Genomic DNA, 57671 nt, shown 5'->3' with positions numbered 1-57671 from the left:
AACGCTACGTACAAAGCAGGAATACTAATAGACAAAAAGGCTCCAAGTACCCTTATCATTCGGTTAAACGAACCAAAGTAATAGTTAATATAATAATCAGCACTGGCCTGAAAATTCTCCACAAACAAATAGGGTACTGTCATTGCATAAGGACTGCCTTCCATTAATAAGGCAACTCTACCCTCCATAATTTTGCTTACTACAGAATCAGGACGTTCTGTGCTTCCCGTCATTTCAAAGGGTGAAAAGGGTTCATCTCGAATAAGCTCCGAAAGAATAGACGTATCCAATACAACATCTATGTCCACCTGTTGAATTCGGTTCTGCAGCTCTTTAATAACATCCGGTGAGGCCAAACCTTCGATATAACAAATACAAGTTTGTGTTTTGGAGCGAGTCCCGACTTGACCATAAATAATCTTTAAGTCCGGACTTTGCACTCTTCGGCGAATGAGCGTCAAGTTTACAAGCAGCGACTCTGTAAAACCTTCTCGCGGACCCTTTACACTTTTTTCCGTCACAGGCTCCGCGATGGCCTTCGTTTCCCACCCCTGCGCACTAATGTTAAGCGCACCCGCAAAGCCATCCATCAGAAACAAAGTTTTTCCGGCTACGACCGCGCTAACCATCTCATCCAAACTCGTAGAGCAGACCACATCGCTAATGTTAATAACCAGCGTCCGAATTTTCTCCATCATTTCAGCTGTATTCCCGCTATCCATTGCCGTAAAATCAAAATCCATTAGAGGCTTTATCACCCCGTACTGGATCATTTCCCTGTCTACCATTCCGTCTACATAGACTAATCCGCAGCGGATGCCGTCACTATGGATATTATTTATCACCCTTATTCTAAGTGTTCCATCATCCTTGAATATTTGTCGAAACAGATTCATCATTTCATCTAGTGACGTACTCGGAGTCTGTCCAGACGTCGTATTTTTCAGGGAATCTTTGCGGTTACCATCTGCTGTCTGTTTCTCCACAGTAGTCACTCCTGTCACAATAGTTTCCTAGAAATTATCCCCCATCTCACTAAATACTATCCGCCAAAATTATACTTAAAAGGGATCAACTTCTTCGCAAAGGAGATTAAACTCCTTCTGTTAAAATAAAAAAAGCCGCTTTAGCAGCGGCATGTTGAATGTTTATGATTGTAATGATCATCTGGTATAATTTGATGAAAATAAGAGATAGGAGCTCCCTATGACACCATTTACAGAACAAGTGATTCGTATCATACAATCTATACCTGAAGGAAAAGTGATGACTTACGGAGGCGTTGCTCGTGCGGCAGGAAGCCCAAGAGGCGCAAGGCAGGTAGTTCGTATCCTTCACTCCATGAGTAGAAAATATAAGCTTCCCTGGCATCGGGTTATCAACGCCAAAGGAATGATCGCCTTGACTGAAGATGAATCCAACTCCCTCCAGAAGCTTTATTTACAGGAGGAAGGGATTATTTTTAATGAAAAAGGTGTGGTAGATCTGAAGCAATACCAATTTGATCCGGAATTTATGGATTAACCACGTATGCGCTTAGCGCCCCTTCCTCTTTCACTGATTCCAAGACCATTCAGCAAACAGTACATCGTAGCGTAGATAACCAGCAATACAAACGCTATGAACAAGCTAAAAAATACCGACTGTCGATTCAAGCTGTCCATAACCAGTTGGTACAACTGATGCCGGTCCGTCAGTACATCCCAGCTATTCAGCCTGTAGACTCGGCCAAGCAGGACACCATACCCCCCAAGTACACATGCTGCGAATACGAATATCCAAGAGAACAGCAGGCTGCTTTTGCGATAAACAACCGTCTGGAACTGGTATAAAGAGAAGAAACCAGTCAACCAGCCGCTCCAAGTGAATAATAAGAGGGTAACCAGATCATACCAATACCGATTCTGAATGGTGCCATCCACGATATATCTGCTTTTTCTTATCGTCAGATGCACCAGATCCGTCATGAGATAAGGCGCGTTCGGAAAGAACAGCAGCCAAGCGACGCCTAGCGGAACAAGCAGCAATCCGCCTATCTTCCTTTTATCTAATTCATAAGCAGCCATAGAGAACAGGAACGGAATCCAAGCCAGGAATAAATTCCAGAGTAAAAATGCATAAAACGAATCCGTCTGTAGTGACACTACACGATATACGGCCAATGTCGCCACAGACAGACCTGCCAAGAGCATAAACACCTTCGGATAATGCAATTCCTTCATGAGCTTATATTCTCCTTATCGAGATAGTTTACATTTAACTTATACCCAATTGTACAAATTTGGCATTCCCAAGTCCAATCTCAAGCATAAACGCCTTTGTCGTCCTTATTAGGACGATAAGCGTTTAAGCGAGAAATATAAGGATAATATATGATGTGAAACTTAAATTCTTATATTTGAACAGAAAAACCCGGACGCAAAAACGTCCGGGCTGACTCTTATCTATTTCACTCAAAGACCACTATTTAGTTCAGGTGCAATTACAGGTTTCTTACGCCCTTTCAGACCGCGCACACTTCCCGCCTCTTCCAGACAGGAGAACGCTGTACACTCCCTAAAAGCGGCATGGCTACATCCAATACACTTGTTGTAATCGATGCTGTTAAGTGCGTCATTAATGGCTTCCCCGGTGTGCGGATAAAACTGAGCCTCACCTATCGTACTATACAGTCCAGTTCTCTTGAGTAGCTCAAGCGGCTGTGGCTGAATACCTGAGATCATAAGTTTCCCTCCAACAGCTTGTAAATGCCGCACCAGCTCTGCTAAATTGGATTCTCCAGTGGTATCCATGAAGGGTACTTTCCCCATCCGCATTAATATAATTCTAGGTTGATCTGAACCATAGCTTGGCATAGTGTCATCGAATCGATAAGCAGCGCCAAAAAACAGCGGACCTTCCACCGTGTAAATTCCAATTTGCGGACAGTCATGACTCTCCGTAACCATATGTGCCTCTACCTTAACGGACTTCGGATCAGGCAGCACTTTGGCTACCAAATGAACCTCTCCCATTCGTTTCACAAACAGAATAACCGCAAGAATTAATCCCACCTCTACAGCCAGCGTTAAATCTGCAAATATCGTTAACAAGAAGGTGATGAATAACACCAAGGAATCGCCGGTCTTGATCTTAAGCAGATGAAGGAACTCTTTGCGCTCACTCATATTCCAAGCTACTACCATTAAGATCGGTGCCATCGCAGCTAAAGGAATACTGGAAGCATAGGGTGCGAGCAACAGGAGAATTAGAAACACCACAACACCGTGAACGATCCCCGAGATGGGAGAAACAGCGCCACTCTTGATGTTCGTCGCTGTTCTAGCAATTGCTCCTGTCGCTGGTATGCCCCCGAACAATGGAGCAGCAATATTTGCGATTCCCTGACCGATCAGCTCTCGGTTACTATTATGGCGGCTGCCTGTCATTCCATCCGCTACAACAGCGGATAACAATGACTCTATAGCACCTAGCATTGCAATGATAAATGCCGGACGAATTAGCAGGGTAATTCGTTCCCAAGTAATGTCCGGAAATCGAAAGCTCGGTAAGGTATTAGGGATTTCTCCGTAAGCAGAGCCAATCGTAGTCACTTTGCCGCTAAAGAATAACGCAGCAACCACAGTCGCGCACAGAAGACCTACCAATGATCCAGGCACCTTCGGAGCGAATCGAATCGCTAGGATAACGACGGTAAGACAAATCACAGCGGTCAGAATACTGTATCCATTCATCGTCGATAGGTGAAGCCCTATTTCTTTCATATTATTTACAAAGCTCTCATGCCGTTCTATATTCCTTAGTCCAAGGAAATTAGCAATCTGCCCGGTGAAGATAATGACCGCTATCCCTGCTGTGAAACCAATCGTTACTGGCCTCGGAATAAACTTAATCAATACACCCAGCTTTAATAACCCCATGAGAACTAGAATAACCCCTGCCATCATCCCAGCGATAAGCAAGTTCTCATAGCCATACTCCATCGCAATGGCAAACAAGATAGGAATAAAAGCACCTGTTGGCCCACCAATTTGAAATTTTGATCCTCCGAACAATGAAATACATATTCCGGCAACGATTGTCGTGTAAATGCCATACTCCGGTTTTACACCAGATGCAATAGCAAATGCCATCCCCAAAGGAATGGCAATAACACCAACAATTGTTCCCGAAATCAAATCCTTGCGAAATGCATTCATGTTGTAGCCTTTATATCGGCCCCACCCTGTCATGATCAAACCTTCTTTTCTTTAAATATCTGATTATTTGAATATAAGAAGAACATTACTCTAGGACGCAACTGTTGTCAACGCCAAAATAATGTTATTCCTTCATTCTCCGCGCATACCTTCGAGCAATGAAATGGTATTCACCAGATGGTTATCAAATATTTGTTTAGCTACGACCAGAAGATCTTTAATCAGAGGATCACGTAACGAATAGATCACAGTGGTACCTTCTTTTACACTGGCTACTACATTCTTAGCGCGTAAAACAGCTAACTGCTGGGATACAGCAGAACCTTCTGATCCTAGAATGGCTTGTAGCTCATTCACATTCTTCTCACCTTCGCTGAGCAGTTCCAGTATACGAATTCGCATTGGATGAGCCAGCGCCTTGAAGAATTCGGTCTTAAATTGCTGAATTTCGGTGTTCATAGACTTCTACTCCTCATAGCTTACTTCTGATTCTAATGTCATCTTTGTATGTTATCTTAGTCCCTGATAAGCGTCAAATACTCAAGGGGTAGATGCTCACATTACGAACCTGTACTTCTACAAACACACCAAGCGCCATAGGCTCACCGAGACACTCGAACATCACTAAACTTTCACCTATTCGCAAAAATCCTGTTCCGTCCTCTTCAATATTCTCCAGCACACCGGTAAAAACAACCTTATCTCCCTCTAACCTTGTATTGAACTCACTAGCAGGTGCAGGCAGAATATCCACCCATCTCATCAGCAGCTCCGAAAGCTCGAATTCCACATCTGTTTCCTTATCTGGCTCCACAGGAGCTCCGCACCAGATCCCCCGACCCTCGCCAAACTCTGTGCGAAAGAATACCTCATCCTTTTTCATGCCACTCTTTGTAATTTTGATTTTCATAGCTATTACTCCACCTTGATAATTTATAACGATCATTATACATGACAATGAACCGATATTATCAAGTGTAATTCTGAGTAACTTTATTCAGATACATACTAGGATGCAGCCAAGGATGCTTAAAGAACTCACTTTTCTTCGTAATTCTCCGTGAGACACCCAGATCATAATCGATCATAGACTTTATCCGCGCTGCGAATGCCTCCCCTTTCACCAGTATTCCCAGCTCGAAATCGTGGCAGGCGCTTCTCTCATTGATGTTGTAGGAGCCATGAAATACCGCCCGTGATCTATGGTCATAGGTTATTTTCCAATGTGAAAAACGACCTGTGAAGCTGTAATCATAAAAGGAAACCCCATTGAGAAACGGCTTATACATATTGCCTCGTACCGCCGCAGTATTGGTAGGATGATCATTAACCTTCAGCGGATTGCAGATGCTCAGATGACAGGAACAGTCTGGCCCCAGCTCCCCCAGCCGATCCCAAAACTCTTGATCAATCAAATAAGGATTTACAATCACCGTCTCCTCAGTCGCATAGGTAATTAAATTCAAATAGTATTGCTGAATTAAGTTAACTGGATTACCCGGAAAGCTTGCAAACAGTGTACATTCTTCCTCCCCAAAATGATAATTTACATTCGGATGGTAGAAGGCATCATCCACGTCAAAATGATCACCTCCCAGAAGTAACCAACGGGAATGAAACTTAGCATTTAAAGGCTGCGCCGCCGCGCCACGGATCCGGAAGCAGCCATCATGCCACTCCTCTTTTTTACTAGGAATCCCCTGTAGATGTCCTTCTATACTGATCGAAGAAGATGCCTGAACAGGCGTCACGTACGTGTATTGATCTCCAATATTCAGGCTGCCAATAATAGAGGTTACCCCATCAATGACCATAAACTTCCGATGATCAATGACATTCAGCCCAGTGATTTCAACGTCCTCTTGTACTTTATCCTGTAAGAACAGGATACTTTCCGGTACGCCTTGTTGCTTCAGCGCCTTCCGCTTCACACGCCATTCTACGGCTGTATAATAAGAATTGAAGGTATTCAACAGCTTAGCTCCTGCATTCTCGAGCCTTTCAGAAATCTTGGAAAATTGACCAAACGCCAGATTGTTCTCATACCCTAAAGCTGTCAGCGCGTAATTGACCATGATCCGTACCTTCACCCCCCGTTTAAGGGCGTGAAATAATTCATCTGCAACCAGATTGCCTGAATGGTCATTAAAGAAGAGCATCACGGACAGGTGAATATAATGCTGTGCCTTCTTTATTTCTTCTAGTATCATCCCTAGGCACTCGGGTCCATTCACGTAAGGATCTACTTGGTTATTCCATGTGGTTTGTGGGGCCAGAGCTTTTAGCTTGTCTGAATCTAATCTGTCTAATACTTCAGTAAGTTGTCCCAGCAATCTTGGGCTAAAGCCAGGAACCTGAAATAGCTGCTCACCCTCCGTAATGACTCCGCCAATGGACTGTCGGTATGCTCTAGCCGCCTCCAGGTCGATCCCCATTAGTCTGCGCTCCGCCTCTTCTCCTGCTTCGCCCATAATGCGGGCAAGTGAACCGCCTGATAAATAATAGTTCACGATATCGATCATATTTTTCTGTATTTCCATATGTAAGATCCCCTATCTTTATTGTGAGTGCACATGTATCAAGGTAAGGATAGATACCCTTGAACTCCTCCTTATAAACGGGGAACATAAAAAACAGGAATGCCCCGCAGCCATTATGGCTATGGAACATCCCTGTTTAAGATCAACCAGGATTTACTAAGAATCGAGATAACTTATTTCACTTGCTCTGCGCTAAATACTTTTACGTCTAGTGGCGCAGCCAAGAATTCACCAGCTTTAGCTGAGAACGCGGTAAAATGAGCGCTCGTATTGTGGCTGGATACGGCTTCAGCGTCGCGCCAAGTCTCCACCATAATAAATGAGTTTGCTTCTCCAGCATTCTCATACAGCTCGTATGAGAGATTTCCTTCTTCAGCGTGAGTAGCTGTGAGAAGTGTTTTGGACTCCGCCAAAAACTGCTCGCGACGTTCCGGATTCACTTTAAGTACTGCATGGATAATGATCATTGTATTTTCCTCCTAAAGTATAAAGTATTATTTCCACTCAGCAATTTTATCGATAGGCAAACGGACAGATGGGTAACCTGCATCAACAGCCTTACCGATGGAAAGCAACATTACAGGAACATAACGATCTTTTTCCATGCCAAACGCTTCTGCGATTTGATCTTTTTCATAACCGCCGATTGGGTTTGTATCGTATCCATGTGCACGGGCAACCAGCATCAATTGCATTGCAACAAGAGCACCATCAATAAGCACAGTATCTTTGTTAACTTCACGTGGCAAGGTAGCAAAGTGAGCAGATAATCTAGTTAATTGGTTTTCTTTTACTTCAGCAGGCATTAGTCCACGTTCAACAGCTGTGCCATAAATCTCCTCCGCATAGTCGAAATTGTTCAAATCACCAAAGATGGCAATCATAGCTGCAGAGGTTTCAACTTGTACGCCATTAAAGCGAGCAAGAGGAGCTAAAGTAGCTTTTGCTTCTTCACTTTCAATGACAAGAAACCGCCAAGGCTGCATGTTTACAGAAGAAGGTGCAAGAGTCGCTTCCGTAAGAATCTGAGTCATCTCTTCTTTGCTGATCTTAACGGATGGATCATATTTGCGGATAGAGCGGCGACCCGTAATAATTTCTTTAAAATCATTGGTTTGTGTTTGTGTAGCGTTCATATGTGTATTTCTCCTTTGAATGTGTAATTTGGGTAGTTACAGTTACAGTTACAGTTACAGTTACAGTTACAGTTACAACAGATTGATATTAGATTGCAGACGATTAAGCATATCTATGAGCACTTTTCGCTCCTGATCGTTAAATCCAGTAAGCAGAGTAGCGACAAATCGTCTCTTCTCTTCGCCATATTGAATCATTCTTTCCCGCCCTTGATCCGTTAATGAGACCAATGTAACCCTGTTATCTGCGGGATTGTTGCGGCGAGTGATCGTACCACTCTCTTCCATCCCTTTCAAGTGCCGAGTGACGGCGGCCGCATCTATATCCATGCCCTTTTGCAGCGTAATTTGGCTGACTTCATCCACCTGGAATAGTTCATGCAGGAGGCGAAGCCGTGTGGGACTAATCCCAGCACATCGTTCGAATTTCGGACAGATTCCCTTGTTTAATGCCTGCAGCAGTTCAAATATGCGGTCTTCCTCAGGATAGTGCTCCGTCAAAATATACCTCCTTTATAAATTTAATTGCATGCAATTGTTTTGTATAAAATTATACTAACTGATAATCATTGACCCGTCAACTAATATATCAAATCATTTTTTAAAAATCAACATTGCTTATCCTCTTATGGTGCTATAGTCTTGAACAAAAAGGAGGAATCCTATGAGAATCTCCCTGATTCAGCTGGATATAGCATTTGGCAAACCCGATATGAATTATGCTGCTGTAGCAAATAAAATTAGTGTAGCGGCCGCCACAGCCCCCGACTGTCTTATTCTCCCTGAGCTTTGGACCACTGGCTATGATCTGACCCGACTAGAAGATATTAGCGATCCAGAAGGAGAAATTACCAAGGAATTCATCTCCAGCTTAGCCAGACAATACAACATCAATATCGTCGCTGGTTCAGTCGCTAGCAAGAACGCCTCCGGTGTAACTAATCGTATGTTTGTATTTAATCGAACTGGCGAACTCGTTGGCGAATATAGTAAGCTACATTTGTTTCAGCTAATGGATGAACATCTATATTTGCAGCCTGGAGAAGACAAAGGCCTCTTCACATTGGAGGGCACGTTATGTGCCGGATTAATCTGTTATGATATCCGATTTCCAGAATGGGTTCGTGCCCATACCGCACAAGGCGCAGAAATCTTGTTTGTCAGTGCAGAATGGCCATTATCCAGGCTATCACATTGGCGTGCACTACTGATCAGCCGAGCGATCGAGAACCAATGTTATGTAGTAGCCTGCAACCGTGCAGGAAGCGATCCTAACAATACCTTTGCTGGGCATTCTATGATAATTGATCCTTGGGGAGATATTTTATGTGAAGCTTCTGAAGGGGAAGAAATCCTAACGGGGGATATCGATTTACATATGGTGCGTGAAATTCGAGCACAAATCCCGATTTTTGCAGACAGACGTCCGGACTTATATGATTAAAAAGAACGTAACAGATGCTGGCCTCTCGCCAGATTTCCGTTACGTCCTTCTTAACGATGCTCAATATCCATTTATCCTTGGGCATAACGTTCATGCAGAACTCGCGCAGCATCCAGAACACGCGGATCTTCATAGTCTAGGAAATATCCGGTCTTCTGCTGTATCCTGTCAGAGGATTTAAGCACCACTCCACGGTGGGCTAATGCTTGTCTAATGCCTTCGGCAAATACTTCAGTCGCATTCGGTCCGCCTAGTTCGCCAAGCCCAGCGATCGTCTCTGGACGAACCCGCGGATAAGATAATGCTGAGTCTCCTCCAGAGGCTTGCTCATAAAATTTATGAATGAGTTCACCACGTTCCTGTCCCGAACCCGAAACCACTACAAATGCATGTACGAAATAGGCATTATTTTGTCTACGCTGAGCAATGCCGCAAAATTTCCGCCCACCGATCGCCAAATCGAAGTCCCCCGGGCAGTAAGAACCAACAATTTCACCAGCCTCAATTTGAGCCGCAGCCTGTGGATGACTCATAGCAACTGCCTCAGTGATCAGAGAAGCCAGAAGCCTAAAGTCATCATGAAAGTCCAGCTTTCCGCGTCCTTTGGGGAGAACTAGCGAAACATTAACAATTCCATCATCCAGAGGCACCGCAGCACCACCGGAATGTCTTACCGCTGTACGAATTCCTTGCTGCTCCAACTTAGCCATCGCTTGAGCCGCGTACGGAAGCTTGCTGTCCCGTAGGCCGAGCACAACACCTCCGGAATGACTCCATAGGTGCAGACTAGGAGGAACAAGTCCCGCTCCGACATCCCTACAAAGGGTCTCTTCAAAGGCGAACGGGATCAACATCTCCCCGATGCCCCCTGCTTTCTCATCTATCCTGTCATCCTTTAAGATTAGATGCTGGAAAAGTCCCATTTCTGCAGGAAGTCCGATGACTTCTTTACTTCTATCAACAGATCCATTGATCATTGCATCGTACTCCCGAGTATCCACCGATTCCCCTCTTTCCCGTATTATCCGTGATATTGTAATCGTTCTGCCTCGCTAGTCGAAATCAGAATTGAAATGAGGTTATGATAACGCTATCCTTATAGTATACGAACATGCCCCAGCTCGAATAGGGGGTAGCCTTAGGTTCATGCTATACACAACGTTAAGGAGTGATGCCGCATGACAGTGGAAGTGATGAAGGAACGACAGTTAACCAAGACAAGACAATGGGAACAGGCACTTAACCTGCTGTATATTGATTTCTGGGATTACTGCCATGATGCAATTAGCAAATTTGATGACGAGGACATTCACCAAGCAAGAGTGAACTGCCGCAAGCTGTTAACACTGCTTTCCATTCTCGACCCTGGTCATACTCTAGGGCTATACCCCCTATTTGAAAAAGCCCAAAAGAGATTAGGCAAGGTCAGAGATGCAGACGTTCTGATTGAATCGTTCAAGACTAAACGTAAACACGCCAAGGAAAACGGCGATACAAAGACAGTAGAACTGTTGAAGGCTGTGATCGACCACCAAAAGGACAAGCGCAAAACTTATCGTAAAAAGCTGGCCGATGAGCTACCTAAGCTAATCAATGAGGATCTGGATGAGAAGTGGAAAGCTTTTCTAAGTGAACAGCTAGAGGCCCTGGTAGCGAAAAAAGATGCCAACGTTGTCATGCGCGAACTTGAGGTAGCTTACGAGCAGAAGAAAAAAGCTTGCAAGGCTATATTTCGTGGACAAGATGCCGAATCAGAAGCAGCCTTCGACTCACTGCATGAGCTGAGGATGGCTGCTAAGGAACTGCGATATACCGCTAGTGCAGCCTCTTTTGCGTTAAATCAGAAATTTCATGCCCATGAGGAAATATATAAGCAGATTCAAGATCAACTCGGGCTAATTAACGATAAACGCCTATGGCTGGAAACACTAAATGCTATTGGGCGAGAAGAGCTGAATGTCGGCAAAAAAACATGGAATACCTTTACTGAAGAATTAAAAACCGAGGTACTCGATGCACTGCACCAAAATGATGTCATACCGCTCACACATCAAATAAAGTAACTCTGAATCTTTTATAACCTCTTTATTCAGCCGTTGTATCTGATGCGCCGTATTCTTCTATATTCACATTTACTTCATAGGTAATCGGAATTTGGCTGAAGGTTTCGTCCCAGTTATCCTTGACGCTCCGCCATACGGCTGGATGCTGATTATGTAGACTGGTGCCGAAACCGGCAGCTTCGGTATGCAGTTCCTTCTGCATTTTTGTTACAGTAGTTTGTACCAATTCTAGGACACGCTTCTGCAGCAAAGCTTTATCCTTCTTTACAATTCCGTCATGTAATTTCTTCGGTTTCTCGGCAAAGACCTCGGCATATCTACCTGTAGATTTTATTTTCACGTTAAAAGAGATCTGCCCATTGTTCACATTAGCTTTGATCTTGCTATGCATGGATTTCACCTCATAGGTTAAGAGGTCATTGGTATCCGGATTATACGTCTTAAGCACTCCTCCTAACCCCTTTCCGGTCAGCCAAGCCATCCCCTCCAGTTCCGACTCATCCAAAAATCCAACAAGCTTCCCCGTTGTCCCTTTGATTACGCCTGCTCCTGATAGCTTTGTCTCCTGATCAATAGCGATAACATTTTGCAATAAGAAGCTTTTCTTTCCTTGCAATGGGCCAACTACTTTTGCCAAAGTTACCGGCTCCCATATCCCCATATTCCGGTCTCTATTATTGAAGATGCCTTCAAGTACAAAAGCAGGAGTCTGACCCGGTAGTGCATTTTCCAATACATCTTTGGCCATTCCCTTGCTGACAAATAACATAACACTCGGACGAATATCATTATCCCGAGTAAAGAAATCTATGATTTTAGTAAGGTTGTTGGAACGCGCGAGTTTTTCACTAATCACAATAACCTTTAAATGATGACCAATCGGAGTGCGTCTAGTACGCAGTGAAAGCTGCCGCATCGCTTCAAAGATAGAATCACTAGTTTCACTCATATTATAGTAATTCTTAAAGGAGGAGGAAGAGGAACTGGCAGAAGACTTCATAACAGCCCCTCCCGACCCCTGCGGAATCGTAAATTGATAGGTGCTTATTATTTTTGTAGGCTTTGCATGATTCTCCCCTTCAGACTTAGCTATTTCCTCGCCTCCTGACTCCTCCGCACTGTCTAGTGCAACACCAATCTGCATGTTTAACTCCTCAATCGGTGTGCTGCTCCAGCAGCCTGATAACAGAGAACACAGTACAGAGAGTACGATCCACAACCTCCATTTTTTCATGAAGCAGCCCTCCGGAAGTAGGTGATGATTAATAATGGTAAGGGAAGCAAACCGAATAAAATAAGCATACAATCACCGATGCCTGATCCTAAAGCAAACAAAGCATTCACATTGGGAGGAATCCTAGAAACTATATAAACAACAGGAAGTAACGCCAATAAACAGCTTTTGAAGTTTCTATGAATGATTTGAGACAAGCCTAACGCCGCTGCATAAATCGCAACACAAAAGGTACAAAAGATCTGCATAATCCATATCACTAACAACAACGACTCAAACCTCTCAAAGATGAGATAGTTCACTTCAAAACTTCGTACAAGATCGAGAAACGGCCAGGTTCTTGTGAGAACTCCATCTATAGAAAAGGCACCTATAGTCGCTACAACTGCCAGAACATAAAATATCGTCGATATACAAGTTCCAGCTATTATTACCTTCACTGCTTTTTGGGGCTTGTCCATAAAAGCAACAACGAACAGCATTGCTTCTCCAGCTGTAAAGGTCAGGATGGTTGGCCTAATCCCTTTCCATACGGGTTCCAATCCGTTTCCAAGGACGGGAAGCAGGTTATTGAGGTCGAAAACTTCGAAACTAAGCAGACAAACTCCTAGAAACACTGTCCAGGTGATCGGAACAATAAGTCTGCACATGCTAGTGATCGCATTAATTCCTCCTCTGCATAAATAGAAGGCAATCCATATAAAAGCAGCCACTATCGCCCAAGGAGGTGTTCCTTCCAGTAGAAAAAAAGAGGTCACTTCCTGCACCGAACGTATCTCAAAACCGGCGATACTGAGAAAATATCCAATGACTCCTATTGAGAGAACCATTCCGAGTGGCTTGCCGATGATCTTCCCGATATATTGAAAAAAAGTTTGGCCTGGGAAGCGTTGACTAAGCTTCACTATGATCAATCCGAACAGAAAGGAGATTACTCCCCCTAACAAAATACTTATCCATACATCTGGACTGCCACTGGCCTCTACAATGGTCCGAGGAAGCGTAAGCACCCCTGCCGCAATCGTATAATTGGCTAGAATGACCGTCGCTTGAACAGCAGTAATTCGGTCCTTTACATCGGGGCTCATGTTCTCTTCCTCCTTCACCTAGACTTTTCACCCTTTACGCAAAGGGTCTTTTGGTTTCAACAACGTAGGCCGCCCGGTTAAAAATTGCAAAGGCATACGGAATATAAAATCTTTCCAATTGACTGTCTTATTCGGGACTGCCAGACCAAGATAGGGAATACCAAAGCTCTTCAGCTTAATTAAATGACTACTAAGCAAAAGAAAAAACAGTACCACTCCGTATAATCCAAAGATTGCTGCAAAAAACATAGCTGCAAACCGGAGCATACGAAGCGTCATCCCCGCACTATACATTGGCATAGAGAAGGAAGAAACAGCCGTAATTGATACTACAATGACTAGGATTGGACTCACGATCCCAGCTTCTACCGCGGCTTGGCCAATGATCAAACCGCCGACAATTCCCATCGCCGGACCGATAGGTTTAGGTAAGCGAAGTCCAGCCTCCCGTAAGATTTCAATCGAGGTCTCCATAATCAATGCTTCGATTAATACAGTGAAGGGAACGCCTTGCCTGGAGGCGATTATGGAAATAGCCAACTTCGTTGGAATCAATCCTGGCTGGAACGAGAGGAAGGAAATATATAGTGCTGGCGCAAAAAGTGATATCGTTGCCGCAAAAAAACGCAAAAGACGTAGCAGCGACCCTACCATCCAGCGATCGTTATAATCCTCTGGAGATTGCAGTAACATTCCAAAGGTCACCGGCATAATCAAAGCGAAGGGAGTACCATCAATTAAGATAGCTACTCTTCCTTCCAGAAGTGCTGCCATTACGCGGTCCGGTCTTTCTGTATTTTGAATTTGCTGGAAGGGACTATAACTATTATCTTCAATCAATTGCTCGACATAACCAGATTCTTGAACATCATCTATATCTATCGTTTTTATTCTTCGTTTAACCTCTTCTACAAGCTCATCATTCGCAATATCCTTGATATAGGTTAAGATGAGTTCCTTCTGCATTCTCTTTCCTACAGTAAAAGAAATCATTGCTAACTCTGTACTCTGCCCGTGTCTACGCAGCATTGCCGTGTTGTCGCTTAATGTCTCATTAAATCCGCTTCGTGAGCCCCGCAGGACTGCTTCAGATTCCGGCTCCTGAATCCCCCTTGTATTCCCCTTCGGACTACTAAGCACAAAAGCCTTGGATATCCCCTCCACGAGCAGCACGGCAGATCCAAATAACACCTTCTGAAGCGAGAGGTATGCATTATCCGTAAGCTCAATTTCCGAGATGAGTAGTATCTCATGAATGAGAATATCTTGTAGAACCTCCGCTTCCGGAATGGTATTTATTTCCTTAAATGGCTGATACGCATTCATTAATGGCTTCAATATATTCTGATCCATTTTGTCTTTGTCCGTTAGACCGTCTACGTACAAAAGTGCTGCCCTTGTCTTAATGTTTCCAATTCGCAACTCCCTTACATTCACATCATGCATATCGGCGCTGATTTCTCTGAATTTCTGCAAATCATCCTCAAAATGGCCACTATAAGTTTTTCTCTTCCCCTTATCCTTAGTTACTACATTCGAGCTGGACTGCTTCACCGGCCCTTCTAAAATGCCTGTTTCTCCAGAGTCTTCTCCGGAAGAAACACCTCCACCTTTGCTACCAGTAGCTTTTTCCGCTCTAGTCGTTATCCTGTCTTCTTTAGCTTTAGCCCAGCTTATTGTACGAAGCAGGAAGAAAGGGACACAGAAAATCATAATCCCTTGGAAAACCACACCCCAACTTGGAATTAATTCTATTACCTCATTCCACACCCCTAACACCTCCTTTATAGCTGTGACCGTATTTTTTACCGAAGATGGATAATTCATGCATACAAAAAAGACCCCACAGTATGGGGTCTCCCTAAGTTAAACTTCATATGTTCTTATACCTCTATTGTATCTGTAAAGTGTCGGATGCTAGTCTTGGACGTTCGGCTGACGTAATTAAAGTTTATTGCGGCATCATGCGAGTGGTGATCGCGATGCGATTCCATGCATTGATTGTAACAATTGCCATGATGATCTCGCCAAGTCGCTTAGTATCGAAATGGCGCTCCGCTTCCGAATAGACATCGTCCGGTACATGTCCTTGCGTCACGAGTGTAACTGATTCGGTCAGCGCAAGCACTGCACGCTCCTCGTCGCTGTAGAACGGCGCTTCACGCCATGCGTTCAGCATGTAGATGCGCTGTTCCGACTCGCCTGCCTTGCGGGCATCCTTCGTATGCATATCGATGCAGAAGGCGCAGCCATTAATTTGTGACGCTCTGATTTTGATTAACTCCAATAACGACTTCTCCATGCCTGTCGATTGTACGAACGCTTCAAGACCCATCATCGCTTTGTATGCGGCTGGAATTTCACCGGCCAGATCCATTCTTTGTTCCATGGGGATAGCTCCTCTCCGGCTGTAGACCGGTTATCTTTTGATTGTTTCACTAATAAGACAATGCAAAAGCTCCGTTTGTGACAGGTTACCCCATTCGTTGTAATTTATCGGGATTGAGTACGATATAAATATGCTCGATCCGCTCCCCGGCCGCATCAAGCTGGAAGCTGATTGTCTTAAGCGGCCGGCCATCCCGATAGATGACGATGCCCAGCTGGCCGTTAAGTAGCACCATCCTTTGCGAATCTCCGAGGAAGCCCTTCGTAATGACGCCTCCAATGAAAGCTTGAACACGATCTCTGCCCGTAATAGTGAAGATCGCTGCGCGAACTTTACCGCCGCCGTCCGACGTAAGCAGCGCATCCTCGGTCAGCAGGCTGACAAGCGCATCGACGTTGCCGCCTCGAGCAGCTGCGAGGAATGCTGTCGCAAGAGGTGTTGCCTGAGCCGTGTTGCCTGGCAGAACTGGCGATTGTTGATGCAGCTTATCATTAGCGCGGCTAAATATTTTTCGACAGTTGGCTTCTGATTTTCCTAATACATCAGCAAGTTCGCTATATTCGAAAGCGAAGGATTGGCGCAAGATGAAGACGGCTCTCTCAACAGCCGATAAATGTTCCAGCATGACGAGCAGGGCGTAGGATACATTTTCATCGTGATCGAAAAGATCAGCAGGATTATCGCCGCCTCCATTCGTAAAGCTGACGAGCGGCTCCGGCAGCCATGTGCCGACATATTGCTCTCTCCTTATACGGGCGGATTGCATATAGTTGATGCAACGATTTGTTGTCATACGGATTAAGTAAGCTTTCGGATGGGTGATATCTATTGTTTGTAGCTTGCTGTACTCGATGAATACGTCTTGAACGAGGTCCTCTGCATCTGCTATAGAGCCGGTCATACGGTAAGCGATTGCTTTCAGCAGAGAGTGATAGTTGGTATATGCGATCTGAAAATCCATACGTGCTAGACTCCTTCCAAAGCTGTGCCTTTCATACCGTCACGGCTCACCGCGGCGTCTACATCGTTCAGCGGATGATCAACAATGTAGACGCTCTCCTAGGGCTTCATGTCTAGCCTATTTAGTGCACGTAGGAAAATATCCGGATGAGGCTTCTTAATGCCTTCTCAGCTTGAGATTAATATAGCATCAAAATACAACTAAATTCCAATTCCCTATGCTAGAATAACCTTGTTCAGTATCCCTTGGTAGGCTGCTATCGGACGTAAGCCAACCAACTTTTCCATTGGCTGCCCATCTTTAAATACAATGACTGTAGGCATCCCCATAACACCAGCTTCCCCAGCCAGATCCGGCAATTCGTCACAATTCACCTTCACAATAGAGACATCGTCTCCATATTCCTGATGAAGATCTTCCAAAAGAGGCAACAGCACCTTGCAAGGGGGACACCATGGCGCACCGTAATCTACCAAAACCGTTCCACCACCGCGAATCTCTGCTCGTACCCAATCAGCGCTATCTGCATTTGTAATAGCCATTTGTCATTCCTCCTCATAGTTTTCAACCCCAGCAGTACCTACTCCAAACTCTCCAGTGTACATGCCTCTAAACTACTCTCGTTCTGCTCTTGCAAGATAGAGGCCATTCTTTCTTCCAAATTGCGTTTGATCTGATTCAGTTCTACAAGCTGACGTTCAATATCCTCAAGCTTGCTACGGTATAGTGGCATCACTTCTGCGCAGAAAGCTTCTTTGTTCTTCAAAACACAATGTAGAAAGCCCGCGATCTGCTCTGTGGACAGACCCAGGTTCAAATATAATTTTATCGTTTCTACCGTCTCCACAGCGAGCGGAGAGTACTCCCGATATCCGTTGGCCTGACGGATCGGCGAAATTAATCCCTGACTCTCATAATAACGAATTGAACGGACGCTTACGCCCGTCAGTTTAGCAAGCTCACCTATTTTCATAGCAATCTCCCCGGGGTTCATGAGAATTGTTCTACACCAGTATAAACCCTGACATCAATGTAAGAGTCAACAAAAAAAATCCAACCGTAGTTATCCCACAGTTGGACTCATTTATAATCTTACAACAAGTATATCCGCCGCTTATATTCTACAATAATCCTGCTGCCCAAAGCCCACCTCTACGAATCATTTCGCGGAATGGTTCTACTGAGAATGATGGTAAATGATGCCCTGGCATTAAATAAACAACCCGTCCCAAGCCAAATTCGTGACACCAAGCCGCTTGGCGCATAGCTCCCTCATGAGAATATTCAGCGAGCACCGTTGTTTCGAAATAAGGATGCATCTCAAAATAATACGGCTCATCCTCAATTACAAATTCTTCAATTCCCTGCATAATGGGATGCTCTCGTGCGGGTATGGACATCTGCAGCGAAGTATACTCTGGATGATGGGTGAAATGTGCGCCCAGCATAGCACCAAGCTCCTGATTGCGCTGTAAGGAAATTCCGTTATGTACCACTAGTAGTCCGCCCCCGCCAGCCACATAAGATAGCAAAGCACCACTTTGTTCCGCGGGGATTTTGTCATCAGAAAATTCAGTGTAGGAGATTACCAGCTTGTAGTCTGACATCGTTTCTTTATTGAGAAGTGCATAATCCTCTGAAGAAAAAACCTGTAAGTCATTCGCAAGGATTTGTTCGATCTCCCGGTCCACGCCAGCAAAGGGGTGATATTTAACCTCCGAGTAGCTTCCTAGTGCGAGTGCTTTTAGTGTAGACATGTTATCAGCGCCTTTCTTCTTATCTATTTTGAAATATCCGTTCTACCACGGCCATGAGCTGCCATCCGTATCCAGATAGGCCGGTTCCTCGCCCATATATTTTTTATAATCCAGAACAAGGTCGATAATCTGCTCCGCGGACTGTTCAGGAGTCATTTCCGCTTGCTCATCCTTCTTACCATGCATATAAGTCTGCAGCCAGCCAGGATGGAACACCATTACTTGACCGCCAAGCGTTTTCAGATGATTATGCATCAAGGAGGACTGCATATTCAGTGCTGCCTTCGACATACAATAGCCATACATGTTGATACGCTTATTTCGGGCAATACTGCCTGCCTCTGATGAAATATTGACGATTAATTTATCCTCACTTTGTAGTAATAGTCCCATCAGTGCATTGCTGACTCTTAACGCGCCAAGCGTATTTACATTATATATTTCTGCCATGCCTTCATCATCCAGCTCCACCAGCACAGTAGCATTATCAGCAGAACGAATAATACCTGCATTATTAATAATCATATCGACATATCCAGTTTTACTGGCTATTACTCTTGCAGCCTGCTTTACACTATCTTTATTGCTGATATCTAGGGGGATAAGCTCCAACTGTTCAGGATATCGCTCTTTAAGCGCTTTCAAATCTTCCGATTCTTTTAAAAACTGTCCTGCAAATACTGAGAACTGTTTGGCCAGCAACGAACGCACAAGCGACAGTCCGAGCCCCCGATCAGCTCCAGTTACACATGCAACTCTCTTCATTCTTCTGAACACTCCTATCTCGTAGCGATATGGTTAGGCATGTTGCTTCTTTTCACCTTAGCATGCTGTACTCTTTTTTTCAACGCGATTGGTTTCAGGTATGTCGCCTCTTGTGCAGACCTTTTAGAATCCTTTTTGTTTTAATTTTGATATATGTTACAATCATGATTACAGGTTGTTAACAACACAATTGTTAGCAAAATAATGATCCCAGGAGGGTGATATCTATGTCTATTCAACAACTCCATACGCTGGAGGATCTTGAGCAATATGTAGCTAAGCCTGGCAAGAAGCTGCTGTTCAAACACAGCACGACCTGCCCGATTAGTGCTAAAGCTAATGAAGAGTTTCAGGCTTATCTGAAGGATGCCGATACTGCCGCTGCAGTGGTCTTAGTCATCGAGGATCGTCCCGTTTCCAATCAAATTGCTGAGGATTTTGGCATCAAACATGAATCTCCACAACTCTTCCTGCTTGAGGACAATGAGGTTCGCTGGAACACTTCCCACTGGAAAATTACAAGAGATGCTATCAAAGAGGCTGTGAACCAATGAGTGAGCCAGTGATTGTCTATTCAACCGCAGGGTGCAGTGACTGTAATTTGGTTAAAAATTATCTAACGGAGCAGGGTGTCCCTTTTGAAGTAAGAGATGTTATGACCAGCACAGTCTATCAAGAGGAAGTTGAGAAGCTTGGATTCATGGGCGTTCCTGTCACCGTAGCAGGGGATCAAGCGATCAAGGGATTTAATCTTCCTGCGCTCAAAGCACTCATCGAAGCTGCCCAATAATTAAGCCATTAAACTATTCAGTACATGATGTAATTCATAGCTGCAAAAAAAGGGTATCCTCATAGCCAATCGGCTTGTGGATACCTTTTTTCAAAATATAAGAATCTATAATTTTCATGCTATACATTATCCTTATATTTCTCGCACAAACGCTTACCGTCCTTTAGGGACGCCGAAGGCGTTTTTACTTGTTAGTCATAGTCTATGCTTCCTCACGTATGAGATCTGCCACGACCAGCACATCCACGTTTCTGGCAGAACGCAGAATCTGCTTGGTAACATCGCCGCGAATACTTTTTCGCAGCCATGAGCGTTGTGATTGACCGATAATAATCTGAGTGCTCTGCAGAGCTTGAGATCTTTCAAGCAGCAAGGACGCCACTCGGGCAGGGAGCACGTTAGGAATCATCCTGAACGTTCCACCCAGTCGTTCCGTCAATTCCTTTAAATCATTTATACGTTTATCATATACGGGTCCATTTTGTTTAAATTCCTGCACATACGTAACATACCAGCAAGCTTTTAGACGATATGCAATCCGAAAACCACGCCGAATTAAACGCTCCGCATGATCCCCCAAGGTGATACACACATATATTACTTCCTGACGCCGCCAAGGTCCCCGTAACGAACCAACACGTTCCCAAGATTCTAGCCTTTCATCAACATCATCAGCAATTTCCCGCAACGCCAGCTCCCGAAGGGCGATCAAATTCCCGATTTTGAAAAAAGCCCCCAGCGCCTGATCCACCTTGGCCATGGCATATATTTTTCCATCCTTCATTCGCTCTTGAAGCGTCTTGGGTGATACATCGATAAGCTCTACCTCATTTGCCCGCTGTAGAATGCTGTCCGGAAAAGTCTCCCTCACTCTAACTCCTGTAATTTGCTCTACGGCGTCATTCAGACTTTCTAAATGCTGCACATTCACGGTAGAAATCACAGATATTCCCGCATCCAGCAGCTCCATAACATCCATATACCGCTTCTTATGTTTGCTGCCTGGCATATTGGTATGAGCGAGTTCATCCACTAGCACGACTTCTGGATTACGCTTAATAATTGCTGCCGTATCCATCTCCTCAAGGATAGTCCCGCGGTACTCCATACGTAGACGCGGAAGGGTCTCCAAATCGCCGATTTGTTCAAGGGTTTCTTTGCGGCCATGTGTCTCCAGGAGCCCTATCACGACATCGATCCCTCTCTTCAAGAGATCGTTCCCTTCACGCAGCATCTTGTAAGTCTTGCCCACACCGGGAGCAGCCCCAATGTATACCTTAAAGGTTCCTCCGCGAATCGCGTCGATTTTATCCTTTACTTCCTGACTGCTTAACCTGTGATAGGCATCCGCTTTCCGTTCATTACGAGTCTGCCGGGTTGGAAGTACACGTTCTCCCTCACGGTCTGCGCGATCCGCCACGAAGAACACATCCACACCTCGGATTTGCTTCAGTAACGAATTAGCGATTGAGCCTTTCCATAATTCCTGCCAAGCGGTCTGCTTGGAATGTCCCATAACGATCCGGGTAATATTATGTTCGATCGCGTATTTTACCAACAGATGTGGGATCTCCCGCTTCGAGCGAAAGGTGATCTCCTCCATAGAGGCACCAATCTTCTCGGTCAGCTTCCAGAGGGAACGCTTAAAGGTAGCTGCTTCCTTAGAAAGGGTGAGACCCTGCTTCCAGAATGACACCACTGACAGATCCCCATTTAACCGCTTGGCAATCTGCTGTCCACGTCGGATGTGGATCGAGCCATTCCAATAATACTGCGCAGATACCAACACCTTTTCTGCGATCCCCGAAGCTCCCTGCAGCCCTTGTTCTTCCCGGTGTTTCTCCAGCGAGTCATTAACATCCTCAGCGACCATTCGAAGTGCCAGCTCCCGCAGCTTGCTTAAATTACCCTTATTAAAAAGCGATCTCTGCTGGCGTTTACCTAAATGGCCATCGGACAAGCGCTGAAGTATTTTTTCAGGGGTCACATCAATTAGAACGATATCATCGGCAAGGGTAAGCACCTCGGCGGGAAGAGAATGCTCTACCTCAATCCCGGTCCATTTCCGTGCCAGATCCGCAGCACCTTCTAGTTCGTATACATTTACAGTTGTGATGACACTAATCCCATTGCTCAATAAGTATTTGATATCGTCCAGTCTTCCAGATCTCTCCGCACCCTCGCGATTCTGGTGGGCCAAGCCATCGGTTAGCACAACTTCTGGATTACGTGCCACAATAGCTTCTACATCAAGATCCTTCTTCTCTATATCTTTCTGAAACCAATGAATACTTGGTATCCGTTCCAAATCGCCCAGCTGATCCTTAGTTTCTGGACTCTGATTCGTCGAAACCGCACAGATCACAACATCGATTCCCTGCGCTTTTAGTGCCTGGCCCTCACGCAGCATCTGATACGTTTTGCCCGACCCACTGACCGGACCGATATAGATCTTCAGACGTCCCCGATGCAGCTCATAGATAGAGAGCAGCAACTCCTCCGGCGTCTTCCTCCGGTATGTTCCCATCAAGACCACTCCTTAATAACCCCGATCATGCATGTACCCTTCTGTTCCAAGAAGAAATGACATTGTCGTCCTTCAAAGACGACAGCCGTTTCTCGTAGAAATATAAGAAAGTATAATGTGAAACTTATACTTTCTTATATTTTAGAAAGCAAGATATCCCTGCCCGATTCTAGTAATCTGGCAGGGATATTTACTATATTTATTTGTTCACTAGTTTCAGTAGATCCATGTTCAGCTTCAACACATTGACCCGTTCTTCACCAAACAACCCTAAGTCACGACCCTCGGTATGCTTATTTACGAGCTCTTCCAGCTGCGATGCAGGAATACCGGTTAAATTGCTAATCCGAGGAATCTGCACCATTGCTGAAGCTGGTGTGATATGCGGATCAAGCCCCGAACCCGAGTTGGTGACCAAATCAACTGGCAATTTGTTCACGGGCACATCCGGATTATCGAGCTTCCACTGCGTAATGAAATCCTTTGTCCGCTGCAGCATATCCGGATTGGATGGAGCGTAGTTATTGGACCCTGAGGCTTCTGCTTTATACTCAATACTAGACACACGACCATGAAATAGTCCTGGGTTCGTAAAGTTCTGCCCAATGAGTTCCGAGCCTACAACTACTCCAGCATCATTCTTAAGCAAGCTGCCGTTCGCTTGCGACGGCATTAGAACCTGGGCAAGCGCTGTAGTTGTCAGAGGATAGATCACTCCGCAGAGAACAATAAATACTAAACTTAGTCGCACAATAATAAAGAAATAAGCACCTTTCGATGATGATAACTGCTCTTCAGTGTCCTCCATGGAGTTTCCGTTATTCACGATGCTCTCACCCTTTCAATGATTAGTCAACACGTCGTTAAATCCATACACTTACGATCATATCAATGAGCTTGATGCCCGCAAAAGGAACTACCACTCCGCCTAGCCCATAGATAAATATATTGCGTCCAAGCAGCTTCGTAGAGCTCATAGCTTTATACGACACACCCTTCATAGCCAGTGGGATGAGCAGCGGAATAATAATCGCATTAAATATTAAGGCGGATATTATAGCCGAGCTTGGCGAGCCTAGTCCCATTACATTCAGGGCTTCCATTTCAGGAATAGCGAGCATGAACATCGCCGGAATAATGGCGAAATACTTCGCGATATCATTCGCGATACTAAAGGTTGTTAACGCACCCCGCGTCATCAGCAGCTGTTTACCAATCGCCACGACCTCAATAATCTTCGAAGGGTCAGAGTCCAAATCGACCATATTTGCTGCTTCCTTAGCAGCTGTAGTGCCGCTATTCATGGCTAAGCCCACATCAGCTTGTGCAAGGGCAGGGGCATCATTTGTACCATCCCCAGTCATCGCAACCAGCTTACCCTCGTTCTGTTCGCGGCGAATGACTGCTATTTTATCCTCAGGTGTACTTTCCGCGATGAAATCATCTACCCCCGCTTCACGGGCAATCGTAGCTGCGGTCAGCGGATTGTCACCCGTACACATGATGGTCTTAATCCCCATTTTCCGCAGCTCATCAAACCGCTCTTTCATGCCTGGCTTTACGGTATCCTTCAAGTAAATAAGTCCATAGATCCGATTGTCTACCGCAACCGCTAACGGGGTCCCCCCCATCCGGGCGATGGCATCAGAATTACTGTCGAGGTTCGCGGGAATGACACCGCCTTTCGACTGTACCCATTTCTTCACGGAGTCTACCGCACCTTTGCGTACGCAGCGTCCATCTTGCAGGTCAATACCACTCATCCGTGTTTCGGCCTTAAACTCTACGATTTCGCCACCTTCAGCAAGCTTGCTGTCATAGCTGCGTTCCAGCTTCTTGGCCAGCTCAATTACAGAACGTCCCTCAGGCGTCTCATCCTTTAGGGAACTGATGGCCGCCCACGCTGTAAGCTCAGCTTCCGTTTCATTTCCGACAGGAACAAATTCACTCGCCATCCGGTTCCCGAAGGTAATCGTACCGGTCTTATCTAGGATCATCGTATTAATATCGCCGGCAGCCTCAACTGCCTTACCCGACATGGCGAGTACATTAAACTGGGTCACCCGGTCCATACCCGCTATTCCGATTGCGGAGAGTAGCCCCCCGATTGTTGTCGGAATCAGACAGACCAACAAGGCGATCATAACCGGAATATCAAGATCAACACCTAGATAAGTTGCAATCGGCCGCAAGGTCACTACTACAATCAAGAAAATCAGCGTCAGACTGATCAAAAGCGTATTTAGCGCAATTTCGTTAGGTGTCTTCTGACGTTTCGCCCCTTCAACAAGAGAGATCATTCGATCTAGAAACGACTCACCAGGATCACTTGTAATTCTGACTTTAATCTCATCACTGACGACCCGTGTACCGCCTGTAACGGAGCCAAAGTCCCCACCAGCCTCCTTGATTACAGGTGCAGATTCACCTGTAATCGCTGATTCATCTACGGAAGCCAGCCCTTCAATCACCTCACCGTCACCAGGGATGAGTTCTCCCTGACTGACAATGACGATATCTCCTTTACGCAACTCGGAGGAAGAGACTGTCTTCACCGCTCCTCCAACCAGTTTGTTAGCTGTGATATCTTGTTTTGTTTTCTTGAGCGAATCGGCTTGGGCTTTCCCCCGGCCTTCTGCCAGTGCTTCAGCGAAGTTCGCAAACAGCACTGTAAACAGCAGAATGAACAACACTGTGATATTGAAGCCTATCGATTGCTCTGCATTAAAATATCCAGGAGCCAGCACCATGAGGAGGACAATGATCGTACCGACCTCTACCACGAACATGACGGGATTTTTGATTAGCGTTACTGGGTTAAGCTTTATAAAACTATCCTTTACAGCGCTAAGGAGTATGGGTCCCGTCAGCAGCTTTTTTCTTTTTACAGTACTCATCTTATTCTCCCTCTTCCTACCGTAAGGTTAGATATTCTGCAATGGGGCCGAGTACAATGACCGGCAGGAACGTCAACGCACCGATAATCACTACTGTACCAATCAGAATTCCCGTAAACAGTCCATTGTCTGTGCGGAACGTGCCAATCGTCTCAGGAACCGGCTTCTTCTTAAGCAGAGAACCTGCTACCGCCAGCATTGCAATGATAGAGACATAACGACCTAGCAGCATGACAATCCCGGTTGTGACATTCCAAAAAGTTGTATTGTCTGCAAGCCCTTCAAATCCTGAACCATTGTTCGCGGCAGAAGAGACATATTCATATAACACTTGGCTGAGTCCATGGAATCCAGTGTTCGTAATCGCCCCTTGCCCCAAATCGGTCAGGAACGCAGCTGCGGTTGGCACAAGGATAATGAACGGATGCACAAGGATCGCTATGGCAATCAGCTTCATCTCCTTGGCCTCTATTTTCCGTCCGAGGAACTCCGGTGTCCTGCCGACCATGAGACCGCACAGGAAGACACCCAGAATCGCATACATCAGCATATTGATCAGTCCAACACCTTTACCACCGAAGACATTGTTGAGCATCATCAGTGCAAGAGGCGTAATACCTCCCAGCGGCGTCAGCGTATCATGCATATTGTTAACACTACCTGTCGTAGCTGCGGTTGTTACTGAAGTAAACAAGGAAGACTGCGGTATGCCGAAGCGCACCTCTTTACCTTCCATACTACCTTGTGAAGATTCAATTCCTAGTGCATTGATCGCCGGATTGCCTTTCGATTCAGCATAGAAGTTTAGGCTTAACAGCAGAACAAACAAGGTCATCATTGCGGTAAAAATTACCCAGCCCTGACGTTTGTTCTTGGCAAACAATCCGTACATATAAGGGAGCGAAGCTGGCAGCATCCACATAGAGAGAATCTCTAGCACGTTCGTAAGTGGATTAGGGTTCTCAAAAGGATGCGATGAATTGGCCCCGAAGAAGCCGCCACCATTCGTGCCCAGATGTTTGATCGATTCCAAAGAAGCTACTGGACCGATAGCAATTTGTTGTGTTTGGCCCTCTAGTGTAGTGACTTCAAGTGATGGCTTGAGCGTTTGTGGCACATGTAGTCCTACCAGCACCAATGAAACTAACAAAGCTAGCGGAATGAACACACGAATATGCGCTTTGACGAAATCCTCGAAGAAGTTCCCGACTGATTTCCGTCCCGTGATTCCTCTGACAAAGGCAACCGCAACAGAAAATCCGCTCGCTGCAGATGTGAACATCATCATCGTGATGACAGCCATTTGTGAAAAATACGAAAGCCCCGTCTCCCCGCTATAATGCTGCAGGTTCGTATTGGTCATAAAGCTGATCACTGTATTGAATGAAAGCGTCTGTTCCATATCCGTAATTCCATTCGGGTTTAACGGCAATCCCCGCTGCAATCTAAGAACAATGTAACTGAAAGTAACCAATACGATATTTGTTAACACAAAGCTGAGCGCATACTTCTTCCAAGACATTCCGTCCCGTTTTTTCAGGCCGATCAGCTTATAAATCCCTTTTTCCATGCCTCCAAACCATCGATCCGTACGGTTCGGTTCATTAGAAAATACATAATATAAATACGTGCCCATCGGCTTAACCAGCAAGATAAGAATTACGATTACAGCAACTATTTGCAAAATGCCCATGAATGCCCCTCCTTAAAATTTCTCCGGATGAATCAATGCGTAAACCAGATATACAAACAACAGTAGGGTAACAGCGATTACTAGAATCACAACTTATCCCTCCCTGTATCCTCAACTACACCTGCGCACCAGCGCATAAATCCATAAAACAACCCGTAAATTACAGCTAACGAAGCCACCATATACAGATCCATCATATCTCCCGCACTCCTTCTTTTATCCTTGATGAGGTGATTTATCGATTAGAAAATCAGCATCACCACTATGAGAATAGATTACATAACTTGCACCAAGTCTTTTATAGACCAATCTAGGATTTATTGAGCTTGTGATTACAAAAATCGGCTGTGTCGTCCAGGTGCGGCACATCTGAATGTAGCGGCAGCATAACGTAAAGCTGCTCTCGAACAGATATACCCGTCCTACCGGGAACGGCGGGCGAAACCAAGTATTCTGATGGCGGGTATCAACTAGAACGACTTGTTCAATCCCCATCTCTTCGAGTAGGGCCTTCTCAGGCAAGTTGTTGGTCAATCCGGCCATCTTAATGCCTCTGAATTTTAGAAGCTTAATAAAATGTTCGCCTGCCTTCGTTGGCGCACATACCAGTACATATTCATTCTGATCTGTCATCTCTTATTCTCCTCAAATGCTTTGCTTGTAAGATCAGAGCTTGATCACCCTGATCTTGAAAGAAAAGCTACCGCTAATGATGAATATAACGACCTCTTCGTGAGGTTTTCCATAAATGCTTTGCTTAAAAAAGCACAGCAAAAAGCCACAAAGGATTCTCCTCTGTGGCTCGCTAGCGGTCACATTGCACTCATCCTCTCTCCATACGCTTACGAGGTTAGCTGTCGGATTCGGGCGGTGAGAGTCGCCCTACCTGTATAGATACGAGCTCACTCGCATCTTCTACAGGATTCACCCCATAACCGGCTTCCGACTCTCACATCGTCTGCCGATTGTTGGTTCCCCCGCTTTCCTTAACGGAAATTAAGCGGATCAAATATTCGATTGTTGTTGAAACAGGAGTAATCATACCCTTATGCAGGAAGAATTGTAAAACCTGATTGATGCCAAAATAATGCAAATTAAAAACTATTTTCGTATCGGATAGCGCTTACTTGATATCCAATCTCTCTATATCTCTTGTTTACTCGAGTTTTAATCCATTAGCGAAAAGCGGGCATACCATGTGATTTTATTCACCACAAATGTAGAAATCTTAAAAAAACGCCTTTATAGGTAAGAAAACAAGAAGTCGAGATTAAGCGAGGAAGAAGCCCGATAACTCGCAATAAATACCTATTTGGTTCCCTTTTCCGTCGTAGTAGGCAGGATTTGGTTTAAATCGCGCTCAAAAGAACACTTTCTGTTTTTACAGAAACACCTTGAAAAGAGTATGATTCGGGTTGAATCTATTTCACGAAATACATTCAACGCTGAGTTCCTGTATTTGCAGGGAACGGGGGAACCATCAGGTCACATGGCCTACTTGGGGTGAATCCGAAGGAGACTGTCCAAGTCTCATATAGGTAGGGCGACTCTCACCGTCCGAATCCGACAGCTAACCTCGTAAGCGTAAAGAGAGAGACCCTTGATCCGCCACGCTTTGGCACAGGTGTGTATATACCTGTATTCCAAAACCGCAGCAGAGGTCCTCCTCTTGCTGCGGTTTTTGCGTTACCTGAATCTATAGGGTGATAGCATGCTGGACGGGGTGAAAGAAATGAAACACTATTATTGGGGAACTCAGCAAGGGCTACTTGAGCCGATAAGTCTAAATTATGTTTGCTTTGGAGCGTTGTGGTTCGAAGAGGATCATCACAGAACTATTGTCGGCTATGCTTTTGGTCAGAAGCAGATTGAATCACTTCGCCATTTCAGCAGCCCATCTACCTGTGAATACTGTATGGACCGAACAATTATATACGAAATATATAAAAGTATCCGAGAAAAGCAACAGCTGCAGGATTGGTCAGCACACCAACGTTTTCCGTGGCTCACCGCTTTTAAGGAACCGTGGAAAGATGTTGCAGTCGGTTGGTACGTAATGAGATCCCGCAACACCTTTCCCTTACATTTATCCGTTATACGCAAACAGAAATTCAGACTATGGCTAGAGCATGCCGCAGTCTGTGAGAATGAAGCTGAAATGCTCGCCTGTATAGAGAAGGCTAATGACATTCACCATGTAGATCTTAAGCTTTTGGAAACCTAAGGAGGAAAAAACTGTCATGGACCAGCGAAGACTGTCTCGCATAGAAGTATTCGTCTTTGATTCACCTGAGCCTATTCATTATGGAATGGAGGCTGATCAAGGCAGCCGTTATGGCATCCTGAAACTTACCTGTAAAGGAGGTAGCAGCTGGGGGGCATGTCTTATCTCTGCCAATACCAAAACTTTCGATCTTATTAAATGGAGTTCTTTTCTCAGAATGATATACCATTGCCGGCTAGAGGAAGCGATAGATAAAGTACGTACCCATGGTTCAGAGTGGGATCAGACTCAGTTTGAGCTAGTGCAAGGTGCTTTACAGGATTTAAAAGCCAAGCTGCAGGGTAAATCCTTGGCAGGGCACATTGAGCAAGGTCGTCTGTACAGAGCTGTCGCTGGTGGGAGAGATTCCAAAGGAGGGCGGCTATATTATAAACCATCCAGTGTTGCGCTTCAAAAACATAGTTATCCAGAACCTGATACCGCCGAGCTTATCAACAAATCCATTTCTTACTTTTCTATATTATAGGTTCATCCCATAACCCATTCTGAAAGGATCGTGTTTATCATGCCTGACCCCTTACCTGCCGAATCATCCCGTAGAACTATATTTGCAGAGTGTGTTCAAAAGTGTACGAATGATATCTATATGCTCAGTTCCATGTTGTTACAACAATCAGCAGAAGCCGAGAAGGTTACTATCCGTACTTTTAAAGAGCTTCACAAAATATTCCGTCAAAAAAGCTTCGACAGCCAGCTATTCTCTATCGAAGCTTACCGCTCTTGTATCCGACAATGCGCCGATTATTACGCACGCCGGTCTCTTCTGTCTGCCAAGGCATTGCCTTGGGAGGAACAGCTTATAAAAACGATGTGGTATGGCCTAAAGCTATCTTTACCTCAAATAAGCATCATTCTGCAAAAGAGTCTTCCTGTACTAAAAGCACAGCTTAGGCGTGTGCGGGAGCAACTGACTGCTCAAGAGGATTTGCTGCCTAGTGGTAATCTATCCGTTGTCTAACTCCCTCAACTATCTTCCAAATAACTTTTACGATACGTACACAAAAAAAGAAAAAAGCCACGGCATCTGCCGCGGCTTCCTTTCCCTATTATTACGCTTTGCTCTTACGCGCCTTACCGTACATCCACAATCCCGCAATCATCCCTACCATGGCAACACCAGTCAATACACCTTGAGTGAAATCCATAACAGCGGATCCATCTGAATGGAGCATTCTACTAACCGTAGCCAGAGATACCGAACTCATTAAAAGCATCATATTGTATTGTTCACTTTTAGTCATGATTACCACTCCTTAAAAGTTTATATGAAGCCACTTAGATCTTGTAAGCCTTCATCGCTTTTCTGATCTCTTTAATACTTGGACGTTTGCCGTACATCAATACGCCTGTGCGATAGATCTTGGCAGCCAACCATCCAAAGATGAACGTGGTAACAAGCAGGATGGCTAATGATACAATAACTTGCCAGATCGCTACTTCACCAACACCAATCCGGAGCAGCATGGTCAATGGAGAGGTGAAAGGCACATAACTCGCTACCTTAACCAGCAGAGTATCCGCATTAGAGATACTGAACAGTGGAACATAGAATGCTACGAAGCCTAACATCATAATCGGCATAACCGCTTGGCCAAGATCCTCTGTACGGCTGACAATCGAACCTACAGCTGCATACATCAAGGCATAGAGGAAGTAACCTAGTACATAAAGAACAATTCCATAAAGCAACAAGTTAATATTAAGCTGGCCTAAATCCAGGTCTAAATCTTTCAAAATCGTTGCATTATGCGGAAGCTTAAGATTGACAACTACCGCTGCGATAATGACGCCAATTTGTAATAATCCTACTAAGAAGACACCGATAACTTTACCAAACATTTGCGCTAAAGGTGAGGCACTTGTAATCAGAATCTCCATGATCCGTGAGCTCTTCTCTGAAGTAATCTCAGCTGCGATCATATTACCGGTCATCATGATAGACATGAAGAACAGCATAAGCATGGCGTATACAATGACGTAATTAATAGGTGGAGCGGATTCCTGCGACGCATCCTTATCTCCCGCAGTCCCATCAGGGTTGAGCTGCTGAGTAGCTATCTGTACCGGTGTTGACATAGCAGCAATCTGCTCCTGCGTCAGCTTGTCGCCAACGATGAACTGGGTGTTGGCCTGCTGAAGGGCATTTTGGAGATAGATTTGCACATCGCCCTTCAATTCACCATTTTCACTATGATAAGTAACGGGTGGAAGTCCTTCGCCAGTAGGTTCTGCAAAAGTAACGTACCCCTCTACAGTCCCTTCCTCTAAAGCTTTCTTTAGCTCCGCATCGTCGGCAGAAGTATATTGCACAACTTTTGCCTGCGGCATTCCTTCAGGTGAAGTATATGCCTTCAACAACTCTGCAGCCTGATTTCCCTCTTCCGCGATCACAGCAATTTGAGTCTCTGCGTTTGTTTTAGAATCACCCTTAAACTGATCGATGATGTACGGAAGATTCATCCCAATGCTGAGCAGCAACACTAGAATTAATGTAGTAATCATGAATGATTTCGTTCTTACTTTATTTTTAAAGGTAAAGCCAATAATTGTCCCCATCTTATTCATGAGATTCACCCACCGCTCTGATAAAGATTTGATTTAATGTTGGTTCCTTAATTTCAAAATGCTCCACTTCACCCTGTGCCATCGCCTGCTGTAGGATACGTTGTGCTGCGCCGATCTCACTGATGGACAACAGATAACCTCGCTCCTGTCGCTGTACTGCTGTTACACCTGCAATTGATTCTAGACCGGTCACTTCGTTATCCGTACGCAACAATACTTGTTCACGAGGATACCCACTCTTAATCGTACGAATATCGCCCTGCACGACAGTATTGGAACGATCCAAAATCGTAATATTACGGCAAAGCTCTTCAACATGCTCCATCCGGTGAGTAGAGAATAAGATACTCGTTCCTTGATCACGTAATTCTTTTACCGTATCTTTCAGTAGTTCCACGTTAACAGGGTCCAAGCCACTGAAGGCTTCATCAAGGATGAGAATTTGCGGTTTATGAACGACTGCGGCGATAAAGCCCATTTTCTGCTGATTCCCTTTGGAGAGCTCTTCAATCTTCTTATTGTAATAATCTGGAACCTCAAACCGATCAAGCCAATAGCGGAGGCTCTTATCTGCATCACTAGCTGACATCCCGCGCAGACGTGCCAAGTAGACGATTTGATCGCTTACCTTTACCTTTGGATATAATCCTCTTTCTTCGGGCAGATAGCCCGTGATTTGCTGAAGTTCGCTGTTATATGGCTTTCCATTATACAAAATTTTTCCACCATCAGGGTAAATTAGGCCAAGCACCATGCGCATTGTGGTTGTTTTCCCTGCACCATTTGCCCCCAGTAATCCGTAAATTTCCCCCTTGCCTACCGTTAGGTTAATTCCGTTTACAGCAGTTTTTTCTCCATATTGCTTCATTACACTTTCCAGCTTTAAGGCTTCCATTTCTCTAGTCCCCTCTCTTGTGATCAATCAGGATAGGACGGTGTCCCTGTGTCCATAAACCCAATATTTCGTCCAGTTCTAAACTGCGACTCTTGATAACCTTTACGCCCAAGTCCTGAATGCGTTTCTCGTTCTTAGAAAATTGTTCTATGATAAAAGAAGCTACACCCGGTGTATCCATGGTAAAGTTTATACCTCCCGGTAATTCCGCTGATAACTCAGCAAGCTCCTCTTCATCTGCAACCTGTACCCACACCTCTGTCCAAGTACCGAATAAACTGTCTTTCTCGGCCATACCTAGCAGTTCACCTCTATGCATAAGCACGATATAATCAGCCAACCGCCGCACCTCTTCTACAATGTGTGTGGAGATGATGATCGTAGCGTTGTTCTCATCCATATATTTAAGCAGCGTCTCGATCATAATCTTCCAGGCAAAGGGATCAAGACCTGATGAAGGTTCATCCAATAGCAGCAGACTTGGGCGTGACGCAAGTGCTGCGGCAATTTCGAATTTCCGACGCTCACCCTTAGACATCTTAGAAAGCCTCATATGATATGGAACCTCAAAGCGATCCAATAGATCCTGAAAATACGACTTATCCCAGTTCGGATACCAATGCTGTCGAAAATGAGCTGCCTCTTCTGCATTCCAGTGGTTCTCCTCAGTAATCGATGTCTCAGGAACATAGGCAATGGTCTGCCGCAGCTCCAGAGGCAACCCGCTATCATACCTGTTCTCAAACCAATATATCTCGCCTTCCTCTGGATTGGTCAGCTGCATCAGTAGATTCAGTAGCGTGCTTTTGCCAGATCCATTCTGACCTACCAGGGCTGTAATATATCCTCTTGGCAGATTCATGGTCAGCGGTCCTATCGTCTTGTTTCGTCGCTGTTTAAGTACATTCCGCAATTCTATAGCCATCTGTACCATATGAATATGCGCCCCCCTTTCATTCCTTTGCTCTATACTTGCGTTCTACAATCTCCATAAAAATCTGCTCAAGTTCATCCTTGCTGCAATGTACAGATCGGCCGATATCCACAGCACTTTCAAGTGCTTTGCCTACCGTGTCCCGTTTGTATTCTTCCATTGCTCCGTCGCCTACATGGGATACAAAGGTACCTGTTCCTTGTCTCGTTCGCAGCAAACCTTCATTCTCCAGATCCTGATATACGCGCCGCACTGTAATTACACTGCATTTCAGATCTCCTGCGAACTCACGAATCGAGGGCAGTAGCGTACCTTCTGTAATGACTCCGCTAATGATTAAGGATCTAAGCTGAGTCTCTATCTGATGATAGAGGGGCTCTGCACTATTTTCGTTGATTTGTACCGGTATCCACATTATTTACACCTCGCCTTCCACTCTAGCGTGCTAGAGCGCAGTCCTTGCCATTCCGATTTTTTATACGAGATTGCGACTCTTCAGTCGATGTATAGTCCATTTAGAGAATAACTGCACAGATATTGTTCCCAGTAGAAGTGACCCCCACATGATCGGAGATAACAGCCCCCACTCCTTGGAATAGGAGATACTGTATAAAAACAAATTGCCTCCCCCAAGTGTAACTAGGAATGATATTCCCCACGATAACACTACGATAAGCAATGTTAGCCATAGATAAGCTTTGCCGCTAAAAAGATACTCAATAAAAATATATAGACCTGAGACCATGAAGCCGAAGCCGAGCCATGTAATGGCAAAAGCTATATACGAGGGAACCGCCAGCTCTGTCCGGAAATTTTCCCCTAACAAGTAAACAATACCGAAGAATAACGTACCATTTAGAATAAAGGAGCCTACCCCCTGAAGTTTTCTCCGCGATAGTATTACTGCAGTTGGAATCGGTAAGGTTCTTAAGTAAACCAACATTTTTGTGTAAGAGTCTTCACTCCAATATTTCATGGAACGGCGAGAGAATGTTAATCCCAATAAGGGTATAAAGGAGAGAAATAAGAAATCTGTTATCATCGTCCGATCCTGCTCACCTAGTACGTCATTTGCTACCAGGCTAGTCATTCCACCAAGATAACACATAAAAATAACTGTTATTACGAGGGTCCCAAATATCTTTAATTTGTCTCCGCGAAAATCAGAGCGCAACATAAACCATGAATCTTTTAATGTTCTCATTAAAACTAACCTCGCTTTACAATGTCTTCAGCGTCTAGCAGAAGCAGGTGTTCATATCCCTGTGCTTACTGTATATATCTATATACACAGTATATGACCTTAATTTACCATTGTCAATCCTGTAAATGGAAAACATTCAAGTTGATTAGGAGGTATGCGCTCCCCCCCCTTTTGGAGAAGGCTTTGCACGTATGGGAAACTGATCATTATTGGGATTAACTAATCAGAGGATTAAACATAACTTATGGAGAGGTTGAATGTGAGCGAAGGACGCGAAGTGAGGTCAGCCTCATTGTTGCTTCTCCAACGGGTTGTAGGTGTAGGGCTAGTTGTTGCGGCTCGGTGGGGTGATTGAAGGGCGGGAGCGACTCCTCGGTGGTTGTGACCACTAATGGATGCGACCGCTCAATCGATGCGAAGGCTCAATCGATGCGAAGGCTCGACGGGTGCTACTGCGAGTGGATGTGAACGCTCAATCGATGAGAGGGCTCGGCGGGTGCTACTGCTGAGTGGATGTGACCGCTCGGTGAGTGTAACTGCTAGTAGAAGCAACAATTAGGGAAAATCTCCCTCAAATCACTTTAATTTAGCCTAAAATCAACATTTTTAGGGAAATCCTCCCTAAAAATTCGCCCATTTACGCGTTTTAGCGCTAAAACCGTAAAAAAACAGGGAGGAATTCCCTAATTACCGATTTTCGAGCTCAAAACTCATCTTTTTCAGGGAGGTTTTCCCTAAAAGTAAGCAGATAGAATACTTCACATCACGCACTGTTCAGATCACGAGTGATTTCACAGTACAATTTCAAGATTTCAGCACTCCCCCAACTCCATAAACTAAAATAAGCCCGTCATCCATCATCCCTATTTAGGAACGAGCAGATGCACAGGCTTATTTCATTACTATTCACACAAATTCACGTACGATTCGCACGCATATTCACATGCTCTTTTCACATGCCAATCACAAGCTCTTTTCACGCAACTATCTTACGCGCCCAAAATAACTTCCCACACTGGCTTGGTGTGTCCACCTGGATACAGAACATAAAGCAGCACATATACCATAACGCCAGTAATCGCAGTAATGAACCAGATTATAGATGTTACTCTGCCCCACTTACGGTGCTTGGAGTACTTCGCCTTAAATCCAAGAGTTAACGTAGTAAGTCCGAATACCGCAGCTACCGTTGCCAGCACGATATGGAAGATCAGAAACACTTGATAAATCGTCTGAAGTTCATCCGGTCCGCCCCATGAGGTGTTTCCCACGAACAACGTTCTAGATACATAAACAATAAAAAACAGGAGCGCAGCGATTGCGGCAGCAATCATCGTCTTCTTGTGCGCCTCGCGTTTGCCCTTAATGATGAGCCACCAGCCAATAGCTACGAGCACCGCACTGAGCACGATGAACGATGTGCTAATAGTTGGAAACACCGTAAAAATATCCATGATTCTCCTCCTTGGCAGTCTACCAGTTATGCACGGGTCAAGGTGCTCTCCTCGAGTGCTGAGGAAGGCGTCGATAATTCATCGCCCTCTTGTCCGTTCTCTTTTTTATACCAATGATAGAACACATAAGCAAGCATAGAGGCAAAAATAAATTCCTGAATGAACTTCATCGCGATACCTCCCACCTGCTGATCCACTTTTGGTGACAACAATGAAAAGAACGCAGGACCCCCAAAATTCTGAAGTAAGGCAGAAGGATCACCCGATATACAATAGCCCATGGCAAGTGCCCAAGTCTCCGGATCACTGTAAGTAGCATAGAGCGATTGATCTGCAAAAATAATCAGTCCGCAGGCTGGTGTCAGCAATACCATGTTTAGAAAAATAAACCCAATCTTGCCCAGTCCACTCGCCATTCGACGCTCCGGTAGCGGATTGATCAAAGTCCACCACATTAAGGCAGCTGTTAGGAATAAAACAATATAGTAGATTCGGTGAACGGTAAAATGCAGCATCACATAATCATGGATAACAGGAATATGGTACAAAGAAAATAGACCATTAAACAGTAAAGCAGCTACCACCGGTCGAGCTAAAAAAGACAGCCGGCGAAATGGATTTACTCTCAATATGCTGCGCCAGATAAAATCTGGAATCCCCAGCATAATCAGCGGCACCGCCACTAGGTATGACAAGGCCATACTAACCATGTGGAATGAAAACATCATATGTCCTAATAGACTAACAGGACCGCCTTGTGCAAGATAAAGCGCAAGCATTCCGCACACAAATAGTGCTCTTCGCCAGAACGGAACCGGAACTGAATCGGCATGACGTCCAGCAATCGGACCAATCCAAACGAAATAACCCGCCGTCAGCAGCAGCATAACCGCCAGAAAAAGCGGGCTCCACAGTTCTGCAAAGCTAAAATATTGTAATCCGAGCATAACCCTAACCCCTCCTAGCGCAGGATCTAGTTAAACACCAAAAAGAGGGGGCATCTCAGCCCGCCTCTTTCTTTATAGTCCGTTAATTCCACCAAACCCAATACAGCGACATAATAATACAGGTACCGGCGGTAAAAAAACCACCCAGCATGAAGATAATCGGTATTAGATGTCCTTTATCTTTCAGGTGCATCCAGAAGCCCATCTGTACAATGACCTGAATGACTGCCATCACCAGTAGTAGAATAACCGCAAAGGTGGCATTCACGCCTCCAGCAGCAACAGCGGCGAAAGCAATTAAGGTCAAGACAATGGACAGTATAAAGACAACAATATGCCTCTGTGGCCCTTCATGCCGATGACGATGCTTATACCCGTCATTCTCTGGCACATGCTGATCTGTCGTCATAGTGTCTAGCCCACCTTTCCAAGTAGGTATACAACCGTAAAGATGAAGACCCATACCACATCAATAAAATGCCAGTACATGGCTGACACATACACTTTTGGTGCAGTAACTACGGTTAATCCTTTACGCATGAGTTGCCCAATCAGGATGGCGATCCATGCAATCCCGAAAGCTACGTGCGCACCGTGGAATCCTACTAATGTATAGAATGCCGAACTAAATGCGCTTGTAGTCATTCCGAAGTCTTCGTGTCTCACATATTGAGTAAACTCATAGATCTCCAGAATCAGGAAGCCGAGCCCTAAGACTACAGTTACCAAAAGCCAGTTACGAAGCACAGCCGGACGGTTCCTATGCATCGCTTGGATAGCGAATACACTCGTCAGACTGCTTACCAAAAGAATGAATGTTGCAGCAGCTACAAGCGGCAAGTGAAACAGTTCATTCGCCGATGGCCCCTCATTCGTCTGATTACGCAATGCGAGGAACGTAGCGAACAACGTACCGAACAATACTGCTTCCCCACCTAGAAATAACCAAAAGGCAAGAACCTTGTTTCGTCCTTCGAGCGTAGCTTTTTCCGGCTCGTGAGGAAATTCTTCCTTAGAAGCTTCTGCATGTGCCGTTGTCATGTCCGCTCACTTCCTTCCAGCTCTTCAGGTTCAATATGCCATCCATGATCATCATACAGCGAACGCAACAGCATAGATCCAAACGTAATGATAAGACCGATGGCTGTAACGATATAATTATTAAACATAAAGCTCATAAAGGCGTTGCCGAAGTCATCCCGACTAAACATAAAGCCCAGTCCAGCGATGAAAATCCCAACAGACATAGTGAACGGCAATATGGTTGCAGACGGCATATGAATCGAACCAACGGGTTCAGCCGGAGTCATGCCTTTATTTCCTGCCATCTTTTCTTTCCAGAATGCATCAATTCCACGGATAAGCGGGGTTTGCTTGAAGTTATATTCTGGCGGTGGCGAAGAAATCGTCCATTCTAGTGTACGTCCATCCTCCCACGGATCATCAGCTGCATCCATTGGCTTTCTTGAAGTTAGGAAGACATTGACTAAGAAAATAATCGTACCGACAGCCATCAGCCCAGCACCAATTGTACTGACTAAATTCAGCAAATCGAATTGCTGATTCGGCAAATACGTAAATACCCGACGTTGCATCCCCATGAGTCCAAGGAAATGCTGTACAAAGAATGTCAGATGGAATCCGATGATAAACGTCCAGAAGGTCCATTTGCCCAGCTTCTCACTTAGCATCCGACCAAACATCTTCGGCCACCAGTAATGCAGACCTGCAAACAGGCCAAGCACCAAGCCGCCCACAATAACGTAGTGAAAATGCGCTACAACAAAATACGTATCATGGAACTGAAAGTCAGCAGGCGCAGAAGCCAGCATGACGCCAGTGACGCCACCCATCGTAAAGGTAGGAATGAATCCTGCCGCGAACAGGTTTGGTGTCGTGAAACGTACTTGCCCGCCCCACATCGTGAACAACCAGTTAAAAATCTTGATTCCTGTCGGAACCGCAATCAACATCGTTGATACAGAGAACAATGCGTTAGCTACCGGCCCAAGTCCGGTAGTGAACATATGGTGAGCCCAAACCATGAAGCCCAAGAAGGCAATCAGGATGGTAGCGAACACCATTGAGCTATATCCGAACAATCGCTTCCGTGAAAAAGTCGGGATAACCTCCGATATAATTCCGAAGGCAGGCAGAATGAGGATATATACTTCTGGATGACCAAATATCCAGAAGATATGTTGCCAGAGCACCGGATTACCCCCAGCCCCAACCTCGAAGAAATTGGCTCCAAGTATCCGGTCGAATGTCAGCAGTACCAAACCTACTGTAACTGCTGGAAATGCAAACAAAATAATTGCGGAAGTAATAAATGTAGTCCAAGCAAACATCGGCATCCGCATGTAGGTCATTCCCGGCGCGCGCATCGTAATGATCGTGGCTAGAAAGTTAATCCCCCCGATAAGGGTACCTAATCCGGCAATTTGAAGACCAATCGTATAAAAGTCTACACCGTGTGTGGTGCTGTATGTACTCGTAGATAGTGGGGTGTAGGAGGTCCATCCGGCATCAGGAGCGCCACCCATTATCCAGCTGAGATTCAGTAGAATTCCGCCGAACAGGAAGGTCCAGAAGCCAAGTGCATTTAGAAAAGGAAAGGCTACGTCACGTGCACCGATTTGTAGCGGTATGACGGCATTCATTAAGGCGAAGATGATTGGCATGACGCCGAGGAATATCATCGTCGTACCATGCATGGTAATAAGTTCATTAAACGTTTGGGCATCCAAAAAATTATTCATTGGCTTGATGAGTTGCCAGCGAATCAGAAGTGCTTCAATTCCGCCGATACCAAAAAATAATCCTCCGGCCCATAGGTACAAAATTGCAATTTTTTTATGATCGACGGTTGTAAGCCAATCCATAAGTCCTGTATGGCGCTTCACACTGTGGCCATGCCCGAGAGGCTTGGATGAATTCAAGGTATGCGCTGCTTGAGCCAAAGTTCGTACCCCCTTTTTCGAAAGTTCCGCCCGCCTTTAGGCTAAGGCATTAGTCCAGCTTATAGTTGGCCAGATACTCAGCAATGCCATCAATCTCCGCATCACTTAGGCCTAGATCTTTGGGGTTAGGCATCAGATTGCCCGGTTTTACGGATTGTGGATCATGCAGCCATGTTTTGAGATTCTCCTCAATTGGTGCACCATCCTCCCTAGTGTCGTCGTTGAGCAGGATCCCTGCAATCGACTCCCGAGAACCAATTCCGGTCAAGTTCGGCGCATTATTAATCCCTTGATCACCTACAGCGTGGCAAGTCAGACACGCCGCTTTGAACTTCTCAGCTAAAGCAGGATCCTCTGGCAGCACAGCTACGGGTGCTTTCATCGAATCTATCCACTTCTGAAAATCTTGTTCACTAACCGATTTCACCTTAAATTCCATGAATCCATGAGACGGCCCGCATAGTTCCGCACATTTGCCACGGTAAACGCCTTCATTAGGTGCACTGAAGCTGAAGCGGTTAATCGTCCCGGCTGGGTTGGTGTCGATTTTACCGGAAAGGGAAGGGACCCAGAAGGAGTGCAGCACGTCTTTAGTCTCCAGTTCAAAAGCAATATCTTTGCCCACTGGAATAATCAGATCCTGCGCTGTAGTCACCTTGTAATCGGTATACTCAAACTCCCACCAATATTGGTGGCCGGTTACTTTAACCTTAATCGCATCCTTGTCATTGGCATGATCATCTCCTGCGGCGAACACTGCTTTCACCGTTGGAACTGCCAGTACCACTACGAGGATAAGCGGAATGACCGTCCAGAGAATCTCAAGCTTGATGCTACCCTCAACCTGCTCAGGGATTTCATTCTGACCCGGCTTTCGACGGAAACGGATCAGTACATAAGCTGCAATCGTAAAGACAATCAGCAACACGACGATCATAATACTGATCGACAGCTCCATTAATCCATAAGACATTTCCGCCTGAGGTCCCTGTGGTCTGAGCACTGACAAGTCCTCACGACCGCACCCGGCAAGAAAGAGACCAAACATAGCGGTCATGGGAAGGAGTCGCTTTACAGCCTGCCACGTTTTCATCATTGATCTACCCCGCTTTTCCCGATTTCGTAGGTTCCTGTTTTTTTCTGTCAATTATAACAATCACTATTAATATAAGTTTAAGGGAAAGTTTTGTCAATCGTTCACAACTAGTTCACATTGTAATTTTCGACATAATAATTCCTTGTCCCACCTGCATTTATGCGCATTTTTTGAAAACGCAATCAAATAAAAAATGATCGGTAAAGCGCATTCATTGTGAAATGTGTCTATTAATTCATTTGACTATTTTATGAGAGACAATATTTCTTATTCATAAATGTACATACAAAAAAAACCGATTCCTGCAACAAACGCTGCTCGGGCACGGTTTATAAGAATCCTCGTGGATGTTATTACTCAAAATGATGTCAAAAGTAAGTGACACTCGTATCTGTTAGCTAGGAGACGGATGAATTAATCTTTACCAGCTCATGCTCCACGACCATGGTCAGTTCTTCTTCATAGCCTCCGGTAATCCGATATTTTCGGACGTACTCCTTTACGAATTTCTTGGGATCTTTGGGCCGGAAAATACGTGTCATTTCCCGTAAACTTTCCTTGACTTCGTTATGACCTTTACTTGCCATGATCAGTTCCCTCCCAAAACATTGAAAATGAATGCTCCGTTGTAGAGAATGCATGATGAAAAGTACGCCGTAACCTCGAATGCAAGTGAAGTAACCATTACACATACGTGGCTTGCATTATCCGCCAAAACGTAAAATTCAAAGCTTCAAAGCCTTGAGATACTGGTTCGCCGGTGAAGCAGGTTCGTCGTGATTTGGGCTGAGAGTAAGGACGCCTGTTGAACGAAAGCTCCTTGACACTTTTATTACCCGAAGAGCCACTTACTGAATCACCCCTTTCGGGCCTTATCGTTATATTGTATCATATTCCGGTCCAACTTCCACCTTTCCTTGTAAAATGTGCTAATTGGAAAATTTTTATTTTTTTACAATGTTCTTCGTAAGTCATATTGCTCGTGTCGGGTTAAAATACAATATGTTCTATAGCAGGCCACACCTAGCACATACCACAGCAAGAAAAGGAGATCATTATGGGCCAACCTACACCATTACTGACTTCATCTTATAACGTAGTTCCCGCGATGACTACCGCGCTACCCGAGGAAACTGCAACGCGCCGTGAGGGTCTTGAACAAGCTGATTATGCTATTCAGAAAGAATATCCAAAGATGCATAGTATGCTTATTGCTCGCCATGGCAAGCTCATCTTTGAACGTTATTACGGCAACCATCATGCCGGGGCATTAAATGATCTTCGATCTGCGACTAAAAGCTTTATCAGCGCAATTACCGGAATCGCTATCGATCGGGGAGATATCCCTGATATCGATGTCTCGGTTTCTAAGGTACTTCGTAAACATGTTCCATACCTGCACTCCCCTCATTTATCAAAAATCACTCTTCGTCATCTGCTTACCATGACTTCCGGATTTAGCTGGATCACGGGCAAGAAGCTGGGGGAGCCTTTCGTCCGGAATCTCCATCGTAGTCGCCGCTGGGGTTCCTTTGCTCTTAGTATGAACATAATTCCGGAACATATCGGTCAATTTCAATACCGTAGTATCGACACCCATCTGATTTCGATGATCCTTAGTGAATCTACAGGTCTCGATGCATTCACCTATGCTGCTGAGCATTTATTTAGCCCTCTCCGAATGACTCATACGGCTTGGTTACCGAGTCCGGAAGGACATAGTATGGGACATATTGGTCTGTACTTAAACTCAAGAGATATGGCTAAATTTGGTATGTGTCTGCTTAATAACGGCGTATTTGCGAAGCAGCAAATCATTCCGAAGCATTGGCTGCAAGAAGCACTAACTGCACAGACTACAGGATACCCGGCTTTTGGAGATTACGGATATCAGTTCTGGGTGGGTACGATGAGCGGCCAACCCTACAAGCTTGCCCACGGTCATGGCGGACAGCAAATCCTTATCCTACCCAATTTAGATGCGGTTGTGGTCTTTACAGCAGAGAGTAAGACAAACAATTGGAAGAGCCCCCGCAAGCTGTTGGAAAAGTATATTATACCCACAATGAGCTAAACATACTTTTTCCTGACAAGTCATAGGCTTTTAAGGAAGAAGGAGTAGCGAACTACCCCCCTTCTTCTCCAAGTAGAAGGAGAGTGAGCCCTTTGTCCCCTTTCAAATCATCCACCGGATTGCCCGATAATATTGCGGGCGCGCTGTGCTATTTTTTCCCTTTTATCGGCGGTGTGGTCTTTCTCGCTCTGGAGAAACGCAACCGCTTCGTGCTGTTCCACGCGTTGCAATCACTGCTTACATTCGGCGTACTGATGATTCTCCATGTCCTAACCGGATTTATCCCTTTTCTCGGTTCCCTGTTGAGTGCAATCCTTTCTCTTTGCAGCTTTGCTATATGGCTGCTTATGATCTATCAAGCTTTAAGCAGCAGATGGTATAAGCTCCCTTGGGTTGGGGATATTGCAGAAAGTCAGATTCGGCATCTATAAACACCGCCGAACTAACACCTCTTATCGCTGAAAAGTATTCCCTTTTGCCCATCCACTCCTTACAATGGAAAGACGGGCATCAACGGAATTCTACAGGCTGGAGGAAATTAAATGTATCTATTCATCATAAACCCGCGTTCCGGCGGGGGCGCAGGCGGACGGACCTGGCATACTGTAGAGGCGCTCATGAAAGAGCGGATGCTGCCATATATGACCTTGTTTACGCATAGCGCAGAGGGTGCAGAAGCCCTCGTTCTAAATACACTTAAACACCGTGAGGACTGGAAAGCCGCGATTGTAATCGGCGGCGATGGCACGCTGCACAGCATTTTGGGTGCCCTTCGTGGCAAAGATATTCCTATGGCAATCATCCCTGCCGGCTCCGGTAACGACTCCGCACGCGGCTTCGCCATTCCGCTTTCGACTGAAGCCGCGCTGGAAGCTGCACTTAGCGAACGGTATATCGAAGCCGATCTGATCTCAGGCGCAAACGGACTGACTTTAACAGCCGTTGCCAACGGCTTTGATGCTCAGGTGGCCGAGAATGTGAATGCCAGCCGTTACAAACGGCTGTGCAATGCCATTGGTGCAGGCCAACTGGCTTATATCATCGGTATATTGCATACGCTGATGACGTTTAAGCCATGCCGGGTGAGTGTTGCGTGCGACGGGACGGAGCACGTTTTTGAGGAGGCATGGCTGGTCTCGGTCTGCAACCTGCCCAGCTACGGCGGCGGGCTCTTGATCTGCCCGCAGGCGAAGGCCGATGACGGCCAGCTCGACGTCTGCATCGTGCACGGGTGCAGCCGCGGGCAGCTGCTGCGGCTGTTCCCAACGGTACTGAAGGGCAAGCATGTAGCGTTGCCCTTCGTGTCGATGCTGCGTGGACGTAGCGTAGCCGTCAACTTCGCAGAGGCCCTGCCGGCGATCGGCGATGGCGAGAGCTTCGGCAAAGGGCCTCTTGCCGTGCGCTGCGAGCCTGGATCGCTGCGGGTGCTCTCGCCGCTGGCGGCGGTTAGCGCGCAGCGACACGCCGATCCTGCAGCGGCATGCGGTAGCAACGGGTGATCCATACCCGTGCATCACAAAAAAAACAGCAAGGGACAGGCTTATAAACCTGTCTCTTGCTGTTTTGTGTTAACTTCATCCGAATCTACACCAAAGAGTCTTAGCTAAGTAGCCCTTCCTCTTCTTCCACGAAAGAGATTCTTCCGTCCTCCAGTGAAGCGATTCGCACGAGTGATTCTACCCGGTAACCAGCTTCCTGCAGTAACCGATTTCCTGGCTGGAACGCTTTTTCGATCACGATACCAATCCCAACCACACTTCCTCCTGCCTGCTCAACAATACGAGCAAGTCCGAAGGCGGCTTCGCCATTCGCCAAAAAATCATCGACAATCAGAACTCGCTCACCCGGAGCAATGAACTTCTTGGAAACGGTAATTTCATTCGTTTCTTTCTTCGTGAAGGAGTAAACCTTTTCTACATAAATATCCTCTGTCAGCGTCAACGATTTCTGCTTACGGGCAAAAATCAGCGGAACCTCCAGCTCTAATGCCGTCATAATCCCCGGAGCAATTCCCGAAGATTCAATCGTCAGTACCTTCGTAATCTCTTCGCCGGAAAAACGGCGGGTAAACTCACGGCCAACCTCACGCATTAGAAAGGGGTCCATCTGATGATTCAGAAAAGAATCTACCTTGAGCACGCCTTGCCCGAGTACAATACCTTCTTTTAACACCTTTTGTCTCAACAGCTCCATTGTGCTCCTCCTTCTCCCATCAATGAATCCTTTCTCCCCACTTTATAGACCTGTCGGTTTTTGTGGCAATAAATTTCCAACGATAGATTTTAAATTATGGTCATCCTTGCTCTTTTCTTGCCCATTATCATAACCCGTAATTCGGATCTCCACGAAATCGCCCGGATTTACCGGTTTAAAGATCAATTTCTCGCGGTCTTCCAGTCTCACGTTAAATTTCATGTCCTTGAACATTTCAACTAGCTCTGCTTCTCCGGGACTTGCTCCTTTATCCAGAAACAGCAGTCCACGCAATTTTTTAGGACCATCCTCATGCACCACTTCAAAATGTACGATACATTCCATGCTTTTCACCTCCCTGTAATAGCTACTGCGCCTGTTCTTCCCCATCATCGCCTGGATCATGCATCACATATTTGCTGTGAATTTTGCTGTAACGCTCACCATAACGTTCTTCTAATTCTGCGCCCATATCCTGCTCCAGCTCGAACAGCACCATTTCCTGTGCAAAATGATTCAATAGCAGATCTACTAACACCGGGTGCTCGGTTACAACCGCTTGCGCCGATCCATCTTCATAGCGCATCCCGAGCATACACCAGCTCCGATCGATTACGAATGAGAACTTCCGTCCATCTGTTCGCTGAGAATCTCTTCCGAGAGGCGGCCATACCGGATAGGCGGCAGGAGCAGCATTGCCACCATCAAACGCCCACAAGAGTCTAACGCCACGCAACTCCGCCTGTTCAAGTTCACTCCGTAGAAGTGACGCTTCCTCACGCCACATATCCACTACGATCTCTTGCTCAGCCATATTAAGTTGGCGAATAAGAGCGCCCAATACATTGCGGTCACCTTCCACATTATAAAACGAAGGGCTAACAGGTCCACCGCGAGGCATCTCACTTTCCATATAAGCCAGTGAAGCTTGAACCCGTCCCGAGATCATGGTCGCAAGCTCCTCTGGATTGAGAACACTGTACCGCGCAGGTTCTCCTTCACCACATCGTACATATCCCTGCTGCGTAAGGCGTTGTAACGCCGCATACACATTCGATCTTGAAACTCCGAGCTGTTTGGCAACCTCATAGCCAGAAGCCTGACCTTTTGTCGCAAGCTCTACCATAATTTTGGACTCCATCTCTGTGAAGCCCAGATTGCGCAGATGCAGCAGCAGCTGTTCCATCTTGTTGTCCCCCTAAGCTGACTGAAATCCGTTCTATATTTGCTCTGACCCACATCGCGGGCACCATAAGGAGCCCTTAGGTAATTCGTTCCGACAGATTTGGCACTGGATCATATCTCGTACACCATGGTCCTCAGTGACCGCAGATTCCTCCTGGTGCTCATTCTTGTGCCATTCGCCGAAGCGACGGTCTAGTTCAAGCTGTCTTTTTCTTTCCCGTTCCAGCTGCTCGGCTTGTTTACGTTCCCGCTCAATATCTTGCTCGCTCGCCTTATATTCTTCAAGTGGCAGCTCATCATCCGGATGCTGAACTTCAGCATATACGACACTCTGCGGGTGCAGCTTCATTGCAATTTCCTTCTCTTCATCCGTAAGCTCATCTGCGCCATAATATTGATCTTCGTCATCTTCATTCACAGATTGAACAAATACCGGTGTAGAAGGCACCCTTCTCGAAGCGGACAATGGCTCCAGCTTACTTCCGCATTTCGGACAAAAGTTTGCATCAAGCGCCACAATATGACCACATGAACATAACCGCTCATTTTTCAGTTCAGCAATTCGTGTCCGCAGGACTTCGATTTTTTCCTGAAGTTTGGAACAGTTACGGGACAGCTCCACCATTTTACCTTCAGCTACCGACATATCCTTTGAACGATACCCTTCATAAAAAAGTCTGCCCATTTTCGTAAATTCAACTTCCATCTCTTGTTCAACATCGGAAATAAGTCCGTTCAGCTTGCCGATCTCTACTGAGTTTTGGGCTTTTTCGGTAACCCGGCTCGCGCTATCTTTAATTTTTTTGATAAAACTCATTACAGTTCCTCCCTCTCCAGCGATACGTGTTTCTATCATACCAAATGTATCGAGTAGATTCATTAATGTGCTTTAATACGCGATTTAGAGGAGAATGTTCCTATAAAATCCATACTAATTGATTTAAGCCACTTCCCTCTTACACTTATGGGTTATATTTCCTAATTTTGAATGTAATTTTGCGTCAGGGGTTCTACATCGGTTAAAATAGAATTATCACAAATAACGAAATCGGGAGAGTTTCAGTGGAAGAACATGAGAGCACACAGCTTACGCTTAGTCAGCTACAGGTACACGTAAAGGATCTGCAACAGTGGCAAGGTAACAGCAACGAGGATTTCGCCAAACTGGTTAACGAATTCGAAGCCTTACCGGCACTCTATCGCCACGCGTTAAATGATCTTCAGAATAAAATTGATGTAATCAAGACGGAATGGCAATCCCGCGACGGCTTCAGTCCCATCGAACATGTCAAATGCCGGATCAAAGAACCAAAGAGCATTCTTCAAAAGATGGAGCGCAAAGGCTACGGTTTCAGCTTGGAAAATATGGAGCAATACATTCACGATATTGCGGGAATGCGGATTGTATGTGCCTTCGTTAAAGATATATACCGTTTAGTAGATCATCTTAGTACACGCGAAGACATCCGCGTGCTTGAGATTAAAGATTATATAGCTCATCCTAAACCAAACGGATATCAAAGCCTTCATCTTATAGTCGGTATCCCACTCGTCCTGCTGGAAGGAACACGCTGGGTCAAGGCTGAGATCCAGCTGCGCACCCTAGCTATGGACTTTTGGGCAAGCATGGAACATATTCTGTATTATAAATTCGATAAGCAGTTGCCTTCGCATGTCGCTGAGGAACTGAAAGAAGCCGCGCGCGCCGCTGATGAACTAGATCAAAAAATGCTTCGTCTTCGCCGCGAAATTCTAGAGCTTTCAGAAGGAGAATTGCCCCCTGCTGGTCAGCATTAGAATAACTAACCAGAAACTCTGTTAGATAATTAGGCAAAACAAGAGGCTGTTTCAAGAGTAGCATTGACTACTTTTGAGACAGCCTCTTTCGTATTTTCACTTACCGCTTAATCGGACCCTTAGTCGCTCGACGTGCAGACGCTTCTGCAACCCGCTGCATAATCAAAGTTAATCCCTCAATGGCTTTAGGTGTCTGCGGTAGCAATGTTCCCCAGTCTTCTGTAACTTCAGCTACTACTACCGGCGAAGGAAATGGTCTAGCCGCAATCTCATGGAACTGTGGCCCAGGCTGATGTAGCGAACCTTCAGCAGCCGCTTCTGCCAGCCATTCGCCAGAGGAAATGGCCGGACCCTTGCGTTCAAGCCGAGCCAATTCCGTAGAAAGTTCACTAACAGAGGCCTCTTCTTCCTCTGTTTCAGCTTCGTCGCTAGAAATATTTCCTTCAGCCCAAAGGGCAAAAATTCCGTCCAAGAGCTCTCCTTTAGTAAATCCTCTCAGCGAAAGTGCCAGCAGTGGCTCTTCAGCAAGACGTTCTTTAATAAGCTTCAAAGTTTCCGCCTTATACTCCACACCTTCACCCTCAAAAAGGGCTTGCTCCAGCTCACTATCCGTAGGTAGAAGCTCAAGCTCTGCCAGTTCACCCGTCAAACGCCCTTGCAGCAAGGCAAATACTTCCCCGGGACTTAGTGCCAGACTTCGTAATATTTCTTTTCTTCGGGAAGCATGCCATACCGGAACCTTCAGAGAGAGAGGTCGATCCGCTTGTTGTTCCTGAGCAGGTGCGCTGGCGTTCAATTCACCCTTCGACCGAGACCCTCCCGTCACTTTCCCAGGTAGCACCGTCCATGCTGCTTTTACTAATCCAGGCACAACTTCCAGCTGCATCTCTAACCGTTCACTCATTGTTCGATCCCTCCGTAACACTCATATCTGTCTTACATCCAGTCCTGATCCTGCAGTTCAATAAGTTCCTTCAGCTCATGATTGGACATCTCAGTCAACCATGTTTCGCCAGAGCCAACAACCTGCTCGGAAAGATTCTTCTTACGCTCAATCAATTCATCAATACGTTCTTCCAACGTTCCTTGGCAAATCAACTTATGCACTTGAACATTTTTATCCTGACCAATTCGGAACGCCCGGTCTGTCGCCTGATTCTCAACTGCCGGATTCCACCAACGGTCGTAATGGATGACATGATTAGCTCTTGTAAGGTTCAACCCTACGCCACCCGCTTTTAAAGAAAGTACGAAGAAGGATGGACCTTTTCCCTCTTGAAAATCATGAACCATCTCGTCGCGCTCTCGTTTTGGAATTCCGCCGTGCAAGAACAGCGGCGCTGTTCCATAACGCTTAGTCAGCTTGCTAACCAAGAGCTCACCCATCGCTACATATTGAGTAAAGATCAACACAGATTCTCCGACCTCCGCAATGCTATCCAGAATCTCGAACATGACTTCCATTTTACCGGAATGCTCACTTCTTGGACCCCTGCCTTCTTCTTTGCGGAATAGCTGAGGATGATTACAAATCTGCTTCAATTTCGTTAGAGAAGACAGCACGAGTCCTCTGCGAGCCATCCCGCTACTCTCTCCGATCACGCCAAGCATTTCATCCACGACACCCTGATATAGGACTGCCTGTGTTTCCGTCAGCGGACAATAAGACTTCAGCTCCAGCTTCTCCGGCAAATCTTTAGAGATATCCGGATCGCTTTTCAAGCGGCGCAACAAGAATGGTGATACCAAGCGATGCAATTCCCGCAGTCGTTCTCCACCCTCTCCAGATACATAGCGCTGCCGGAAGGAATGGTAGGTTCCTAAATAGCCCGGGTTTAAAAAGTGAAAAATAGACCATAACTCACCTAGTCTGTTCTCTACTGGTGTCCCCGTCATAGCTATGCGATGCGGCGCTGATAGCTTCATCACACTTTGCGCCTGTTTTGTCCGATGATTCTTAATATACTGAGCTTCATCCAGCACCACAGTGGACCACTGAACATTCGCTAAATCCTCGCTGTCACGACCTGCTAAATGATAGGTCGTCAATACAATATCATGACTGGCAGCCAGTTCTAAAAAGCTATCCCCCCGCACTCGGCGTCCACCATGATGAATGTGAACTTTAAGAGAAGGCGCAAAGCGCTGCAATTCCCGCTGCCAGTTCCCCAAAAGTGAGGTTGGGCATAGAATCAAGACAGGCTCCTGCTTCTCTTCAGGTGGAGCACTTAAAGCGCGGTCCAGAAGGCAGGTAATGACCTGCACCGTCTTACCGAGACCCATGTCATCGGCCAGACACACCCCAAATCCCAGACCACTGAGAACGGAGAGCCATTGATAGCCGCGCTCCTGATAAGGTCTCAGTGTGCCGTGCAGACCTTCAGGTACGGCACGCACTGGAAGATTACGCAATATGTCGCCCCGCATCAGCGATGACAATAGTCCGGATGTTTCCATCCCCGTGACCGACATCCCTTTCCAGAGCCGCTCTTCACCATCCTCAGCCTCTAGACGCATCCAATCGGCTGCGGTCATTTCCCCATTTTCATGGCGTTTCATATATCTAAGAACCTGGCGAATTTCTTTAGGATCTACCTCAATCCATTCTCCGCGGAAACGTACAAAGGGTACGCCTGCCTCCACTAGTGCGTTTAGTTCTTCTTCACTGATTGTACTCTCCCCAAGTGAGGCTTCAATGCGAAATGAAATCAGCTCTTCCATCCCAAGAGCCACTGGAGCAGGACTATCAATCCCACTCACTACCGGCTGCATTTTCATTTTCATGCCAATCCGGCGGCGTCCCTCACGGCTCCAGCGCGATGGCATCTGCACGGTTATTCCACGCTCACGCAGCTGCTGCACCGTCTCCTTCAAAAAGAAATAAAGACGCTCTGGTTCCAAATCTGCTCCCGTAGGTGCAGGCATAGAAAGAGCGCGCTCTATATCTGGAGAGATTCTTGCCGCTCGGCCCAGCGCTATAAGAAGCTGCTGCTGTATATTACGATAGCGTTTCCCCCATAACGTAAACTCTCGCTCCTTACTGCTCCAAATCGATTTTGCCGGAATCCAGAATTCCCCTTCTTCCTTGTTCTCCGCCCAGAAGGTTAAGCGCCAGATTTCGTCATTATCTCCAGGGGGCTCAAGACGTAGCCCAAGACCCAGCTGTCCACTCCGCGCTTCTTCAGGTTCCGATTGCGGCACATCGCTACCAGCTGTCTCATTCACAGTAGCCAGAAGATCTGTCACCTCTGCTTGCGTTCCCTGCACGGGTATATCCCGGCTGCCTGTAAGAACACTATTCCACCACAGCTCAGTTAAAGGGGAGTAACCCCGGCGATAATTGGCTTTGTAAGGGGTAAGTTCACTTTCAATACCCGCAATCACTTTCTTGATCTCTGCAGTCATTACCGCCTGCATAAAGGAGTAAAGCACATAGGCGCCAGCCTCTTCCCTCGAAGATAAATCCCCCGCTTCAGCAATATGCGTCCCTAAGGCCAATACCGGCATGGACGACGCCAGCTGCAGAAAGATCTCCTTATCCTCCTGCTTTCGAAAAGCTGGAGACCAGCAGACTGTTGCTGCCTGTTCACCACCACGACGGCGTGAACCTACCGGACGTGGGGGCAAGGCTCCTGGCGTAACGCCGCCTGTACCCATCAATTCCAGCGCAAAGCGAGCTGCTGCCGCCCAATAGCGCAATTCGCCTCCAGGCTCTACTCCCTGATCTCGGCATAACGTCTCATCCCATGCCAGAAGCAGTTCAAATGCATCGCTAGGGACTAAGGCGAGCCCTTCGAATGTTCTTCCGGGCAATCCACGGCGTGCTGGCTTCCCCTCTACAGGAGGAGCCGGATATTTCACTTCTGCGAGCCGCAGAGCAGCACTCGCAAAAGGGCGAACTCCTCCCTGCAGCTCCAGCCGCTTCACCACTCGGGTCCAAGCGTCAACCTTCGGCTCCGAAGTTTCGCCAGAGAAGCAAAATAACACATCCCCCAACCATATTGCATAAAGATGCTTAGTCATCGGTGATCTCCTGTCTTTTAAGCAAGCAAAAAAAGAACCAGTCCGCCACCATCAGGTGGTAACTGCAACCTTTTCCGCGAGAAATAAATTTTGAAGCTATACAAGTAGAAGTAGTTTCTCCATCCTTTTAGAGATGAGATACACTCCTGTAAGAAATATAAGGATAAAGAACTAGGATAAAACTTATCTGCTCTTGAATCTTCATCTCTTCATCTTATACGAAAAAGCGCTGATTTAAAAACGTTTCTGCATATTTTCTGTAGATTTTTATACAAATAAAGTTGAAGTACATAGAAACACCCATGAATTTGATTTATTTCAGCATATTTTTAGTAAATGTTCTAGCCACTATCGTAAAATACCCTTCACCACTACCATACTATCCATGAACATTATGACTCACTAGTCACTTCTTTTCTTGTTTATAGTCTTAATTGTGCCGAAAGCGGGTATATTCTAAGTAAGCATCACCCTATTAAAAAGCTAGGGAGTGAATTCTTTGAGACGTTATAATCCTTATAAATGGTGGAATCTTCTGTTCTTTTTAGGTGTGATTATCGTGAATGTGCTCTCGGTCACCTTACCATTAGGCGGGCACAGCACTGGAGAAATCTCTGATAAATATCAGACCTACACCACACCTGCCGGTTACGCGTTTTCCATCTGGTCATTGATTTATCTACTATTAGCCGGCTTCGTTATTTATCAATTCCGCTCCTATACAGCCTCTAGAGATTCTGTGCGGGCGATTCAGTTCTGGTTTGTTCTAAGCTGTATTTTTAATATGAGTTGGCTCTTCCTTTGGCAATACTTATACATTGAGCTCTCTCTGGTTGCTATGGTGCTGATGTTAATCACACTGATTGTCATTTACCGAAAAACACGTTTGATCGCTAATCCTACCTCAGGCGAGAAATGGCTGATGAAGCTACCCTTTAGTATATACCTTGGCTGGATCTCTGTGGCTACTATCGTGAACATCAGCGTTGTTCTGGAAAAGAATCATTGGGAAGGTTGGGGGCTTAGCGGTAGCACTTGGGGCGTTATTATGCTCTGCGTGGGAACTCTACTTGCAATTGTGGTCAGCTATCCTTACCGAGATAGCATTTATCCACTCGTATTCGTGTGGGCCTTCATTGCGATTGCCTTGGAGCACAAAGAGACCAGCAATGTCTATTTAACGGGACTGATTACAGCAGGCCTCCTGCTTCTTTACAGCATCTGGTTATTTTTCAAACCCCGCCGTAGCAGGTATCGGAGATACAGAAGTTACTAATTCTAATATAAAAAATGGCAGGCTAGGGTTATCCACCTTAGCCTGCCATTTTGGTAAAATAATAAAAGTGCAAAGGATAACTCCTTATTTCTTACGAGCTACCGCTTCAATCTCAACAAGTCCGTCTTTAGGTAGACGCGCAACCTCAATAGCACTGCGGGCAGGATAAGGTTCTTTAAAGAAGGTGCTATAAACCTCATTAACGGCCGCGAAATCATTCATATCCTTTAAGAATACAGTTGTCTTTACTACATGGTCTAATGTTGCACCAGCTTCCTCAAGAATGGCTTGTACATTGTTAAGCGCTTGACGCGCTTGTTCTTGTACACCCTCAGCCAAATTACCCGTTTCCGGATTCAGACCAAGTTGTCCTGAAGTGTATACCCAGCTACCCGTGGTTATAGCTTGACTATAAGGACCGATTGCTCCGGGTGCTTTTGTTGTAGCTACTTGTTTTTTGCTCATCTTACTACCCCTCTCCATTATGCGCTGATCATTTATTGTCCATTGTAAGTCCTGTTCTCATCTTAATGCAAATTTATTAGAGACCCAGAAAGCTTAGCGTTTCCCAATCACATGTATCACTTCATTCGTATAAATATGTAATCCACGGGTATCCGCAGACGCAATGTTAACCATAGCTCTTGCGACTGTCGTACCAGGTATCGCACGATATTTAGCCGCCTTACCCACCATTACAAAATCCAGCGCTTTCATCAAACTGGCTCCGACTCTCTCCCCTAATCTGAATTCTTCACGTTGGCCTAGTAGCAAGGAGGGGCGAAATATATGCATACCTTGAAATCCAATAGCGGTTAAACCTTCTTCCGCTCTTCCCTTAGTCCGACTGTAGAAATTACGCGACTTCGCCTGTGCCCCTATTGAAGAGACGACCAAAAACTGTTTAACACCCTGTTCTCTCGCTATGGCTGCAGCATCAAGCGGATAGTGTAGATCGACTCGTTCAAACTTTTCTTGTGAACCCGCCTTTTTTATCGTAGTCCCTAAACAACAGAAGATGGAATGTACCCCTTCGAACGACTCTGTATAGTTTCTTAGGTTCTCCCAATCTACAACGATTTGTTTAAGCTTAGGATGTTCTATGGCTAACGGTGTCCGTACAAGCACCCTTACTTCTTCCCAGCTATCACGATTTAACAATTCCTCCGTAACCGCTTTGCCTACCAATCCGGTGGCACCTAATACCATCGCTATTCTTAACAAGGAATAACCCCCTTTTACTTCTATTCGTCCTTTAGAATACGACGACCTAGCAGAAACGCAAGCGCAATCATCAGCGTCCCTACCACTAGCTGCATACCGTATACCTGAGTCCATTGCGGCCAGTGCGAAATTTTTTCATAGAGCTGACCGCCAATAAGCGGACCAAAAAAGGATGATAACCCGGTAAGCGCCGCATATGTGGCCATATACATCGGCCGTTCTTTTTTCGGCGTGTCTCCAATAATAAAGTTAAAGGCCAGCTGGTTGAAACCGCCTACACCAACACCAAAAACGATATGGGCCGCGAATAAGACCACCAGCATCGGCATCACAGACAAGAGTCCCCACATCAATGAGGACAACGCAATAATCGGCAAAGTAAAGAATAACAGTCGCTTATTGCTGTATTTCGCATTTAGATTGCCCCAAACGTAGAAGCTAGCCATCATAAACACGGTCTGGGACACATTAAGCAATGACAACGTTTCATAATTAATATGAAGTAACTGCAACATGACATAAGAGTATAGCGGAACCGTTAGGTTCTGCAACAACAGCCAAGCAGCCAGAAACAAGGTTGACTTCATAAATAATGTATCTTTAAGCGGTTTCTTAAACATGGGCAAAAATTTATGCTCTTCTGATTTCTCGAACGGTACATCCGGATAAAAAAAGAATACTACGACATTCGATATCGAGAAGATCCACACAACAATATATAGAATCAGAAAACCATGACCCCCGGGATAACGGTCCAGAATAATACCTCCGCCATACATAACCAAACTTCCAAGTGCATTCAGGACCGTGTTACGAATCCCAAAATAACGTCCACGTACCCGTGCGGGAACTAGATCACTAATCACAGAGCTCCACAACACACCACCAGCAGTATTGGCAATAAAAGCAGTAGTATATAAAGCAATAAATGCGATGACCCAATATTCTTTAGGAAAAATAAACGGGATTAGTCCCGTAGAACCCCAAAGTATCCTATGCAGACCGATAAAAGTAACCATGGCCCATTTGCGACTTGGCAGCTTCTGAATCAGAAAAGCTACACCAATCTGTGCCACATTAACTAATGTAGTAAGCGCTAGCACAAATCCAATTTGACTAGAGGAAGCTCCTAAATATAGTAGGAATCCTGTTAGGAACTGCCCTTGCAGCAGTACCTGAAAAATAGTTGACGGCACACCTTCCAGCGTAGCTATACGCAAATTTCTGCGATGCACTGAAGGTTTACGAACACGTTTTGAAACCGTAACCTTATGCTTATTTTCCATGTTGTCCATAGAGGCGGTAACACTCCTTTGATGCGGCATTGGCTTCATTCTACTCCGCATCAATCTACTGTCAATACGCCAAATCACCAAATAATATTGGAGCTTTACTCACTATCCACTTCAAGGGGCAAATAAAGTGAAAATCGACTCCCCTTCTCTTCCTTACTCTCCATAGAAATGAACCCGCCGAGCAATCTGGCCAAGTCATTACTAATAGAAAGTCCTAGTCCTGTTCCACCATATTTCCGGCTAGTCGTTCTGTCTGCCTGTTGAAAGGCTTCAAAGATCATGGCATGCTTCTCCGGTGCGATTCCTATACCACTATCCTCCACATCAAATACAAGCCAATGTTGCACGGCATCCCCTTCCCCACCTTCCTGCTCGTGGATATGCAGCGATACGTAACCTGTCTTTGTAAACTTAAAAGCATTTGAGAGCAAGTTACGCAAAATCTGCTGTACGCGATGTGGATCGGAATGAATCATTGGAGGGACATTCTCATCCATGGAGATATTAAAATCCAGTCCTTTTTGTTTTGCCGTCACAGCGAACTGCATTGCCAGCAAATCTGGGATCTCGCTAACATTTAATTCTTCATTTATAATATCTAATCGACCTGCCTCCACCTTGGATAAATCCAGAATGTCGCTGATGATCATCAATAATTCATCACCCGAACGATGGATAATGGCTGCATACTCTCTTATTTCTGCTTCCGTAAGCAAATCATCATTTTCTTCAATTAATTGCGATAAATTAATGATGCTATTCAATGGAGTTCTAAGCTC

61 protein-coding genes, 1 pseudogene and 2 riboswitches (2 of these 64 cut by a window edge) are annotated in these 57671 nt (G+C 45.6%); of the genes and pseudogenes, 14 read left to right on the top strand and 48 right to left on the bottom strand.

Annotated features, from left to right (window positions below; all coding sequences use genetic code 11):
* Positions 1–986: the 5' portion of a spore germination protein gene (locus MKY99_RS02850; RefSeq protein WP_339268547.1), read on the bottom strand. The gene continues 565 nt to the left of window position 1, outside the view; only the first 986 of its 1551 coding nucleotides appear in the window; it begins with the start codon at positions 984–986; the stop codon falls past the left edge of the window.
* A 220-nt stretch (positions 987–1206) separates the two neighbouring features.
* Between MKY99_RS02850 and MKY99_RS02845 the strand changes: the two genes are divergently transcribed.
* The gene (locus MKY99_RS02845) at positions 1207–1524 is read left to right on the top strand and encodes an MGMT family protein (protein WP_042184593.1); all 318 of its coding nucleotides are present in this window, start codon (positions 1207–1209) and stop codon (positions 1522–1524) included.
* Here the strand turns inward: MKY99_RS02845 and MKY99_RS02840 are convergent.
* The 8 genes from MKY99_RS02840 to MKY99_RS02805 all read right to left on the bottom strand — a co-directional run bounded on the left by MKY99_RS02840 (position 1521) and on the right by MKY99_RS02805 (position 8376).
* Positions 1521–2222 (bottom strand): DUF1361 domain-containing protein, encoded by a 702-nt coding sequence (locus MKY99_RS02840; protein WP_339268544.1) that lies wholly within the window; start codon positions 2220–2222, stop codon positions 1521–1523. The two genes, MKY99_RS02845 and MKY99_RS02840, sit on opposite strands and share 4 nt — an antisense overlap.
* 231 nt (positions 2223–2453) lie before the next feature.
* On the bottom strand, positions 2454–4232 hold the full coding sequence (sulP, locus tag MKY99_RS02835) for a sulfate permease (protein ID WP_339268543.1): 1779 nt from the start codon (positions 4230–4232) through the stop codon (positions 2454–2456).
* A 99-nt stretch (positions 4233–4331) separates the two neighbouring features.
* Positions 4332–4658, bottom strand: coding sequence for a metalloregulator ArsR/SmtB family transcription factor (locus tag MKY99_RS02830; RefSeq protein WP_042123860.1), 327 nt, complete (start codon positions 4656–4658; stop codon positions 4332–4334).
* A gap of 73 nt (positions 4659–4731) precedes the next feature.
* Positions 4732–5109 carry a hypothetical protein gene (locus MKY99_RS02825; RefSeq protein ID WP_339268541.1) on the bottom strand — a complete coding sequence of 126 codons (378 nt, stop codon included), beginning with the start codon at positions 5107–5109 and terminating at the stop codon, positions 4732–4734.
* A gap of 61 nt (positions 5110–5170) precedes the next feature.
* Positions 5171–6739 (bottom strand): phospholipase D-like domain-containing protein, encoded by a 1569-nt coding sequence (locus MKY99_RS02820; RefSeq protein WP_339268540.1) that lies wholly within the window; start codon positions 6737–6739, stop codon positions 5171–5173.
* A 173-nt stretch (positions 6740–6912) separates the two neighbouring features.
* The gene (locus MKY99_RS02815) at positions 6913–7206 is read right to left on the bottom strand and encodes a putative quinol monooxygenase (protein WP_042184585.1); all 294 of its coding nucleotides are present in this window, start codon (positions 7204–7206) and stop codon (positions 6913–6915) included.
* A 27-nt stretch (positions 7207–7233) separates the two neighbouring features.
* Positions 7234–7875 carry a nitroreductase family protein gene (locus MKY99_RS02810; protein WP_339268538.1) on the bottom strand — a complete coding sequence of 214 codons (642 nt, stop codon included), beginning with the start codon at positions 7873–7875 and terminating at the stop codon, positions 7234–7236.
* A 72-nt stretch (positions 7876–7947) separates the two neighbouring features.
* Complete coding sequence (locus MKY99_RS02805) at positions 7948–8376, bottom strand: MarR family winged helix-turn-helix transcriptional regulator (RefSeq protein ID WP_042184581.1); 429 nt, start codon at positions 8374–8376, stop codon at positions 7948–7950.
* Positions 8377–8539: 163 nt separating this feature from the next.
* Here MKY99_RS02805 and MKY99_RS02800 point away from each other — a divergent pair, with 163 nt between their 5' ends.
* Positions 8540–9319 (top strand): carbon-nitrogen family hydrolase, encoded by a 780-nt coding sequence (locus tag MKY99_RS02800; RefSeq protein WP_339268536.1) that lies wholly within the window; start codon positions 8540–8542, stop codon positions 9317–9319.
* Positions 9320–9390: 71 nt separating this feature from the next.
* On the opposite strand, the gene MKY99_RS02795 is transcribed toward MKY99_RS02800, so the two are convergent.
* Positions 9391–10320, bottom strand: a complete 930-nt coding sequence (locus MKY99_RS02795) for a hypothetical protein (protein ID WP_339268534.1) — start codon at positions 10318–10320, stop codon at positions 9391–9393.
* Positions 10321–10497: 177 nt separating this feature from the next.
* Here MKY99_RS02795 and MKY99_RS02790 point away from each other — a divergent pair, with 177 nt between their 5' ends.
* Entirely contained in the window at positions 10498–11382 is an 885-nt protein-coding gene (locus MKY99_RS02790) for a CHAD domain-containing protein (protein WP_339268532.1), read from the top strand.
* A 22-nt stretch (positions 11383–11404) separates the two neighbouring features.
* Here the strand turns inward: MKY99_RS02790 and MKY99_RS02785 are convergent, their stop codons facing one another.
* The 10 genes and pseudogenes from MKY99_RS02785 to MKY99_RS02740 all read right to left on the bottom strand — a co-directional run bounded on the left by MKY99_RS02785 (position 11405) and on the right by MKY99_RS02740 (position 19576).
* Positions 11405–12616 carry a Ger(x)C family spore germination protein gene (locus tag MKY99_RS02785; RefSeq protein WP_339268530.1) on the bottom strand — a complete coding sequence of 404 codons (1212 nt, stop codon included), beginning with the start codon at positions 12614–12616 and terminating at the stop codon, positions 11405–11407.
* Positions 12613–13704: a GerAB/ArcD/ProY family transporter gene (locus MKY99_RS02780; protein WP_339268528.1), complete on the bottom strand. Its 1092-nt coding sequence runs from the start codon at positions 13702–13704 to the stop codon at positions 12613–12615. The genes MKY99_RS02785 and MKY99_RS02780 overlap by 4 nt, the downstream gene beginning before the upstream one ends.
* 27 nt (positions 13705–13731) lie before the next feature.
* Positions 13732–15474 (bottom strand): spore germination protein, encoded by a 1743-nt coding sequence (locus MKY99_RS02775; protein ID WP_339268526.1) that lies wholly within the window; start codon positions 15472–15474, stop codon positions 13732–13734.
* 181 nt (positions 15475–15655) lie between these two features.
* The gene (locus MKY99_RS02770) at positions 15656–16093 is read right to left on the bottom strand and encodes a carboxymuconolactone decarboxylase family protein (protein ID WP_076285910.1); all 438 of its coding nucleotides are present in this window, start codon (positions 16091–16093) and stop codon (positions 15656–15658) included.
* Between the two features lie 85 nt (positions 16094–16178).
* Positions 16179–17054 (bottom strand): RNA polymerase sigma factor SigJ, encoded by an 876-nt coding sequence (sigJ, locus tag MKY99_RS02765; RefSeq protein ID WP_339268524.1) that lies wholly within the window; start codon positions 17052–17054, stop codon positions 16179–16181.
* Positions 17055–17155: 101 nt separating this feature from the next.
* Positions 17156–17251, bottom strand: a pseudogene (locus MKY99_RS02760) (L-2-haloalkanoic acid dehalogenase); the annotation flags it as partial.
* 18 nt (positions 17252–17269) lie between these two features.
* A complete protein-coding gene (locus tag MKY99_RS02755) occupies positions 17270–17596 on the bottom strand; it encodes a thioredoxin domain-containing protein (protein ID WP_339268522.1) in 327 nt (108 codons plus the stop codon).
* A gap of 38 nt (positions 17597–17634) precedes the next feature.
* Complete coding sequence (locus MKY99_RS02750) at positions 17635–18027, bottom strand: MerR family transcriptional regulator (protein ID WP_076285912.1); 393 nt, start codon at positions 18025–18027, stop codon at positions 17635–17637.
* A gap of 148 nt (positions 18028–18175) precedes the next feature.
* On the bottom strand, positions 18176–18811 hold the full coding sequence (locus MKY99_RS02745; protein ID WP_076300145.1) for a ThuA domain-containing protein: 636 nt from the start codon (positions 18809–18811) through the stop codon (positions 18176–18178).
* 42 nt (positions 18812–18853) lie between these two features.
* The gene (locus MKY99_RS02740; protein ID WP_339268519.1) at positions 18854–19576 is read right to left on the bottom strand and encodes an SDR family NAD(P)-dependent oxidoreductase; all 723 of its coding nucleotides are present in this window, start codon (positions 19574–19576) and stop codon (positions 18854–18856) included.
* 227 nt (positions 19577–19803) lie between these two features.
* Here MKY99_RS02740 and ytxJ point away from each other — a divergent pair, with 227 nt between their 5' ends.
* Positions 19804–20130, top strand: a complete 327-nt coding sequence (gene ytxJ, locus MKY99_RS02735) for a bacillithiol system redox-active protein YtxJ (protein WP_042123836.1) — start codon at positions 19804–19806, stop codon at positions 20128–20130.
* A complete protein-coding gene (locus tag MKY99_RS02730; protein WP_042184561.1) occupies positions 20127–20366 on the top strand; it encodes a glutaredoxin family protein in 240 nt (79 codons plus the stop codon). Before ytxJ ends, MKY99_RS02730 begins: the two co-directional genes overlap by 4 nt.
* A 202-nt stretch (positions 20367–20568) precedes the next feature.
* Here the strand turns inward: MKY99_RS02730 and MKY99_RS02725 are convergent, their stop codons facing one another.
* The 5 genes from MKY99_RS02725 to MKY99_RS02705 form a co-directional block, all read right to left on the bottom strand.
* Complete coding sequence (locus MKY99_RS02725; protein ID WP_339268516.1) at positions 20569–22893, bottom strand: histidine kinase; 2325 nt, start codon at positions 22891–22893, stop codon at positions 20569–20571.
* A gap of 199 nt (positions 22894–23092) precedes the next feature.
* Positions 23093–23701 carry a potassium-transporting ATPase subunit KdpC gene (gene kdpC, locus MKY99_RS02720; protein WP_339271474.1) on the bottom strand — a complete coding sequence of 203 codons (609 nt, stop codon included), beginning with the start codon at positions 23699–23701 and terminating at the stop codon, positions 23093–23095.
* A gap of 55 nt (positions 23702–23756) precedes the next feature.
* Positions 23757–25790: a potassium-transporting ATPase subunit KdpB gene (kdpB, locus tag MKY99_RS02715; RefSeq protein WP_339268515.1), complete on the bottom strand. Its 2034-nt coding sequence runs from the start codon at positions 25788–25790 to the stop codon at positions 23757–23759.
* 16 nt (positions 25791–25806) lie between these two features.
* Positions 25807–27483: a potassium-transporting ATPase subunit KdpA gene (gene kdpA / locus MKY99_RS02710; protein WP_339268513.1), complete on the bottom strand. Its 1677-nt coding sequence runs from the start codon at positions 27481–27483 to the stop codon at positions 25807–25809.
* A gap of 216 nt (positions 27484–27699) precedes the next feature.
* Complete coding sequence (locus MKY99_RS02705; RefSeq protein ID WP_076285918.1) at positions 27700–28116, bottom strand: hypothetical protein; 417 nt, start codon at positions 28114–28116, stop codon at positions 27700–27702.
* A 190-nt stretch (positions 28117–28306) separates the two neighbouring features.
* A riboswitch (cyclic di-AMP (ydaO/yuaA leader) is annotated at positions 28307–28496 on the bottom strand.
* Between the two features lie 420 nt (positions 28497–28916).
* Positions 28917–29082: riboswitch (cyclic di-AMP (ydaO/yuaA leader) on the top strand.
* Between the two features lie 133 nt (positions 29083–29215).
* Here MKY99_RS02705 and MKY99_RS02700 point away from each other — a divergent pair.
* The 3 genes from MKY99_RS02700 to MKY99_RS02690 all read left to right on the top strand — a co-directional run bounded on the left by MKY99_RS02700 (position 29216) and on the right by MKY99_RS02690 (position 30725).
* A complete protein-coding gene (locus MKY99_RS02700; protein WP_339268511.1) occupies positions 29216–29707 on the top strand; it encodes a hypothetical protein in 492 nt (163 codons plus the stop codon).
* Between the two features lie 16 nt (positions 29708–29723).
* The gene (locus tag MKY99_RS02695) at positions 29724–30233 is read left to right on the top strand and encodes a hypothetical protein (RefSeq protein WP_094877483.1); all 510 of its coding nucleotides are present in this window, start codon (positions 29724–29726) and stop codon (positions 30231–30233) included.
* Between the two features lie 132 nt (positions 30234–30365).
* Entirely contained in the window at positions 30366–30725 is a 360-nt protein-coding gene (locus tag MKY99_RS02690; RefSeq protein WP_339268508.1) for a hypothetical protein, read from the top strand.
* 91 nt (positions 30726–30816) lie between these two features.
* On the opposite strand, the gene MKY99_RS02685 is transcribed toward MKY99_RS02690, so the two are convergent.
* From MKY99_RS02685 to MKY99_RS02660, 6 genes are read right to left on the bottom strand one after another with little or no spacing between them, the layout of a single operon-like run.
* On the bottom strand, positions 30817–31008 hold the full coding sequence (locus MKY99_RS02685; RefSeq protein ID WP_339268506.1) for a hypothetical protein: 192 nt from the start codon (positions 31006–31008) through the stop codon (positions 30817–30819).
* A 34-nt stretch (positions 31009–31042) separates the two neighbouring features.
* Positions 31043–32332, bottom strand: a complete 1290-nt coding sequence (locus tag MKY99_RS02680; RefSeq protein WP_339268505.1) for an ABC transporter permease — start codon at positions 32330–32332, stop codon at positions 31043–31045.
* A complete protein-coding gene (locus tag MKY99_RS02675) occupies positions 32325–33227 on the bottom strand; it encodes an ATP-binding cassette domain-containing protein (RefSeq protein WP_339268504.1) in 903 nt (300 codons plus the stop codon). Before MKY99_RS02675 ends, MKY99_RS02680 begins: the two co-directional genes overlap by 8 nt.
* Positions 33228–33231: 4 nt before the next feature.
* Positions 33232–34161 carry an ABC transporter ATP-binding protein gene (locus MKY99_RS02670; protein WP_339268503.1) on the bottom strand — a complete coding sequence of 310 codons (930 nt, stop codon included), beginning with the start codon at positions 34159–34161 and terminating at the stop codon, positions 33232–33234.
* A 19-nt stretch (positions 34162–34180) separates the two neighbouring features.
* Positions 34181–34576: a GntR family transcriptional regulator gene (locus MKY99_RS02665; RefSeq protein WP_339268501.1), complete on the bottom strand. Its 396-nt coding sequence runs from the start codon at positions 34574–34576 to the stop codon at positions 34181–34183.
* Between the two features lie 60 nt (positions 34577–34636).
* The gene (locus MKY99_RS02660; protein WP_339268500.1) at positions 34637–35251 is read right to left on the bottom strand and encodes a hypothetical protein; all 615 of its coding nucleotides are present in this window, start codon (positions 35249–35251) and stop codon (positions 34637–34639) included.
* Positions 35252–35756: 505 nt separating this feature from the next.
* Between MKY99_RS02660 and MKY99_RS02655 the strand changes: the two genes are divergently transcribed.
* Complete coding sequence (locus MKY99_RS02655; RefSeq protein WP_339268498.1) at positions 35757–35924, top strand: hypothetical protein; 168 nt, start codon at positions 35757–35759, stop codon at positions 35922–35924.
* Positions 35925–36354: 430 nt separating this feature from the next.
* On the opposite strand, the gene MKY99_RS02650 is transcribed toward MKY99_RS02655, so the two are convergent.
* The 7 genes from MKY99_RS02650 to MKY99_RS02620 form a co-directional block, all read right to left on the bottom strand.
* Positions 36355–36819 (bottom strand): DUF420 domain-containing protein, encoded by a 465-nt coding sequence (locus MKY99_RS02650; protein ID WP_042123812.1) that lies wholly within the window; start codon positions 36817–36819, stop codon positions 36355–36357.
* 26 nt (positions 36820–36845) lie between these two features.
* Entirely contained in the window at positions 36846–37766 is a 921-nt protein-coding gene (gene ctaG / locus MKY99_RS02645; RefSeq protein ID WP_339268497.1) for a cytochrome c oxidase assembly factor CtaG, read from the bottom strand.
* 82 nt (positions 37767–37848) lie between these two features.
* Positions 37849–38175, bottom strand: coding sequence for a cytochrome C oxidase subunit IV family protein (locus MKY99_RS02640; protein ID WP_042184535.1), 327 nt, complete (start codon positions 38173–38175; stop codon positions 37849–37851).
* Positions 38176–38180: 5 nt separating this feature from the next.
* A complete protein-coding gene (locus MKY99_RS02635; RefSeq protein ID WP_076300135.1) occupies positions 38181–38807 on the bottom strand; it encodes a cytochrome (ubi)quinol oxidase subunit III in 627 nt (208 codons plus the stop codon).
* The gene (gene ctaD, locus MKY99_RS02630) at positions 38804–40651 is read right to left on the bottom strand and encodes a cytochrome c oxidase subunit I (RefSeq protein WP_076285960.1); all 1848 of its coding nucleotides are present in this window, start codon (positions 40649–40651) and stop codon (positions 38804–38806) included. Before ctaD ends, MKY99_RS02635 begins: the two co-directional genes overlap by 4 nt.
* 127 nt (positions 40652–40778) lie before the next feature.
* On the bottom strand, positions 40779–41825 hold the full coding sequence (gene coxB, locus MKY99_RS02625) for a cytochrome c oxidase subunit II (RefSeq protein ID WP_042123804.1): 1047 nt from the start codon (positions 41823–41825) through the stop codon (positions 40779–40781).
* Positions 41826–42223: 398 nt separating this feature from the next.
* On the bottom strand, positions 42224–42412 hold the full coding sequence (locus MKY99_RS02620; RefSeq protein WP_339268495.1) for a hypothetical protein: 189 nt from the start codon (positions 42410–42412) through the stop codon (positions 42224–42226).
* Positions 42413–42882: 470 nt separating this feature from the next.
* Here MKY99_RS02620 and MKY99_RS02615 point away from each other — a divergent pair, with 470 nt between their 5' ends.
* The 3 genes from MKY99_RS02615 to MKY99_RS02605 all read left to right on the top strand — a co-directional run bounded on the left by MKY99_RS02615 (position 42883) and on the right by MKY99_RS02605 (position 45398).
* The gene (locus MKY99_RS02615) at positions 42883–43899 is read left to right on the top strand and encodes a serine hydrolase (RefSeq protein ID WP_339268493.1); all 1017 of its coding nucleotides are present in this window, start codon (positions 42883–42885) and stop codon (positions 43897–43899) included.
* Positions 43900–43991: 92 nt separating this feature from the next.
* On the top strand, positions 43992–44330 hold the full coding sequence (locus MKY99_RS02610) for a hypothetical protein (RefSeq protein WP_060626766.1): 339 nt from the start codon (positions 43992–43994) through the stop codon (positions 44328–44330).
* 111 nt (positions 44331–44441) lie between these two features.
* Positions 44442–45398: a diacylglycerol kinase family protein gene (locus MKY99_RS02605; RefSeq protein WP_339268490.1), complete on the top strand. Its 957-nt coding sequence runs from the start codon at positions 44442–44444 to the stop codon at positions 45396–45398.
* Between the two features lie 100 nt (positions 45399–45498).
* Here the strand turns inward: MKY99_RS02605 and MKY99_RS02600 are convergent, their stop codons facing one another.
* Genes MKY99_RS02600 through MKY99_RS02585 form a run of 4 tightly spaced genes read right to left on the bottom strand, consistent with a single transcriptional unit; the run spans position 45499 to position 48094 of the window.
* Positions 45499–46092, bottom strand: a complete 594-nt coding sequence (locus MKY99_RS02600) for a xanthine phosphoribosyltransferase (protein WP_042123794.1) — start codon at positions 46090–46092, stop codon at positions 45499–45501.
* A 42-nt stretch (positions 46093–46134) separates the two neighbouring features.
* Complete coding sequence (locus tag MKY99_RS02595; RefSeq protein ID WP_042184527.1) at positions 46135–46437, bottom strand: hypothetical protein; 303 nt, start codon at positions 46435–46437, stop codon at positions 46135–46137.
* A gap of 22 nt (positions 46438–46459) precedes the next feature.
* The gene (locus MKY99_RS02590) at positions 46460–47278 is read right to left on the bottom strand and encodes a helix-turn-helix domain-containing protein (RefSeq protein WP_042184525.1); all 819 of its coding nucleotides are present in this window, start codon (positions 47276–47278) and stop codon (positions 46460–46462) included.
* 33 nt (positions 47279–47311) lie between these two features.
* Entirely contained in the window at positions 47312–48094 is a 783-nt protein-coding gene (locus MKY99_RS02585) for a zinc ribbon domain-containing protein (RefSeq protein WP_339244542.1), read from the bottom strand.
* Between the two features lie 305 nt (positions 48095–48399).
* On the opposite strand from MKY99_RS02585, the gene MKY99_RS02580 reads away from it, so the two are divergent.
* Positions 48400–49074: a GTP pyrophosphokinase family protein gene (locus MKY99_RS02580; RefSeq protein WP_042193221.1), complete on the top strand. Its 675-nt coding sequence runs from the start codon at positions 48400–48402 to the stop codon at positions 49072–49074.
* A 100-nt stretch (positions 49075–49174) separates the two neighbouring features.
* Here MKY99_RS02580 and MKY99_RS02575 read toward each other — a convergent pair whose 3' ends face one another.
* Together MKY99_RS02575 and MKY99_RS02570 are read right to left on the bottom strand one after the other, a co-directional pair.
* Positions 49175–49978 (bottom strand): hypothetical protein, encoded by an 804-nt coding sequence (locus MKY99_RS02575; RefSeq protein WP_149644614.1) that lies wholly within the window; start codon positions 49976–49978, stop codon positions 49175–49177.
* 32 nt (positions 49979–50010) lie between these two features.
* Entirely contained in the window at positions 50011–53097 is a 3087-nt protein-coding gene (locus MKY99_RS02570; RefSeq protein WP_339268488.1) for a DEAD/DEAH box helicase, read from the bottom strand.
* Between the two features lie 499 nt (positions 53098–53596).
* Between MKY99_RS02570 and MKY99_RS02565 the strand changes: the two genes are divergently transcribed.
* Entirely contained in the window at positions 53597–54373 is a 777-nt protein-coding gene (locus MKY99_RS02565) for a tryptophan-rich sensory protein (RefSeq protein WP_339268486.1), read from the top strand.
* 84 nt (positions 54374–54457) lie between these two features.
* Here the strand turns inward: MKY99_RS02565 and MKY99_RS02560 are convergent, their stop codons facing one another.
* The 4 genes from MKY99_RS02560 to MKY99_RS02545 form a co-directional block, all read right to left on the bottom strand.
* Positions 54458–54838, bottom strand: a complete 381-nt coding sequence (locus MKY99_RS02560; RefSeq protein WP_076285938.1) for a RidA family protein — start codon at positions 54836–54838, stop codon at positions 54458–54460.
* A gap of 93 nt (positions 54839–54931) precedes the next feature.
* Positions 54932–55597, bottom strand: coding sequence for an oxidoreductase (locus tag MKY99_RS02555; protein ID WP_339268483.1), 666 nt, complete (start codon positions 55595–55597; stop codon positions 54932–54934).
* 20 nt (positions 55598–55617) lie between these two features.
* A complete protein-coding gene (locus MKY99_RS02550; protein WP_081393187.1) occupies positions 55618–56892 on the bottom strand; it encodes an MFS transporter in 1275 nt (424 codons plus the stop codon).
* Positions 56893–56987: 95 nt separating this feature from the next.
* Positions 56988–57671: the 3' portion of an ATP-binding protein gene (locus tag MKY99_RS02545; RefSeq protein ID WP_076285939.1), read on the bottom strand. 729 nt of this gene lie beyond the right edge of the window; 684 of the gene's 1413 nt are visible here — the last part of the coding sequence; its start codon lies beyond the right edge, outside the window; its stop codon occupies positions 56988–56990.

The sequence above is a fragment of the Paenibacillus sp. FSL R5-0470 genome (genome assembly GCF_037975205.1).
Lineage (GTDB): Bacteria > Bacillota > Bacilli > Paenibacillales > Paenibacillaceae > Paenibacillus_AQ.
The sequence above is the reverse complement of the archived record's forward strand: the minus strand, read 5'-3'. Positions and strand labels throughout refer to the sequence as shown.

Coding starts and splice junctions, on each gene's coding strand:
- MKY99_RS02845 (WP_042184593.1), top strand. CDS start 1,207: ATGACACCATTTACAGAACAAGTGATTCGTATCATACAATCTATACCT.
- MKY99_RS02840 (WP_339268544.1), bottom strand. CDS start 2,222: ATGAAGGAATTGCATTATCCGAAGGTGTTTATGCTCTTGGCAGGTCTG.
- sulP (WP_339268543.1), bottom strand. CDS start 4,232: ATGACAGGGTGGGGCCGATATAAAGGCTACAACATGAATGCATTTCGC.
- MKY99_RS02830 (WP_042123860.1), bottom strand. CDS start 4,658: ATGAACACCGAAATTCAGCAATTTAAGACCGAATTCTTCAAGGCGCTG.
- MKY99_RS02825 (WP_339268541.1), bottom strand. CDS start 5,109: ATGAAAATCAAAATTACAAAGAGTGGCATGAAAAAGGATGAGGTATTC.
- MKY99_RS02820 (WP_339268540.1), bottom strand. CDS start 6,739: ATGGAAATACAGAAAAATATGATCGATATCGTGAACTATTATTTATCA.
- MKY99_RS02815 (WP_042184585.1), bottom strand. CDS start 7,206: ATGATCATTATCCATGCAGTACTTAAAGTGAATCCGGAACGTCGCGAG.
- MKY99_RS02810 (WP_339268538.1), bottom strand. CDS start 7,875: ATGAACGCTACACAAACACAAACCAATGATTTTAAAGAAATTATTACG.
- MKY99_RS02800 (WP_339268536.1), top strand. CDS start 8,540: ATGAGAATCTCCCTGATTCAGCTGGATATAGCATTTGGCAAACCCGAT.
- MKY99_RS02790 (WP_339268532.1), top strand. CDS start 10,498: ATGACAGTGGAAGTGATGAAGGAACGACAGTTAACCAAGACAAGACAA.
- MKY99_RS02785 (WP_339268530.1), bottom strand. CDS start 12,616: ATGAAAAAATGGAGGTTGTGGATCGTACTCTCTGTACTGTGTTCTCTG.
- MKY99_RS02780 (WP_339268528.1), bottom strand. CDS start 13,704: ATGAGCCCCGATGTAAAGGACCGAATTACTGCTGTTCAAGCGACGGTC.
- MKY99_RS02770 (WP_076285910.1), bottom strand. CDS start 16,093: ATGGAACAAAGAATGGATCTGGCCGGTGAAATTCCAGCCGCATACAAA.
- sigJ (WP_339268524.1), bottom strand. CDS start 17,054: ATGGATTTTCAGATCGCATATACCAACTATCACTCTCTGCTGAAAGCA.
- MKY99_RS02755 (WP_339268522.1), bottom strand. CDS start 17,596: ATGGCTATTACAAATGCAGATAGCGCTGATTGGGTACGAGCAGAGATT.
- MKY99_RS02750 (WP_076285912.1), bottom strand. CDS start 18,027: ATGAAAATAGGTGAGCTTGCTAAACTGACGGGCGTAAGCGTCCGTTCA.
- MKY99_RS02745 (WP_076300145.1), bottom strand. CDS start 18,811: ATGTCTACACTAAAAGCACTCGCACTAGGAAGCTACTCGGAGGTTAAA.
- MKY99_RS02740 (WP_339268519.1), bottom strand. CDS start 19,576: ATGAAGAGAGTTGCATGTGTAACTGGAGCTGATCGGGGGCTCGGACTG.
- ytxJ (WP_042123836.1), top strand. CDS start 19,804: ATGTCTATTCAACAACTCCATACGCTGGAGGATCTTGAGCAATATGTA.
- MKY99_RS02730 (WP_042184561.1), top strand. CDS start 20,127: ATGAGTGAGCCAGTGATTGTCTATTCAACCGCAGGGTGCAGTGACTGT.
- MKY99_RS02725 (WP_339268516.1), bottom strand. CDS start 22,893: ATGGGAACATACCGGAGGAAGACGCCGGAGGAGTTGCTGCTCTCTATC.
- kdpC (WP_339271474.1), bottom strand. CDS start 23,701: ATGGAGGACACTGAAGAGCAGTTATCATCATCGAAAGGTGCTTATTTC.
- kdpB (WP_339268515.1), bottom strand. CDS start 25,790: ATGAGTACTGTAAAAAGAAAAAAGCTGCTGACGGGACCCATACTCCTT.
- kdpA (WP_339268513.1), bottom strand. CDS start 27,483: ATGGGCATTTTGCAAATAGTTGCTGTAATCGTAATTCTTATCTTGCTG.
- MKY99_RS02705 (WP_076285918.1), bottom strand. CDS start 28,116: ATGACAGATCAGAATGAATATGTACTGGTATGTGCGCCAACGAAGGCA.
- MKY99_RS02700 (WP_339268511.1), top strand. CDS start 29,216: ATGAAACACTATTATTGGGGAACTCAGCAAGGGCTACTTGAGCCGATA.
- MKY99_RS02695 (WP_094877483.1), top strand. CDS start 29,724: ATGGACCAGCGAAGACTGTCTCGCATAGAAGTATTCGTCTTTGATTCA.
- MKY99_RS02690 (WP_339268508.1), top strand. CDS start 30,366: ATGTTGTTACAACAATCAGCAGAAGCCGAGAAGGTTACTATCCGTACT.
- MKY99_RS02685 (WP_339268506.1), bottom strand. CDS start 31,008: ATGACTAAAAGTGAACAATACAATATGATGCTTTTAATGAGTTCGGTA.
- MKY99_RS02680 (WP_339268505.1), bottom strand. CDS start 32,332: ATGAATAAGATGGGGACAATTATTGGCTTTACCTTTAAAAATAAAGTA.
- MKY99_RS02675 (WP_339268504.1), bottom strand. CDS start 33,227: ATGGAAGCCTTAAAGCTGGAAAGTGTAATGAAGCAATATGGAGAAAAA.
- MKY99_RS02670 (WP_339268503.1), bottom strand. CDS start 34,161: ATGGTACAGATGGCTATAGAATTGCGGAATGTACTTAAACAGCGACGA.
- MKY99_RS02665 (WP_339268501.1), bottom strand. CDS start 34,576: ATGTGGATACCGGTACAAATCAACGAAAATAGTGCAGAGCCCCTCTAT.
- MKY99_RS02660 (WP_339268500.1), bottom strand. CDS start 35,251: ATGACTAGCCTGGTAGCAAATGACGTACTAGGTGAGCAGGATCGGACG.
- MKY99_RS02655 (WP_339268498.1), top strand. CDS start 35,757: ATGGATGCGACCGCTCAATCGATGCGAAGGCTCAATCGATGCGAAGGC.
- MKY99_RS02650 (WP_042123812.1), bottom strand. CDS start 36,819: ATGGATATTTTTACGGTGTTTCCAACTATTAGCACATCGTTCATCGTG.
- ctaG (WP_339268497.1), bottom strand. CDS start 37,766: ATGCTCGGATTACAATATTTTAGCTTTGCAGAACTGTGGAGCCCGCTT.
- MKY99_RS02640 (WP_042184535.1), bottom strand. CDS start 38,175: ATGACGACAGATCAGCATGTGCCAGAGAATGACGGGTATAAGCATCGT.
- MKY99_RS02635 (WP_076300135.1), bottom strand. CDS start 38,807: ATGACAACGGCACATGCAGAAGCTTCTAAGGAAGAATTTCCTCACGAG.
- ctaD (WP_076285960.1), bottom strand. CDS start 40,651: ATGGATTGGCTTACAACCGTCGATCATAAAAAAATTGCAATTTTGTAC.
- coxB (WP_042123804.1), bottom strand. CDS start 41,825: ATGATGAAAACGTGGCAGGCTGTAAAGCGACTCCTTCCCATGACCGCT.
- MKY99_RS02620 (WP_339268495.1), bottom strand. CDS start 42,412: ATGGCAAGTAAAGGTCATAACGAAGTCAAGGAAAGTTTACGGGAAATG.
- MKY99_RS02615 (WP_339268493.1), top strand. CDS start 42,883: ATGGGCCAACCTACACCATTACTGACTTCATCTTATAACGTAGTTCCC.
- MKY99_RS02605 (WP_339268490.1), top strand. CDS start 44,442: ATGTATCTATTCATCATAAACCCGCGTTCCGGCGGGGGCGCAGGCGGA.
- MKY99_RS02600 (WP_042123794.1), bottom strand. CDS start 46,092: ATGGAGCTGTTGAGACAAAAGGTGTTAAAAGAAGGTATTGTACTCGGG.
- MKY99_RS02595 (WP_042184527.1), bottom strand. CDS start 46,437: ATGGAATGTATCGTACATTTTGAAGTGGTGCATGAGGATGGTCCTAAA.
- MKY99_RS02590 (WP_042184525.1), bottom strand. CDS start 47,278: ATGGAACAGCTGCTGCTGCATCTGCGCAATCTGGGCTTCACAGAGATG.
- MKY99_RS02585 (WP_339244542.1), bottom strand. CDS start 48,094: ATGAGTTTTATCAAAAAAATTAAAGATAGCGCGAGCCGGGTTACCGAA.
- MKY99_RS02575 (WP_149644614.1), bottom strand. CDS start 49,978: ATGAGTGAACGGTTAGAGATGCAGCTGGAAGTTGTGCCTGGATTAGTA.
- MKY99_RS02570 (WP_339268488.1), bottom strand. CDS start 53,097: ATGACTAAGCATCTTTATGCAATATGGTTGGGGGATGTGTTATTTTGC.
- MKY99_RS02560 (WP_076285938.1), bottom strand. CDS start 54,838: ATGAGCAAAAAACAAGTAGCTACAACAAAAGCACCCGGAGCAATCGGT.
- MKY99_RS02550 (WP_081393187.1), bottom strand. CDS start 56,892: ATGGACAACATGGAAAATAAGCATAAGGTTACGGTTTCAAAACGTGTT.